At 41.7% G+C, this 57,671-nt stretch carries 36 protein-coding genes, 1 pseudogene and 1 other annotated feature (1 of these 38 running past the window's edge); of the genes and pseudogenes, 35 read left to right on the plus strand and 2 right to left on the minus strand.

What is annotated here, in order from left to right; translation table 11 throughout:
• The 3 genes and pseudogenes from G622_RS26210 to G622_RS0115180 form a co-directional block, all read left to right on the plus strand.
• Nucleotides 1-242, plus strand: a pseudogene (locus G622_RS26210) (IS4 family transposase); the annotation flags it as partial.
• A gap of 251 nt (nt 243-493) precedes the next feature.
• The gene (locus tag G622_RS0115175; RefSeq protein WP_026511409.1) at nt 494-8,581 is read left to right on the plus strand and encodes an InlB B-repeat-containing protein; all 8,088 of its coding nucleotides are present in this window, start codon (nt 494-496) and stop codon (nt 8,579-8,581) included.
• A gap of 258 nt (nt 8,582-8,839) precedes the next feature.
• Nucleotides 8,840-10,384 carry a CAP domain-containing protein gene (locus G622_RS0115180; RefSeq protein ID WP_026511410.1) on the plus strand — a complete coding sequence of 515 codons (1,545 nt, stop codon included), beginning with the start codon at nt 8,840-8,842 and terminating at the stop codon, nt 10,382-10,384.
• 125 nt (nt 10,385-10,509) lie between these two features.
• On the opposite strand, the gene G622_RS0115185 is transcribed toward G622_RS0115180, so the two are convergent.
• Nucleotides 10,510-12,390 carry a PilZ domain-containing protein gene (locus tag G622_RS0115185; protein ID WP_026511411.1) on the minus strand — a complete coding sequence of 627 codons (1,881 nt, stop codon included), beginning with the start codon at nt 12,388-12,390 and terminating at the stop codon, nt 10,510-10,512.
• A 290-nt stretch (nt 12,391-12,680) separates the two neighbouring features.
• Here G622_RS0115185 and G622_RS24790 point away from each other — a divergent pair, with 290 nt between their 5' ends.
• The 32 genes from G622_RS24790 to G622_RS0115360 all read left to right on the plus strand — a co-directional run bounded on the left by G622_RS24790 (nt 12,681) and on the right by G622_RS0115360 (nt 56,642).
• Nucleotides 12,681-13,793 (plus strand): hypothetical protein, encoded by a 1,113-nt coding sequence (locus G622_RS24790; protein WP_049945898.1) that lies wholly within the window; start codon nt 12,681-12,683, stop codon nt 13,791-13,793.
• 113 nt (nt 13,794-13,906) lie between these two features.
• Entirely contained in the window at nt 13,907-16,672 is a 2,766-nt protein-coding gene (locus G622_RS0115195; protein WP_026511412.1) for a hypothetical protein, read from the plus strand.
• Between the two features lie 159 nt (nt 16,673-16,831).
• Nucleotides 16,832-18,184, plus strand: coding sequence for a type I glutamate--ammonia ligase (glnA, locus tag G622_RS0115200; RefSeq protein ID WP_026511413.1), 1,353 nt, complete (start codon nt 16,832-16,834; stop codon nt 18,182-18,184).
• A gap of 18 nt (nt 18,185-18,202) precedes the next feature.
• Complete coding sequence (locus G622_RS0115205; protein ID WP_026511414.1) at nt 18,203-18,754, plus strand: ANTAR domain-containing response regulator; 552 nt, start codon at nt 18,203-18,205, stop codon at nt 18,752-18,754.
• Nucleotides 18,755-19,041: 287 nt separating this feature from the next.
• Nucleotides 19,042-19,551, plus strand: a complete 510-nt coding sequence (locus G622_RS0115210; RefSeq protein WP_044914662.1) for an acyl-CoA thioesterase — start codon at nt 19,042-19,044, stop codon at nt 19,549-19,551.
• 266 nt (nt 19,552-19,817) lie between these two features.
• Nucleotides 19,818-20,477, plus strand: a complete 660-nt coding sequence (locus G622_RS23170; protein WP_049945899.1) for an HD-GYP domain-containing protein — start codon at nt 19,818-19,820, stop codon at nt 20,475-20,477.
• A gap of 294 nt (nt 20,478-20,771) precedes the next feature.
• Nucleotides 20,772-21,698: a phosphate butyryltransferase gene (gene ptb, locus G622_RS0115220; protein WP_026511416.1), complete on the plus strand. Its 927-nt coding sequence runs from the start codon at nt 20,772-20,774 to the stop codon at nt 21,696-21,698.
• A gap of 115 nt (nt 21,699-21,813) precedes the next feature.
• Nucleotides 21,814-22,881, plus strand: a complete 1,068-nt coding sequence (gene buk, locus G622_RS0115225; RefSeq protein ID WP_026511417.1) for a butyrate kinase — start codon at nt 21,814-21,816, stop codon at nt 22,879-22,881.
• Between the two features lie 116 nt (nt 22,882-22,997).
• Nucleotides 22,998-24,602 carry a response regulator gene (locus tag G622_RS0115230; RefSeq protein WP_026511418.1) on the plus strand — a complete coding sequence of 535 codons (1,605 nt, stop codon included), beginning with the start codon at nt 22,998-23,000 and terminating at the stop codon, nt 24,600-24,602.
• Entirely contained in the window at nt 24,602-25,942 is a 1,341-nt protein-coding gene (locus tag G622_RS0115235; protein WP_242833012.1) for a sensor histidine kinase, read from the plus strand. Before G622_RS0115230 ends, G622_RS0115235 begins: the two co-directional genes overlap by 1 nt.
• Nucleotides 25,943-26,085: 143 nt before the next feature.
• A complete protein-coding gene (locus G622_RS0115240) occupies nt 26,086-27,204 on the plus strand; it encodes an ABC transporter substrate-binding protein (protein ID WP_026511420.1) in 1,119 nt (372 codons plus the stop codon).
• A gap of 183 nt (nt 27,205-27,387) precedes the next feature.
• Nucleotides 27,388-28,896 (plus strand): sugar ABC transporter ATP-binding protein, encoded by a 1,509-nt coding sequence (locus G622_RS23175; RefSeq protein WP_330363624.1) that lies wholly within the window; start codon nt 27,388-27,390, stop codon nt 28,894-28,896.
• A gap of 3 nt (nt 28,897-28,899) precedes the next feature.
• Nucleotides 28,900-29,988: an ABC transporter permease gene (locus tag G622_RS0115250; protein ID WP_026511421.1), complete on the plus strand. Its 1,089-nt coding sequence runs from the start codon at nt 28,900-28,902 to the stop codon at nt 29,986-29,988.
• The gene (locus tag G622_RS0115255; protein ID WP_026511422.1) at nt 29,989-31,029 is read left to right on the plus strand and encodes an ABC transporter permease subunit; all 1,041 of its coding nucleotides are present in this window, start codon (nt 29,989-29,991) and stop codon (nt 31,027-31,029) included. It begins immediately after the preceding gene.
• Nucleotides 31,030-31,042: 13 nt separating this feature from the next.
• The gene (locus tag G622_RS0115260; protein ID WP_026511423.1) at nt 31,043-32,080 is read left to right on the plus strand and encodes an ABC transporter substrate-binding protein; all 1,038 of its coding nucleotides are present in this window, start codon (nt 31,043-31,045) and stop codon (nt 32,078-32,080) included.
• A gap of 134 nt (nt 32,081-32,214) precedes the next feature.
• The gene (secA, locus tag G622_RS0115265; RefSeq protein ID WP_026511424.1) at nt 32,215-34,782 is read left to right on the plus strand and encodes a preprotein translocase subunit SecA; all 2,568 of its coding nucleotides are present in this window, start codon (nt 32,215-32,217) and stop codon (nt 34,780-34,782) included.
• A 114-nt stretch (nt 34,783-34,896) separates the two neighbouring features.
• On the plus strand, nt 34,897-36,039 hold the full coding sequence (gene prfB, locus G622_RS0115270; RefSeq protein ID WP_026511425.1) for a peptide chain release factor 2: 1,143 nt from the start codon (nt 34,897-34,899) through the stop codon (nt 36,037-36,039).
• A 117-nt stretch (nt 36,040-36,156) separates the two neighbouring features.
• Nucleotides 36,157-36,287, plus strand: a sequence feature (ribosomal protein L10 leader region).
• A 23-nt stretch (nt 36,288-36,310) separates the two neighbouring features.
• Nucleotides 36,311-36,886 carry a 50S ribosomal protein L10 gene (rplJ, locus tag G622_RS0115275; protein WP_026511426.1) on the plus strand — a complete coding sequence of 192 codons (576 nt, stop codon included), beginning with the start codon at nt 36,311-36,313 and terminating at the stop codon, nt 36,884-36,886.
• A 50-nt stretch (nt 36,887-36,936) separates the two neighbouring features.
• Nucleotides 36,937-37,311, plus strand: a complete 375-nt coding sequence (gene rplL, locus G622_RS0115280; RefSeq protein WP_026511427.1) for a 50S ribosomal protein L7/L12 — start codon at nt 36,937-36,939, stop codon at nt 37,309-37,311.
• Nucleotides 37,312-37,856: 545 nt separating this feature from the next.
• A complete protein-coding gene (gene rpoB / locus G622_RS0115285) occupies nt 37,857-41,717 on the plus strand; it encodes a DNA-directed RNA polymerase subunit beta (RefSeq protein WP_026511428.1) in 3,861 nt (1,286 codons plus the stop codon).
• 68 nt (nt 41,718-41,785) lie between these two features.
• Complete coding sequence (gene rpoC / locus G622_RS0115290; RefSeq protein WP_044914712.1) at nt 41,786-45,478, plus strand: DNA-directed RNA polymerase subunit beta'; 3,693 nt, start codon at nt 41,786-41,788, stop codon at nt 45,476-45,478.
• A gap of 255 nt (nt 45,479-45,733) precedes the next feature.
• Nucleotides 45,734-46,153 carry a 30S ribosomal protein S12 gene (rpsL, locus tag G622_RS0115300; protein WP_026493590.1) on the plus strand — a complete coding sequence of 140 codons (420 nt, stop codon included), beginning with the start codon at nt 45,734-45,736 and terminating at the stop codon, nt 46,151-46,153.
• Nucleotides 46,154-46,325: 172 nt separating this feature from the next.
• On the plus strand, nt 46,326-46,796 hold the full coding sequence (gene rpsG / locus G622_RS0115305) for a 30S ribosomal protein S7 (protein ID WP_022760818.1): 471 nt from the start codon (nt 46,326-46,328) through the stop codon (nt 46,794-46,796).
• A gap of 53 nt (nt 46,797-46,849) precedes the next feature.
• Nucleotides 46,850-48,967, plus strand: a complete 2,118-nt coding sequence (fusA, locus tag G622_RS0115310; protein ID WP_026511430.1) for an elongation factor G — start codon at nt 46,850-46,852, stop codon at nt 48,965-48,967.
• A gap of 173 nt (nt 48,968-49,140) precedes the next feature.
• On the plus strand, nt 49,141-50,331 hold the full coding sequence (tuf, locus tag G622_RS0115315; RefSeq protein WP_026511431.1) for an elongation factor Tu: 1,191 nt from the start codon (nt 49,141-49,143) through the stop codon (nt 50,329-50,331).
• 588 nt (nt 50,332-50,919) lie between these two features.
• On the plus strand, nt 50,920-51,066 hold the full coding sequence (locus tag G622_RS25885; RefSeq protein ID WP_155831519.1) for a hypothetical protein: 147 nt from the start codon (nt 50,920-50,922) through the stop codon (nt 51,064-51,066).
• 258 nt (nt 51,067-51,324) lie between these two features.
• Nucleotides 51,325-52,392, plus strand: coding sequence for a DUF6077 domain-containing protein (locus tag G622_RS0115325; protein WP_026511433.1), 1,068 nt, complete (start codon nt 51,325-51,327; stop codon nt 52,390-52,392).
• 187 nt (nt 52,393-52,579) lie between these two features.
• Complete coding sequence (locus G622_RS0115330; RefSeq protein WP_026511434.1) at nt 52,580-53,434, plus strand: hypothetical protein; 855 nt, start codon at nt 52,580-52,582, stop codon at nt 53,432-53,434.
• 229 nt (nt 53,435-53,663) lie between these two features.
• On the plus strand, nt 53,664-53,879 hold the full coding sequence (locus tag G622_RS0115340) for a hypothetical protein (protein ID WP_026511435.1): 216 nt from the start codon (nt 53,664-53,666) through the stop codon (nt 53,877-53,879).
• Nucleotides 53,880-54,370: 491 nt separating this feature from the next.
• Entirely contained in the window at nt 54,371-55,636 is a 1,266-nt protein-coding gene (locus G622_RS0115350) for an MFS transporter (protein WP_026511436.1), read from the plus strand.
• Nucleotides 55,637-55,755: 119 nt separating this feature from the next.
• On the plus strand, nt 55,756-56,112 hold the full coding sequence (locus tag G622_RS0115355; protein WP_026511437.1) for an AbgT family transporter: 357 nt from the start codon (nt 55,756-55,758) through the stop codon (nt 56,110-56,112).
• A gap of 17 nt (nt 56,113-56,129) precedes the next feature.
• A complete protein-coding gene (locus G622_RS0115360; protein ID WP_026511438.1) occupies nt 56,130-56,642 on the plus strand; it encodes a nitroreductase family protein in 513 nt (170 codons plus the stop codon).
• 172 nt (nt 56,643-56,814) lie between these two features.
• On the opposite strand, the gene G622_RS0115365 is transcribed toward G622_RS0115360, so the two are convergent.
• Nucleotides 56,815-57,671, minus strand: the 3' portion of a protein-coding gene (locus G622_RS0115365) for an aldo/keto reductase (protein ID WP_026511439.1). Its footprint extends 289 nt past the window's final position; the window shows 857 of its 1,146 coding nt (coding positions 290-1,146); its start codon lies beyond the right edge, outside the window — the gene reads right to left on this strand; it ends in the stop codon at nt 56,815-56,817.

Raw genomic sequence — 57,671 nt, forward strand, 5'->3', positions numbered from 1 at the left:
TGATGCTTGCAGTAGAAAATCGCGAATCAGAAGATTCTCGAACTTTAGGCGAGTTGTTTGCATACTTCATGGATGAGGTGGCCGATGTAACATTCATCTATGCTTTTAACATCATTATGGAGATTTTCTCAAACATGATGATAGAAGAATTTGATCTCGATGAAGAAAAAATATCTTTAATGATAGACAAGTTTGTATCTGCACTTACACCATCCATGCAACGTCATCTTCAGGCAGCATGATTGGTACTTAATTGCCAATTTTTATTGAATTATCAAGGTTCAACCGCAGTTTTGTAACTGCGAAGTTTCAGTCTATTAATATGCTATTGACCTCAGAATATAACTGCTTAACAACTTTCATATTAGTTAAAAATTGTCAAGTACGAGTTTTGAAATAAATTGTGCATAATTTGTAAATTTTCTTGAAATAAAGTTTCGTATAATCTAAATGAACTATTATATTTATAATAATATGAAGGGGGAATTGCATAATGCGAAAGAACATTGCAAGAAAACTTGCTATGCTTCTGGCACTAGTAGTACTTGTAACGACCTTTGGGTCAGATTACAACAGTATAGGTGCCCATGCTACATCTGAAGCTGATATCCAGCAAGCATCCACTGAAAAGTATTCATCGCTTTTTACCGAGAATATCGGTGATGAGCAAAATGTTGAACAGGAGGCTCCGGCTGAAGAGGTCGTGGAAGAGCCTGTTCAGGATGAGGTTGTACAGGAGGAGCCTGTAGCAGAAGAACCTGCTCAGGAAGAGCCTGCACAGGAAGAACCTCAGGTACAGGAGGAGGTTCAGGCAGAGGAGCCTGTAGCCGAAGAGCCTGCGCAGGAAGAGGTTGTTCAGGAAGAACCTCAGGTACAGGAAGAGGTTCAGCCTCAGACAGAGGAAGCTGCTCCTGCAGAAGGTCAGACTTCTGAAGAGACCAAGACAGAAGAGGCTGCTCCCGCAGAACAGACTGCTGTAGAACCCGCTGCTGAAAATGCAGAGGAAGTTGCTCCTGCAGAAACACCTGCAGATCCTGAAGCAGTAGAGGAAGCTCCTGCTGAAGAGAAGGAAGAAGCTAAGGAAGAGGAAGAAGTAACTGTAGCTGAAGAGAAGTTAGTTACAATTTCTTATGCTACAACCGAAGGTGGTTCAGTTTCTGTTCAGAGTGAAGAAGTTGATGTTAATGCAGAGGATGCAAAATTCAACGGATCAACTGCAACAGCTGACGAAGGCTTCAAGTTTACAAACTGGACAGATGAGAGCGGTAAGGAAGTTGAGACAGATAAGACTTTTGTACCTTCAGATGCTCAGATAGTTGATGGTGCAGTTTATACTGCTAATTTTGAAAAGCTTGAGGAGAAACTTCCTGCACAGACTTTCGAAGGACAGGCCGGCGATGCTTCTGTATATGTTGAAGCTCCCGAGGGTGCTTTTCCTGAAAATACCCAGATGACTGTTACAGAAGTTAAGGATGAGGCTATCATTAATGAGATCAAGGATACTGCCAACGATGAAGTTGATAACTCAGAGCAGACAGCCATCGTTGTAGATATCTCATTTACACATGACGACATTGAAATTGAACCTTTAGCTCCTATCTCTGTAAAGATTACAAGTTCAATAGTAAGTACTGAAGAGGATACACAGGTAGTACATAGAGATGATGATGGAAATACTAATGTTATTGAAGCAACTATTTCCGATGATGCAGCTGAGTTTACTTCATCCGATTTCTCAATCTATGCTATCGTAATTGATCCGGATCCTACTGTTGTTACACCCAGACGTACTTACAAATTCACAGATTCAGACAGAACACCGTATGAGTTCTTTAATGAACTGGGTCAAAAAGTAGATAGCCAGATAGTAAAGAATGGTGACACACTTGCAGCAATTGAACCCCCTTATCATAATGGATGGGCGTTTATTGGCTGGTATTTAGTTGATGAAACAAGCCATGATTATACAGACACTAAGGTAGAACTCGGACAGGTTATAAATGGTATTACTGCCGATGAAACCGTTGAACTCAGAGCTAAGTATAAAGATCACTACACAATTACTTACTGCGATGAGAAGGGTACAGCTATTCATACTGATGATGTTGTATCAGATGATGGTACTTATAAAATTGAATGGCCTTATACACCTATGAGCCAGGATTCTGCTTTCCTTGGATGGAAGCCTACAAAGAATCCAGATGCCATAACTGTAATAACCGAAGGCAGGACATCACCCTTTGAAAACGGAACAGAGATAAAGGTCACTAAGAGCGTTGAGTTTACAGCTTATACTCCTAAAGGATATTGGCTTGTGTTTGATGAGAATGCTGCAGGCGCAAGCTATGTAGGACCTCAGTTTGTAGAGCTTGGTCAAAATACAAAAGATCCTACAAAATATAATAAGGATGATGCAGGTAACGACATACAAGACCAACCTATATGGCCTACAAGAATAGGATATAAAATTGAAGGTTGGTACACAGAGGCACCTTCAGAGCGTGGTGGTGAACCTGGCGGAACAAAATTTGTGTTTGGACAGCCCCTTTCCGAGAAGACTACTCTATACGCTAAGTGGGTTCCGGCTAATGAAGCAGATTATACAGTAGTTATTTGGCAGGAATCTCTGAAAACCAATGAGGATGGTTCAAAGGTTTACGCATATAAAGAGTCTTTAACTAAGAGAGGTATTGTTGGCAATGATGTTATCATAGACTTAAATCATACTGATTACAAGGCAGATATTGCCGGAACAGAGAAACAGTATATAGGCTTTGACCCTGATCATTATGACACAGGTAAAAAGATTAAGGCAGAAGGTAATACTGTAGTAAATGTATATTTCAACAGAATTGAATATAATCTTCAGTTTAGAATTGCTAAGATTAAGGGTAGTAATCAGCTTGAAATGTATCATTATGAGAATGATGATAGACATGTAAAGGATAAATTCGATGTTAGCATTATTCCTGGAGCAGTGTCTGAAGGAGGATATTATCTTTTTAAGGTAACGAAAAGATATGGAGATTCCATTAGTGATGTGTGGCCTCAGTATAGTGCCTTCACAAGAATGGAGGAAGTAACCGGGCTCAATATGATCAGCTGGATCCTCATGCCCACTGCAGGAGCAAGAACCGGAAGTGGCAATGGTGGAAATACTGTTAAAGGTGTTATTTCTACAATGGATGAGATGATTCTGGGTGATTGGAAAAATCCAAATGGTAACTACCTTAATGCCAGATATGATCCTGATCTTATATATGATTACACATATAGGATTTATGTAGAAAAGCTTCCGGAGGATACAACAACTCCTGCGGCACAAATAAGAACATATGAGGGCAAGGAGTATGTTCCTTACAAGTCAGGTTCAGAAACTACGATTGATGAAAGTACATTGGGAGTAAGATCCAGAGCTGATTTTTCGGGACAGCATCATCCTGATTATCCGGGATTTGAATATGAAAAAACGGAAAATGAGGAAAATGGCAGAGAAGGAAATGTACAAAAAAGAACTGTTTATTATTACTACAAGAGATTATCAGGTGTTGTAGCATACTATGATGGTCTGTTTGTAAATGGTCACGATGCAGAAGAAGATGGTTCTGAGGCAATAAATAATACACGTTTACTAGAATACGAGGGTAGAGGACATTTGTATGACAGTGATCCTATTCTATATGATGCGAGTGTAGGAAATAGCATTAAGGATACTGAAAAATACAAGAATCCCCCGTCTCGTGAAGGATTTATTTTTGATGGCTGGTTTACAGATGAACAGTGCCTGAACAGATTTACATTTACAGATAAAAATGGTCATGACCTTACAATGAGTAAGGATAACATCACTGTATATGCAAGATGGATCCGTAAAGAGTATCGTATATTCCTTCATCCGGATGTTCCTACAACGGAAACAACATATAAGGACAACTTTGAAGCAGCTGGTTTAAGTGCTTCCTTTAGGGTAAATTATGGTGAGAAAATTGAAGGTATTGATAAAGTAATAAGAGATGATAAGAAGCTGATAGGCTGGTATACAAAGACAGTTGTGGATGGAAAAGATGTCTATAAGCCATTCAATATCGAAGCCTATGCGCTTAATGATTCAACAGCCCCGGACACATATGATAAGTCAAGATCTACCGAACTTGATGCTTTTGGTAATTCTACAGAGAGTACAAATAAAGATACAAACCGTAGGTGGATATTAAATAGCCTTGATCTCTATGCTAGGTGGCGTGATGAACTTATTGGTGCCGATGGTATTAATGTTTATTACTATGTAGAAAATGGCACAAAGCAAATCTATGTGGATGAGACAAAAGATGTACTTTATGCAGATCAGGCAACTGCGACTGCACTTGATATTCCTTCAGAGTATGCTGAGATAACATCTGAGGATAAGATCTTCTCACATTGGGTTGTACAGAAATACAATAATACAACCGGCGAATTCGAAGACACAGATACAGTTGTAAAAGAAGGCCATGAATATGGTGTATTTAAGTCTGACGCTAAGAAGACAGATTTAAGAAGTTCAGAGACAGAAGATCCTAAATTCAGATATGAAGTTCATCTGAAGGCAGTTTATAAGCCTAAGAAGGATGATAATATCAAGACCACAAAGATTATCTATAATGGTAATGGTGGAACAACAAGTCTGGCTTCAGATGAGTCTCAGAATTGTACAGTAAATACAGATAAGACAACAGTAAAGTATGATAAGCTTCAGCTTAACACAGAACTTACGATAACAGATGCCGGCTTTACAAGAGAAAATTATGAACTTCTTGGATGGAAAAAGTACGAGCCTAACGCTGAGAATGTCTATACAGTTGATTTCAAGGTTGGAGATGTTGTTGGTGTTGATGAACTTCCTAACCAGAACAATACACTCTTTGGTGTTTGGAAGAAGAAAGAAGCATCATATATCGTTAAGTATTACAAGGATGAAATCGATCCTAATGATGAAACCAAGAACTGTGTAGGTGAGAGTAGCAAATTTACAGCTGAGGTTGGTACACCAATCAGGTTAGTTTCTGGTGACCAGGATGGTAAGCTAAATTATAAGAAAAATGCATTAGATAATCCTGATTACTATCTTGATGGTGTACAGCAGAATCCTGTTCCTTACGTAATGCAGGAAAGTACTTATAATCAAGATGGAACACCTGTTCCGCAGGTTATCAAGGTGCTGTATACTCGAAAGACAGCAACATATATCGTTAAGTATTACAAGGATGAAATCGATTCTAATGATGAAACCAAGAACTATGTAGGTGAGGGTACTCCTCATACTGCTGAGGTTGGCACACCAATAAGATTAGTTTCTGGTGACCAGGATAGTCAGCTAAATTATAAGAAAAATGCATTAGATAATCCTGATTATTATCTGGATGGTGTACAGCAGGGTGATGTTCCTTACACAATGAAGGAAAGCACATATAAGGAAGACGGAACACCTATCCCGCAGGTTATCAAGGTACTGTATGCTCGAAAGACAGCAACATATATCGTTAAGTATTATAAGGATGAAATCGATCCTAATGATGAAACCAAGAATTATGTAGGTGAGAGTGATGTTTATCCCGCTTATGTCGGAGAAGAAATCAGATTAAGTGAAGGTGATCAAGATGCTCAGCTAAATAATAAGAAGACTCGAGATGCATTAAATGATAATCCTGATTATTATCTTGATGGTGTACAGCAGAATCCTGTTCCTTACGTAATGAAGGAAAGTACTTATAATCAAGATGGAACACCTGTTCCGCAGGTTATCAAGGTACTGTATGCACATAAAACTACTTCTTACAGAATCGAATACTACAAGGGCAAAGAGCTTGATGGTGCAGCACATATTGAAGATGTGCAGGTAACTGATGGTAATGCAGGTGATGTTATTGAAGAAAAGGATATTAATTTAAATGCTAAGAAACCTGCAGGACATAAGAATGGTGAATGGATAGTTCCTACAGTTGATGGGGCAAAGAAACTTGTTTTAGACGTTGATTCAGAAAATAACGTAATAAAAGTTCTTTACAGACCTATAAAGGTAACTGTAAAGATTGAAGGTAAGCAGGTTGTAACCCAGTATAATGGTAAGGAACAATCTACAGATGATGACGATTTTTATAATGAAGAATTTCCAAATGGATATAGGGTTACGGTTGTCCCCGAACAGGGTTATGAGAGTGAGTGTAGTGTCACAGATGGTCAGATCGGACTTGCTGAAGGAGCTAAAGCTGAGGCACATGGAACTGAAGTAAATGATAGCCGCAATAGTGAATATCCTGATTACTATCCTATGAATCTTCATGGAACACCTGTAAATCCAGGTGATCCTGCATGTAGCTTCGTATGTAATAATCCCAATGGAGAGGATGTAACGTTTGAGCTGGTTGAAGACGGATGGCTTAAGATTACACCTGTTGAGGATTGGGTAGTTGTTACTATTCAGGGTAAACAGGTTACAACAACCTATAATGGTGAAGAGCAGAACACCAACATGTTTAATGTGGATGGCTTCGAACCGGGTAAGGGTTACAGAGTGGTATCAATTAAGTATGAAGATGGCAGAGATGTTGTAGGACTTACAGCAGATGATATTGCTCTGGTTGAACCAGGAACTGATATTGCAAAGGGAACTGAAGCAAATACACCTGCGAACATTGAATATCCTGAGCACTATCCTATGAATCTTCGTGGAACACCTGGAACGTCTGATGGATCCGAAGTAAGTGATGGTAATGCAGAAGTTACAGATGGTAATGCAGAAGACCAGACGTGTAGCTTTAAGAATACTAATGACAGGTTCTTAGATGTTAAGTTTGTTGTCGAAGATGGATGGCTTAAGATTAATCCTTCCAACGAGAAGATTGTTGTAACAATTACAGGTAATAATAATACTGTTTACTACAATGGCAAGGAACAGTCAGTAAAGGGGTATACAGTAGATTCCATCACAAAAGACGGAAAGCCGTTTGATAAAATTACAAAAGAAAACATTGTTCTTGTTAAAGAAGGAACAGATGTAGCTAGCGGAACAAATGTTAAGCGTACTGCTACAAAGGCAATTGATAAGTACATGATGAACCTTCATGGAACACCTACAGAAACGGATACAGCCGAATGCAGCTTCAAGTGCATAAACAGTGACTTTAATGATGTAACTTTCATTGTTCATGATGGATATCTTGTGATCAATCCTCTTAAACTGACAGTAAATGTTGTTGGTAACAGAGGTGAAGAAGTCTATGATGGCACTGAGAAGAAGGTAACTGGATATACTCTGAATCTTGATTCAACTGTAAGTGATGGCAATGCAGAAGTCACAGATGGTAATGCAGATGTTTCCGGTGGAAATGCAGGTACAACTCCTGATGCTAGTAAGTTCTTCGATGAGGGCAAAGTAGTATTCACAGGAGAAGCTGTTGCTAAGGGTGTATTACCTGATACTTATCCTATGGGACTTACAAAGGATCAGTTTAGCTATAGCGATGAAAATATTGATGTAGACTTTGTTGTAGTAGATGGACAGCTCATTATCAAAGACAGACCTGAAACTGATAAACTCCATGTGGTAGCTAAGACACCTGACAGGACCGAGATGTTTAGCGGCAAGACATGGGTTGGAACAGACTTCGACTACACAGTTGAGGGATCAGTGATTGTGCTAAATCCTCTTACAAAAGCTCTTAATGCTATAGGAGATGTATTTGGTAAGTTATTTGGACTTAATGCAAATGCAGCGAATACAGGTAAAGAGATAGAGATTAAGGGTAATAAGTACACTGTATCTGGACTTAGAGTTGATGTTACTGCAAGAAATGTAGGTCAGTATGATCTTGTAATTGTAAATGAGGGATTCAAGGTAGTTGACGCTGCAGGAAACGATGTAACAGCTCAGTTTGATGATCCTGAACTTATAAATGGTAAGTTTACGATTACGCCTAAACCGATTGAGCTTAAGTCAGATTCAGCTTCAAAAGTTTATGACGGAACACCTCTTGTAAGCCATCATGCATCAGCAAGTGATTCATGGGGTATAGGAGATGCAGTTACATACAACTTTACAGGATCCCAGACAGATCCCGGGTCAAGTGAGAACAAATTCAATGCAGTTGAGGCAACTGCTCTTACAGACTTTAGAAACTATACAATTACTTATGTATTTGGTACGTTGACCGTTACAGCGTCTTCAGATAGCGAAAATCCTCCTAAGAAGGATGACACGCCGAATGTAACACCTCCTAAGGGTGATGATAATCCGCCGGTAGATAATCCTGAGAAGGAGAACAAGAAAAAGAACAAGAAGACAGATACTCCTCCTACACAGTATGATGACAGTAACAATGACAACAATGATAGTGCTGTAAACAATACTACTCCTGCAGACCAGAGACAGGTTCTCGGAGCAAAGAGAGAGCAGGGTGAACAGCCCGGAGTACTTGGAGCAAGACGCGGAGGTACTGAAGATAATACAAATACTTCAAGAATATTTGTTCTTCTTATCGCTGCAGGCGCAGCTGCTACACTTCTTGCATTAGGAAAAAAACGCAAGAAAAATGATGAGCAGTAAAATGAAACAATTTTATAGCTTTTAAATTCAGATACCCTCGCCGTTTTGCGGCGAGGGTATCTTTTTGCGAAAGCTTCAGAGAGTTTAGGGGAGCTTGCTTACGGAAAAGTGCTCGAAGGATGAAGGAAAATGCTGTAGAATGTAAACTGAGTTTTGATAAATCTTGCTAAATCTATTTTTGTGCAACAAAATAGCTGTAAAAGTTTAAGCTGGACAAAATATCAGCAGGATGTAAAGAAGTTTTATGGAGGATTTTGAATGAAGAAAAGGATTTTTGCAGTAATCTCAGCTGTCACTGCATTGGTTATCGGTTTGTCGCCAATTTCAGGATTAGCTACCAGAGCTGCCAACGATAGCAGGATTAAAATTGATGTCACAGGAACTTATGAACAGACTACGGCCAGGAAAATGCTTGAAGATATCAATGCATTTCGTACCGGAAATGATGCCTGGTATTGGAATGAGAGCAATACGGAAAAGGTACAGTGTAAAGATCTTAAGGCATTGGAATATGATTATGAACTTGAAAAAACTGCAATGCAAAGAGCTATGGAGATAGCAGTTTATTTCAGTCATGAAAGACCTAATGGTACAGACTGTTTTACTGCATTTTCGCCTACTAATGGATTTGTTGGGGAAAATTTAGCCTTTGGATATTTTTCGGCAGAGGAGGCCTTTAAAGGCTGGCAGGAAACGAATAACCCATTTGTGGGGCAGGGACATCGCAGGAGCATGCTTGACCCTTGTTTTACCTGTGTTGCAATAGGACATGTAGTACGTGATGGTGTTGACTATTGGGTTCAGGAATTTCGCTCTGTGAATTTACAAAAAACAGCAACTAATGTCACCAATGCAACCAAAAATGTGAATGTAGAATTTCTTTTATCAAAGCTTAAATACAAAGCGACTCCTTCATCTATTAGAATGAAGTACGGGGATAATTATGATCTGAGTAATGTGAAAGAGTCTTTATATTGTGAAAATGATATAGATTTTCGCAGTGAAAAGCCATCGATTATTACAAAGCCGATTGATAACTTTTCGGTATCGGATAGTAATGTGCTAAAGGTAGACGGAAGTACACTTAAGGGTGTAGCAGCAGGTTCTGCGAACCTGACAGGATTACTTTCAGATAGAACAACGTACAGCATTCCTGTTAATGTCAATGCAGTTTCGCTGTCTGGAGCCACTGTTTCTTCAATAGGATATCAGGAATACACAGGTTCTTCTATTACACCGGCATTTACTGTTACGTTAAACGGTAAGACGCTTGTAGAAAATACAGATTACACCGTCGAATATTCGAATAATGTAAACGAAGGCTATGGGAAAATTACAATTACAGGAAAAGGCAATTATTCCGGAACAAAAACCACAAGCTTTGTGATATTAAAAAAATGCACAACCGGTAATAATTCTCAGGTTATTTTCAGGAATCAGGGCTATAATGATGGATCACAAAGCGGATTTGTAGAAGATGGTAGTGATGAGTCAGATTTAAAAGAAAAGAAGTCTGTAACTGCCACAAAAGTAAAAAGCTTTTCTCTTACTAAAGGTAAGAAATGTCTTACTGTAAAATGGAGCAAGGTATCCGATGTCAGTGGATATGAGATTCAGTATGCTAACTCAAAAAGCATGGATGGAGCAAAGATAAAATCTGCGAAGGTATCAAAGAGTAGCCTTAAAATCAAAAAGCTTAAGTCCGGAAAGAAATACTATGTCAGAATCAGAAGTTATAAAAAGGACGGAGAAGTGAAAGTTTATTCAGCCTGGAGCAAAATTAAAAAGGTAAAGGTAAAATAACCGAGGTACTTATAATACGAGTTACAAGCAAGATTGCGAATGATATTTGAAACTATCATAGAAATATATTAAGGCTGCCGTTCAGTTTAATTCTGATCGACAGCCTTTTGCTTATTTGCTTTTGTTTATTCATTTTTACTGATTCTCTCAAGCTCGATGATATCTGCTATCTGTTCGGGAGAGAGGAAACCATCATTCTGTTTTGGTAAAAACAGGCCTTCATCTATGGCATTTCCACTTTGGTTAAAGTATCCGTCATAGTCATCAGGAAAAGCTCCGGGATTCTTGGATATTTTCTTATTTCCCAAAGATGGTGCCCTATCAGGAAGTGAAGCGTTGCTCTTTGAGAAATCATTGGGTATCGAAGCGCTGGTAGCATGTATGACGCCACTTGCCCTTGATATGCCTGTCTGAACGGGCTGCTCCTCTGAAGCTTTTGGTTTAGTGTTCTTTTGCGCAGCATTTGAAGGGCTGTTATAAGCATCCACAAATCTCATCTGATGACCGCTTGCAGAGGAAGTCATTGAGCTTGCCTGCGGAATGGTATTGGCATTTATGTTGTTATCAGTGAGCTTTGTCTTTTTGCGTGGCTTCGATGAGCTGCCGGATGAACCGATGAGACTCTTAAGCTCATTCACATCACCCACAATTGATGAGATGAAATCAAGTTTCTTCTTAGTCTGCTCGGACGGATTGAAGTCTCTGCCTTCCAGCTCTGCAAGATCTGCAACCTGTCTCTTTGAAGTCTGGGTTGCTTTACCCGGTTGTTTCTTTAAATCATCCAGAGGATTAGCAGGCTTTTTGGGATATAACTTTTTGGCCTTAACCGGGGTTCTGTCCTCGATGGCTGCCAGTTCCTCTTCGTATTGCTGGTCAGGATCCTGACTGTCAAGGGACTTTGTAAGCTCTTTGGGTTCAGGGACATTCATGCCGGGCGTTCTATCTTCGATGAAAGTAACTTCTTCGAGATCCTTCTCTGCAATATAGGAGGGCTGATTTGCCTCATCTTCAATAGGATTCATGTCTGCCACGCGGTTGGCTCTGGCAAGCATGATTTCAGCTTCACTTCGCTCAGGGATAAGATCAGCTGCTTCATCCGGTGACATAAGCTGTGGCTCAAGATTCTCAGGAGCATTTTCTTTTTCAGGAGGAAGCTCCTGGTAAGTCTGCTGTTCCTGATAAGCGAGAGCAGTCTTTTTGGAAGGAAGCTTTTCATATTTGGAAGTTTTCTCCGTATCTGCTTCATCCTTTGAGGAATCATTGAGTTCCCACTTCCCTGAGTATTTATTCTTTTCATAATCTCTGGAAGCAGCAAGCTGAGGCACATAGTTCACAGGAATCTTCTTGCCGGAAGCGATGCCTTCATCAGGAGATTTGGCAGTATCGAGGATGTCGTCGACCTTGATGCCGAGCTTTTCCTTCTTCCTGCTGCGGATGAGAGTTACGAGATCTGCCCCCATGGAATCCAGTGTGCAGCCGATAGCCGGTTGATCGTTCATGGTGAAAATGCGGACTACCGTAGCTTCGCAGGCATAGAAATGGAAATATGCAGGATCATATCTGAAGGAAGCTATGACGTGATCTCCCACCTTAACAGAAGCATCTTTGTCAAGAATGAATGCGATTCCCCTCATGGAAATATCATAAACAAGAGCATTTCTGATGTCTTTGCTCTCACCGATCCTGATAACTCCGAGTCTGTCTATGTCGTAGCGCTCGGCAGCTCTGCGGTTTATGATTTTCCCTTCATCGGTGCATCTTATGAGATGGAACTTCCCATACTTTGTCTCGACAGGACCAATGCGATTAGCTTCGAATTCGTAGGACCTGCCGTCTCTCTTATTTACCGCTATGATCTTAGACGGACCTGAGAAGGTCAGATCCTCGTCAAAGTAGGTAAGGGAGTCAACAAGAAGCCCATCACTGACGCCAACTTCCGCCTTTGTAATAAGGAGAATGCCGTGACCGTTGATGGATGCATGAATTTTTATTTTTGAATCTTTCATTATGTCCTTTAGTTTCATATAAATATTTTATAACAACAAAAATACCTTCGCAATTACTAAAGGAAAACAGTTTTTATCCGATATATAGGTTGAGAATGAGGATGGCGGAGCTATCTTCCTTCGAAGTATTTAGCTGGGCAGACCCGTGATGGGTGTGCTCATTTTTTTGAGCATGCAAGTCGACTTGGCGAGGTCTTTTCGAGTCTGGTAGAGTTTGCTTGAGCAGAGTACCGGCGAGATATTCCACGAGCTTAGTGCGAGCTTGCTGCAACATTTGGAGGGAAGTGCTTATGAGAATTACAGGCAGTACGGTTAACCTTGTTTCAGAAAGGAAGTATCAGGAAAACTACAGTATCACTAAGGAAAACGGAATAATGGCATCATCTTTAATCGGAGATGGCATCGGGAGCTTTAGAAAGCTTTTGACATCTACAGGAAAAGAGAATGGAGCAATAGAAGAGAAGAACAAAGGGACTAATCCCGGAATAGAACAGGAGGGGGAGAAACCTCTTTTTACAAATTATAATGCTGACGGCGGGTATGCTGTGCAGAATGATTCACCGCTCATGTCCAGAATGTCTGAGATTGAAAACATCAGGATGCAGATTATGGAACGGCTTTTGAACATCATGCAGATTCTTTATGAAGGTATGCCCTCGGGAAGCGGGAAAAGCAGAATGCAGGAATACATGAGGGGCCTTAGCGAAAAAATGAGTGCAGGGTCTTTTCAGTGGATGTCAGTGTCTACCACTACTTATGTCCATACAGTCTCGGAACAGACAGCTTTTTCTGCTCAGGGCATTGCCAGGACGGAAGATGGCAGGGAACTGAATTTTGGTGTGAATGTAACCATGTCGAGGCAGTTTTCAGAGGCTATTGGTGTCATGCATATAAGGCCGGCTCAGCTTATTGATCCACTAGTAATAAATGTAGGAAACGGAATAACAGGAATCTCTGATCAGACCTTTACTTTTGACCTGGACGCTGATGGCACTGAGGATGAGATAAAAAGCCTCGCACCCGGAAGCGGGTTCCTTGCTTATGACAAAAATGGTGACGGAATAATAAATGACGGGAATGAGCTTTTTGGAACAAGAAGCGGCGACGGATTTGCAGAGCTTTCAGGATACAATCTTGATGGCAATGACTGGATAGATGAGAATGATGAGATCTATGAAAAATTACGTGTCTGGTGCAGAGATGAAGAGGGGCGTGAGACTCTTATGACTTTGAAGGAAGCCGATGTTGGTGCAATCTATCTTGGGCAGGCAAAGACGGAATTTACTTCTCAGGGAAGTGATTTTATGGTCAATGCACAGTTTAGGGCAAGTGGTGTTTTTCTAAGGGAATCCACAGGACAGGCAGGTACAGTTCAACAGATTGATCTGGCTAAAATGGCGTGACTATGTTTTGCTGTTGAACAGTAACCAGTAATGACTATGTTAAAGCAATGTACTAAAGTTGACGGTTTTATGTTAAAATAATTCTAACTATATTTGTTGGGGGAGTATTACTTATGGGGACCAATCATAGAATCCATTTCGGATTCCTTTTTCACGTAAACTTCTATCATGCACACCTTGGGGATACTAACGATGAACGGGGCTTTGGAAGAGATTTATCCAGAATTCGTGAGATCCTGGAGGTTTTAAAAAAGGCTAATAATGACGGTCAGCCGGTGCAGGCGACATGGGATTTTGAAAATGATTATACGCTTGGAAGAATACTTCCATCACTTGGACCTGATGTAATTGACAGCGTCAAGGCGAGAATCAGGGAGAGAGGTGACGAGCTCGTTCTTTCAGGAAGGCATGCGAATCTTTTTGCCGGGATGACAGGAAAAGAACTGGCTTTTTCACTGCATTATAAGTCAAACGAGCTTGGAGAAACTTCAGATGTCCTTCGTGCTGAGGGAGATATTTTCACTCCTGCCATGATTGGAAGATTGAGGAAAGCCGGGATAAACACGGTCCTTCTTGGCAACAGTAATGTCGGACCTAATGCACTTTCAGGTGTTGGGAAGGAGTTTAGAAAGTCTGAGTATGCAACCTATAATCCCGGAATCTACAGGCATGGGAATAATTCAATAAATGTGATTCCTGTCTATACTCCCGCAGACTGGATCGAAGAGGGGTCAATGACAAGATTTCTCAGTAATCTTCATGCAAAGCAGATTTCAGGTGAGATCGAAGGTGATTTGTTTGTTCTTGCAGGGGCAGATGTAACAAGCCCATGGTGGGAACCTATGGAGATAAGGAGTCTCTTCAGAAGAGCTGCCGGGACTGAGGGACTTGCAGGATTTTTGAGAGCATTAAGAAAGCTTGATTTTGTTTCCTACAACACTCCGAGTGGTTATTTATATGATCATGCTCCTGTGTGCGAGATGTCGTTTTCGGGAGATGTGGGCTGCGGAACCAGCGGAGATCTGTCCAATTACGGAGAACTTCCCTATGACAGACTGATATGGACAAGAATTGAGAGAGCCCGTATGGGAAGCAAGATTTATAACGCAGAGAGGGTTTCGGATTCTCTTGCGGAACGTACAAAGCTTCTTTGTGCTTCAGATTTTGGACCTTTTTCACCGGCACCTGCCAGCGACAGATTTGCACATGCTAACAGGCTTTCAAAGGAAGTTCAGAAGATTGAGAGAAAAGCCATTAATTCAAAAGAGGTGTCCATGAGAACAAGCGGGCGCCAGAGGCTTAACAACAGTGCTGCCGGAAAACATGCTTATTCCAGGAGAAAGGATGAAGAGGAGAGGAATTCTTTCATTATCATGAATCCTGCTGGGCAAAAGACTGTAACTTTTCAGCTTGCCATAGACAGTGGCATGTGTCCGAAGGTTTCAACTCTTGTGCTTGAATGTGATGAATGCCAGATAAATGCTTATACGGCAGTTGAGATGAGCAGGGAAAACGGATATGTGAATTCTGTTTTTGTGATCATGAGATTTGCCGAGGCTCAGGGAATCTACAAGATTTATTATCATTTTGACCGCACCGATATTCCAAAGGAACGGCATAAACCGCTTATAGAGCTTACTCCGGAAGATCATCCTGTTTTCCGTGCGGAAGGTGCCATGAAGAGACTTCTTGAGGCTCAGGGGAAATTAAAAAAGGAACCGGAGCCTGTAAAAGAGGAGAATAAAGCCGTGGCTGACCGCATTGCTGCCATGAACAGCGCAAAAAATGCAGGAAAAGGAGCAAGCCTTAACTCAAACGGAGAGAGGGAGAGTTATATTATCACAAGCCCCGGTCAGAAGCTCAAAATCGTTTTAAGCGGTACGGGAACCAGTAAAGGAAAAATCCGGGAGGTCTTCTACGGAGATGAGAGGATCGGTGATGAGCAGTTTTTATCTTCGTTTGTAAAAAGCGGTGGAAGCAGAAGTGAATTTATATGTGAGGATGTGACTGCTGCTGAATTCGCAGGAAAAGGCGATGGGGTGATGATAACCGGATCAGTTCATGCAAACGGTGAAAATGCTCCCGGAAAATATAAAATGCAGATAATTAAGACACCGGCACTTAAGGGTATCGATGGTATATTTATTCAGATGGATGTTACATATCCTGATGTTTCAGGGCATGGAGAGGCGGTGCTTGAGGAGGTTGCACCTTTTGAGATTTCGCCCCAGTATCGCGCCGGAGTCTCTGTCATAAGAAAGAGCTTTACAGGAGATGTGAGTGATTTTCCTGTTTCGGTTTTTGGAAAATCTGTCAGGGGAAATGATAATCTGCAGTCCTTTAACCATCAGCTTACAGCCGGTATAGTTGGAGCAAAGGGCGCTCTTTCGGGATTTCTTCTTGGAATGACGAGATCAGTCCTTGGGGGAATGGCGGTTTGCCCCGGGCGCCTCATGACGGATGGAGAGGGTCAGCACCTTAGTCTTAATCCCTATGGTACCTATGGTATACGTGAAAAAAAGTATCCCTCAAAGAGCGATGGCCTTTTGCAGAAATATGCGGACATGTTGATAAATGATAAGCCGGTCAACACGGCAGCTGCCTACAGCGGAGTAAGAGAAAGATTCTGCATGTGTCTTACAGGCTTTGGCGGCGCAAGACCCACGGAAACACTGGTAGCTGAGCTTTCAGCCTTTTGTGATGGCGCTGTTATCTGTGGTGACGAGACAGGAGTTATTCATCCGTTTGAAGGAGATAACGTTATTTTGCCAAGAGCATTTGCGGATATTCAGGGAGACAGCACAAGGCGCGAGGAGCCTGCTGCAGCCAAGCAGTTAAAGGCAGAGCTTGCCAGGTTTTTAAATCATCGTCGTAAATAGTATTGACGCAGATGGGAATTATTTGATATTGTTAACTAAGGCAAAGGCGCCATCCTGAAGGGAAAGTGTCTTTGCCTTTTTTATTATAATAATATTTAAGCTTCAAATAGCTATTGCATAAAATAGTGCTCCGGAATGAGAGTACGGAAAAGAGGAAAAATGGGAAAGCTTACCAAAAAGGATATTTTCAGAATTGTTAATGAAGAAGATGTTGCATTCATAAGACTTCAGTTCTGTGATATTTTCGGGACTCCGAAAAATATAGCTATAACAACAGGGCAGCTTGAAAATGCACTTAATAACGAGTGTATGTTTGACGGTTCTGCTATAGAAGGTTTTACCGGAATGGAGGATGAAACATCTGATACAGCTTTGAGTGAAATGTATCTCTATCCTGATCTCGACAGTTTTCAGATATATCCCTGGAGACCACAGAGCGGTAAAGTTGCAAGAATGTTCTGTGATGTTTATACCGCAGACAGAAAGCCTTTTTCCGGTGATCCAAGAAGTATCCTGAAAAGAGTTCTTGATGAGGCAAAGGATATGGGACTTACTTTTAAAGCTGATCCTGAGCTTGAGTTTTTCCTGTTTGATCTTGATGATGAAGGACAGCCCACTACCGAAACCCATGAAAATGCCGGCTATTTTGATCTGGCACCTGCAGACCAGGGAGAGAATGTAAGACGAGATATTATCATGAACCTTGAGGAACTTGATTTTAATATAACCTCGTCTCACCATGAGATTTCTCCGGCACAGCATGAGATAGACTTTACAGAGGATGATGCCGAGAGGATGGCTGATATGATTATGACCTTCAAGATGGCGGTGAAGACAATCGCAAAGAGACACGGGCTTTATGCGACTTTCATGCCAAAGCCGAAGGAGGGCGTAAACGGCTCAGGTATGCATATCAATATTCTGTGCGAGGATGAGAATGGAAATGATATGTTTTCCGAGGAAGGCAGTCTTACAGATCTTGCAAAGGAATTTATAGCAGGTGTCCTTGATCATATTTGTGGTATGACGCTTGTGACAAACCCTGGTGTTAATTCTTACAAGAGACTTGTTCCCGGGTATGATGCGCCTGTGAATGTTTCATGGTCATCATCTGCAGCCAACAGGAGTGCACTTATAAGGATTCCGTCCATGACAGGGAAAAATGCGAGAATCGAGCTGAGAAATCCCGATGCAACCTGCAATCCTTATCTTGCTATTGCGCTTATTCTGGCAGCAGGTATGGATGGCATAAAACGAGGACTCACACCGCCTGAAGAATTAAAGGTGAATCTGAAAAACAAGACGGATGATGAGCTTAGAAAGACGAAGCTTTCAACTCTTCCCGAAACTCTTGGTGAAGCGATAGAGAGTTATCAGAAGGATGAATTTGTTAAGAAGGTTCTTGGCGATACGGTATATGATATATATCTTGATGCCAAGAGAAAAGAATGGAAGAATTTCCGCACCTGTGTAACACAGTGGGAAATAAGAGAGTATCTTAATAAACAGTAAAAAACGAGGAACCGGTAGTTGCAGAATATTATCTTGGCATTCGCAAAGCAGGAGGATGCGCTGAATTTCAAAAGTATATTGATGCGTGGCGGATTTGAGCCTGCCTATGTATGTCTGACCGGTGCACAGGCCCTTTCAGCAATGGAAAACCTGGGCAACGGTGTGATAATCTGCGGCTATCGCCTTGGAGATATGCTCAGTACGGAACTGTACGAGGAAATGTCTGAGTATTTTAAAATGCTTCTTATCGCCAGTAAATCAAAGGCTGACGATCTTGATTTTTATGGGAAAGACAATATTGTCTATCTTCCCACTCCCCTAAAAAAGGATGACCTTTTTTCAACTGTATCCATGATGATCGAGGGCGTTGCGACAAGACGCAAGAAGGTCAAAGAAAAACGCCGCTTTAGAAGCAGCGAGGATCAGAAAATAATTGACAGTGCAAAGTCACTCCTTATGGAGCGTCACAACATGACCGAGCCTGAAGCGCATAAATATCTGCAGAAGTGCTCAATGGACTCCGGAACCTCCCTCCTTGAAACGGCCGAAATGGTGATAGCACTTAAGTGAGCTCTTAGCGAGGTACTTTCGAGCTTAGAGCTCACTTAGTTCTGGCGAGCGAAGCGAGAGCAGAACTTCCTTGGAAAGCTTAGCGAGGTCTTTTCGAGCTTAGAGCATACATGGTCATTTCGAGCAAAGCGAGAGCAGAACTTCCTTAGAAATTTAGCGAGGTCTTTCGGGCATAGAGTTTACTTAGTTACTTAGTTCTGGCGAGAAAATCCCTCACTAATAATCGCACTCCGCCCATGGAATGTGGTATAATTTTATATATCTTTTGCGGAAAACGGAGGGCGGTTATGAATAACAGAGTTTTTCATGTAGATCATCAGATTGCCAGCAAAAATGTAGATGATTCGGTTACTGAGTGGACCAGGGTTGTCAAGTATGATGAGATCAACGGATATGAGAGATTATTTGGCGGCGAGCTTATGAGCTGGATCGATCAGATAGCAGGAACGGTTGCGCTTAGACATGCGGGTACACCGGTTACCACTGCTGCGATTGATAATATGCAATTCAAGCAGGCCATCAGACTTAACGATATAGTTGTGATACGTGGTCATATCACACACGTTGGGCGTACATCAATGGAGGTTCGCGTAGATACTTATGTTGAGGACCTGAGGACTGGCATGAGACATGTTGTAAACAGAGCCTATCTCACTGAGGTATGCATCGATGAAGAGGGTAAACCCACGACCGTACCTTATGGTTTAAATGTGCGCACTGAGGCAGAGAGAGCAGAGTGGCAGGGCGCTGAAAAAAGAATAGAGCTTCGAGCCCAGAGAAGACGTGAAGGTTTTTGATAGTTTTTGAAAATATTTTGGGGCTTTCACTTGGGCACGAAAAAGTGTAAAATGGTTTCCTGCGTATCAAGTATACGCAGGATTTTAATTTAATAGGAATTCCTATGAATTTCCCGTTAAATTAAAAATGCTACTTAACAGAGTCTTTATAATCATGGAGTTTTTTGAGGGAATGAAGCTCTTTTGGTTATGTGATGCAATGGTTATAAAGCTTTTTAAGTGACTGAACTTGTGAGGGAATCATTAATAGAGGGACAGAGGATACAATGGATTATTTTGAAATCAAGTATCATCAGCAGAAAAGGCTGACGGATCAATTGATGCATGCTCTTGCTAGGGTTGCCGATGAAAATGGCAGGTACACTAAAGAGCATTCTGAAAGAGTGGCGCTGTATTCCATGGAAATAGCGCGTCGCATGGGGAAAAGCCGCAAGGAACAGTATGAGATTTATCAGATGGGACTCTTACATGATATAGGTAAGATCGGGGTCCCTGATGCAATCATAGCAAAGCCTGAGGGACTTCAATATGATGAGTATTGTCTCATGAAGAAGCATCCCATGATAGGAGCAAGGATTTTACAGGATATAACAGAGATTCCGGGACTTGCTGTAGGTGCCAGATGGCATCATGAGAGATTTGATGGGACCGGATATCCTGACGGGCTAAAGGGACTTGCAATACCTGAGGAGGCGAGGATCATAGGCGTCGCCGATGCTTATGATGCCATGAGTTCTGAGAGGAATTATTCGGGAGTCATGAAGCAGCAGAAGGTCAGAGAGGAGATCGAACACGGTAAAGGAACGCAGTTTGATCCAGATATAGCTGACATTCTTCTACAGATGATAGATGATGATAAGGATTATGTGATGAATTCAGAGATCCCGACATATATCCTGGAGGAATACTTCGCAAGGATGGAGTAGTCGGGTTACTGTTCAGACAGCTCTGCGCACTTGCTGCGCTGAGCGTGAGAATGTTCTACGTCTTGAATATAGGATTTGCCCCTTTGCCGAAGGCAACTGGAATGGGCAAATCCAGTTGCTGTGAGCACCGTAAGGTGTGAACAGTAACGTAGTCGGATATCAGGTAATGATGTTTTAATAAGCAGCACTAGTGTTGAAATGTAGGGTGCATCGTGGTAAAATTTTAACGATGTGCCCTACATTTTTTGACACATACTACTAAGAATATGATTTATATAATCAGGAGGTACACTGATGAGTAAGAGTTTCGATGAAATCCTCGCTAAATTGAAGACAGCAAGTACTAAGAAGCTTGCAGTTGCATGTGCGCAGGATGAGCCTGTTCTTGAGGCTGTTAAGGCTGCTAAGGAGCGCGGAATTGCTGATGCGATCCTTGTAGGTGATAAGGATGAGATTGAGAGAATTGCCGGTGAGATGGGCATGGATCTTTCCCAGTTTGAGATCATCGATGAGAAGGATACTGTTGAGGCAGCAACTAAGGCTGTTCAGCTTGTTCACGATGGTAAGGCTGATATTTATATGAAGGGACAGCTTGATTCCAAGACATTCCTCAAGTCAGTTCTGAACAAAGAAGTAGGACTTCGTACAGGTCGTCCACTTTCTCATGTATGTGTATTTGAGATTCCGGGTATTGACCGTCTTCTTTTCCTTACAGACGTTGCTTTCATGCCCTATCCGACTCTTGAAGATAAAAAGGTTATTATTGAATATACAGTAAATGTAGCAAGAGCTTGCGGCGTTGAGTGCCCGAAGGTAGCTCCCCTTGCAGCAGTTGAAGTTGTTAACGATAAGATGCCTGTAACTGTTGAAGCAGCTGAGCTTACACGTCTCAACGAGGCTGGCGAGATCAAGAACTGCATCGTTGACGGACCTCTTTCCATGGACCTTGCAATCGATCCTTCTGCTGCTGAGCACAAGGCAGGTGCTAAGGACCGCAAGATTGTCGGTGATGCTGATATTCTTCTTTTCCCTGACATTCATGCAGGTAACCTTACATATAAGACAATCGTTCGTCTTGCTACTGTTAAGAATGGTAACATCCTTACAGGAACAAAGGCACCGGTTATCCTTACTTCACGTTCTGACTCTGTAGAAGTTAAGCTTAATTCAATCGCTTTAGCTGCTGTTGTTGCAGAGGATCAGAAAAAAGGAATTCTTTAATTATTAGTACAGGAAAAAGTATTTGAGAATCCAAAAAATTGAAACCCTCACAGAGTGCTGTGACTTATAGTTTTTTATAAGGCTATGACACATAGGAGGGGGAATAGGAGAGAAAATGATTAAAAGTTTAATTATAAATCCCGGTTCCACATCAACAAAGCTTGGTATCTTCGAGGATGAGACACTTAAGATGGACGAGACTCTTCGTCATCCCACAGAGGAGATTGTCAAGTATGAGCATATTACAGATCAGCTTGGCTGGAGAAAAGAGCTTATTCTTAATTTCCTTAAAGAGAAGAATGAAGATGTTAAAACATTCAATGTTATCGTAGGACGTGGCGGGCTTGTTAAGCCTATTCCGGGCGGTACATATGAGGTTAATGATGCGCTCCTTAAGGATCTGAAGGAAGGTGTTCAGGGTGAGCATGCAAGTAACCTTGGCGGACTTCTTGCTAAGGAGATTGCTGATGAGATCGGCGTTCCTTCATACATCGTTGATCCTGTTGTTGTAGATGAGCTCTGCGATGAAGCAAGAGTTACAGGACTTCCGGAGATTCCGAGAGTTTCTATTTTCCATGCACTTAATCAGAAGGCAGTTGCCAGAAGATATGCTAAGGAAATCGGCAAGAAGTACGAGGATATCAATCTTGTAGTCGTACATCTTGGCGGCGGTGTTTCTGTCGGCGCTCATAAGAACGGACAGATCATTGACGTATTTAATGCTCTTGATGGTGATGGTGCTATGTCACCTGAGCGTGCAGGCGGTCTCCCTACAGGCGGACTTATCCGTCTTTGCTTCTCAGGTAAATATTCTGAGGCAGAGGTTAGAAAGATGGCAGTTGGTAAGGGCGGCTTTAATGCATGGCTCGGAACCAACGATATGAGAAATGTTATCAAGCTCAGAGATGAAGGTAACGAAAAGGCTAAGCTTGTTATCGATTCATTTATCTTCCAGCTTGCAAAGAATATCGGTTCTATGGCAGCAGTACTTGATGGTAATGTAGATCAGATCATTATCACAGGCGGTATCGCTTATAACCAGCCTCTCATGGACAGACTTACTGAAAAGGTTAAGTTTATCGCACCTGTTACAGTATATCCCGGTGAGGATGAGCTTCTCGCTCTTGCACAGGGTGCACTTCGTGTAATGAACGGCGAAGAGAAGGCTAAGATTTACGAATAAAAATAATCTTTTCATTATAATCAGTTATTAGAAAAAGCGTCAGTTAAGCTGACAAAAGAGGGATTTTGAACCCTTCCGGGCGTTATGCTCGGAAGGGTTTTTAAGAAGGGGAATGTATGAAGGTTTTTCTGGTAGAAGATGAATTTGTCGTGAGGGAAGGCATAAAAAACAATGTAGACTGGGAAGCGCATGGTTATGAGTTTTGCGGAGAAGCAGGGGATGGAGAGGTTGCCTATCCGATGATCCAGAAGCTTCAGCCGGACATTGTTATTACTGATATAAAGATGCCCTTCATGGATGGACTTACTCTTAGCCGTATGGTAAAGGAGCAGTTTCCATGGATAGAGATAATCCTGCTGACGGGGTACGAGGACTTTCAGTTTGCGCAGGAGGCGATTAAGATAGGTGTGTCCTGTTACCTGTCAAAACCGATTAGCGGTGAGAATCTTATCAAAGAGGTGGACAGTCTTGCTGAGAAGATAAATGAAAAGCAGCGGGAGCGCGAAGTTAAAAAGCGCTATGAAGAAGAAATGAAGGAACGGACGGAGTATGAGAAGCAGGAGCTTTTTAATGATCTGATTTCCGGCAACAAGGGGCTTTCGGAAATACTTGAAAGTGCCAAGAAGCTTGATGTGGATCTTACTGCAATAAGATTTAATGTGATCCTGTTTAAGGTGTGGTCCACAAGGCATGATGCCTACGAATACTCCCAAAGCGTTGTTGAAATAGAAAAAGGTGTCAGGGATATAGCTGACAAAATGAGTGCGGTTTTCTTTGATCTTGGAGTCGAAGGAGCAGCACTGTTATTCAGAGGGGATGATGATGAGTCCCTTGATAAGAATATTGAAGAGAGCATAAATATGATGAAGTCTCTTTTTGATGACTATCATCATATAAGATATTTTGGCGGAGTGGGGCAGAGCGTCGGAAGAATTTCAGATATTCCCGTCTGCTTTACCTGGGCCAGCAGGGCATTTGCCCATATGTATCTGACTGAGGATAATGGCTTTTTGATAGGCTCTGAGGAACAGCTTCAGCCCGGCAAAAATGACGTGGTGTTGTCTGAGATAGACCCAAGACATATAGACCGGAAGCTTATCAAGGAGTTTTTGAGAAGAGGAGACCCTTCGGAGACAGAGTTTTTTGTTGAAGAATTTATAAACGGAATGGGGAAGGGTGCCATAAGATCCACACTTCTTAGGCAGTATATCGCCATGGATGTGTATTTTTGTGTGGTAGATTTTCTTGAGAACGAGCTTTCAAAGGATGAGAGACCTGAGAATCCCACGCCGGAGGTTTTGGCGGATGAAGGCAGGACCAGGCAGTATATAGTCAGGATAATCAGCAGGGGAGCGACCTTAAGGGATGATGACTCCAAGGGACATTATCACGATGCGGTAAATCTTGTTATGTCATATATTGAAGAGCATTATACCGAGGATGATCTGTCACTTAATAAGCTTGCGGCTCATGTAAATTTTTCACCAAATCATCTGAGTGCTGTTTTCAGGCAGCAGACGGGACAGCCCTTTATCAAGTATCTTACTGATTATCGTATGAATGCTGCAAAGGACCTTCTTAGAACAACATCGAAAAAGAGTAATGAAATAGGGCTTCTTGTTGGTTATAAGGATCCACACTATTTTTCATATCTCTTCAAAAAGACGCAGGGGATCACGCCGACCCAGTATAGGGGAGGGAATCGCTCGGAGGAGGGCTGATGGCTAGTGAAAAAGTTATGAGCAAAAATGCAAAAAAGGGGCATTCCAAGCTGGCCAACCAGATTCGAATATCCTATCTGATACTGCTCTTACCGGCTATACTTTTTACTGCATACGCTTACTATACTCTTTATATGATCAACGAGCGTTATGATGAGATGCTTGGTTCGGTGGTGACTGCCAGTGAGTTCAGTCTTGATTTTAAAGAGGACTTTGATTACGAAACGTACCTTCTTATTGTTGGTAATGTCAAGCTTGAGAATTCCAAGCTTCCCCAGTATCTGACGGATGCACGCAAGGTTGTGGAAAATCTTGAAGACTTTACAGATGATGCTGACAATAGGGGCAGGCTTGAGAGCGCGGCAAAATATCTGGATAATCTAGAGGCATATCTTCAGAGAATAGAAGAGAACATGATCTATGAGGACAGGTATGATGACAATATGACTATCTGGGAGAACGATGTTCAGATAGTTACAGCACTTTTACAGGAAACCATAAATGAGTATGTTTACTATGAGAATAAGCAGTTGCAGACAGCCCAGATAGAATCGAGACAGTTCTATATGAACATTGTTAAGATATCTATGGGTATGGTTGCTTTTATAGTTCTTTTTGTCATGCTGATGTCTTTTCTGGGGCCTGTTTTGATCACAAGGCCTATCGAGGAACAGGTTAAGCAGGAACAAAAGCAACTGCGGAAAGCGGAATTTGAGCTGTTGCAGGCTCAGATAAATCCTCACTTTTTATATAACACACTTGATGCCATAGTCTGGTCTGCTGAGGCAGGCAATCAGAAGCAGGTTGTGAGTATGGTGGGGAGTCTGTCCGAGTTTTTCAGAAGCTCCCTCAACAAGGGTAAGGAAATTGTAACGATTCGTGAGGATTTGCAGCATGTAAGAAGTTATCTTGAAATCCAGCAGATTAGATATCAGGATATCCTTACTTATGAGATTAATGTGCCGGAGGAAATCTATAAATATACTATCCCGAAGATAACCATCCAGCCTGTGGTTGAAAATGCTTTGTACCATGGAATCAAAAATAAAAGAGGTGGCGGAAAAATCATAGTAACAGGCGGAGAGCTTGATGATTGTGTGCAGATTACTGTAAAAGACGATGGCATAGGAATGTCAGAGGAAAGGCTTAATGAGATTCGAAAGAGTTTAAAACTCGATAAGCCGGAAAGTGATACCATTTATGGTCTTTATAATATAAATCAGAGAATAAAGCTTTCTTTTGGGGACGAATATGGTATTGGGATAGACTCTACTGAAGGAGTCGGAACCGTGACAAATATCCGTCTGCCGAAAATCTTAACTGAAATCGTAAAAAAATGAAACAGAAATAAAAAAGTGTAAAAAAACCAACTTTAATGCATTTTTTATTCAATGGTTTTTTGAACATGGAAGATTAAAATAGTAATTGTTAAGGGAATGGCTCCCTTAATAATTACTTTTTTTAATTAGGAGGAAAAAAAGTTATGAAGAAAAAGGTATTGTCAGTATTAATGGCATCAGTTATGACACTCAGTCTTGTTGCTTGTGGCGGTGGCGCAAAGCAGGAGACAGCTACAGCTACAGAAACACCTGCAGCTGAGGAAACCAAGACAGAGGAAAAGGCTGAGGAGCCTGCAGCTGAGGAACCGGCAGCTGAAGAGACTGCAGAAGAAGAAACTGCAGCTGAGGAAACAGCTGAGGAGGCTACAGCAGCATCTGGTGACCTTATTAAGGTTGGTATCATTAACAACGATCCTAACGAGTCCGGCTATCGTACAGCAAACGATGCTGACTTAAAGGCAATGTTTACAGAAGCTAACGGCTATGATGCATCCTTCGCTTACAGCTTAAAGAATGATGAGCAGATTGCAGCAGCTCAGACATTCATCCAGGATGAAGTTGACTACCTTCTTCTTTCTGCAGCTGATACAGCAGGCTGGGATTCAGTTCTTCAGGATGCTCAGGCAGCAGGCATAAAGGTTATTCTTTTCGACCGTACAATCGATGCTGATCCCAGTCTCTACGAGGCTTCAATCGTATCTGATATGGCAAAAGAAGGTGAGATGGCAGTTGAGTGGCTTGCAGGCCAGGGACTTGATGAGTACAACATCATTCACATTCAGGGTGTAATGGGTAGTGCAGCTCAGCAGGGCAGAAGTGGTGCTCTTAGTGATAAGGCAGCAGCTGAAGATAACTGGAATCTCGTAACACAGCAGACAGCTGAATGGAACGCAGAGAAAGCACAGCAGATCGTTCAGTCAGTTATCGATGCAGGCACACCTTTCAACGTAATCTATGCTGAGAACGATGATATGGCTAAGGGTGCAGTTGCAGCACTTGATGCAGCAGGCATCTCACACGGTGTTGGCAAAGACGTAATCGTTATGGGTTATGACTGCAACAAGTGGGCACTTGAAGAGCTCCTTGCTCAGAACTGGAACTATGATGGACAGTGCAATCCTTTCCAGGCTAGCTACATTGATGAGATAATCAAGACTCTTGAGAGCGGACAGACTCCTGCAGAGAAGACAATCATCATGGATGAGAAGGGCTTCGATGCTGAGACAATCACTCAGGATGATGTTGATAAGTATGGTATTTAATTTAGCGATAAAAATATAATAGCCAAGTTTTTAGAGCGGTGCGGAATGTCCGCACCGCTCTTGGTTTAAGCAAAGCACTTGACGAGGAATTATCAAGTCTGGTGTGAGCTGCAAGCCAACTTACAGAGGTTAGTTGAGCTTGATTGAAGGTAGAGCAGAAGAACGAAGGAAAGAGGTAGACCGGTGGAAGAAAACAGAGTGCTGGAAATGCGAGGAATCAACAAAAGCTTTCCGAATATAAAGGCATTACAGAATGTGGATTTTTCACTAAATAAGGGAGAAATTCATGCACTTATGGGGGAAAACGGAGCCGGGAAGTCAACTCTGATCAAGGTTCTCACAGGTGTTTACACTAAGGATGAAGGAACCATCAGTCTTGACGGACATGGAAAAGTTACCATACATTCACCGCAGGATGCACAGAAGTATGGTATCAGCACCGTTTATCAGGAAATTACACTTTGCCCTAATCTTACAGTAGCTGAGAATATGTATATAGGGCGTGGTGATGCCAAACTCACGAATTGGAAGAAGATGAATGAGGATGCAGACAGAATTTTGCAATCTCTTGAAATTCCGGCAAAGGCTAATCAGCAGCTTTCGAATTGCTCTTTGGCAGTTCAGCAGATGGTTGCGATAGCAAGAGCAGTAGATATGGATTGTAAGGTTCTGATTCTGGATGAGCCTACATCATCTCTTGATGAGCAGGAAGTTGAGAAACTGTTTGGTCTCATGAGAGATCTTAAGAGCAGAGGCGTCGGCATCATCTTTGTAACACATTTTCTGGATCAGGTGTATGAGGTATGTGATAAGATAACAGTTTTACGAGATGGAAAGCTTGTAGGAGAGTATGAGATAAAGGATTTGCCGAGGATTAAGCTGGTTGCGAAAATGCTCGGTAAAGAGATGGATGATCTCTCTGATATCAAGGGAGAGGGTGGAACCTATGAAGGTCCCGACGGAGATGAAAAGGTATTTGAAGCAACCGGTCTTCAGAGTAATGCGGGCATAAAGCCTTTTGATTTCCACATTAAGAAGGGTGAAGTCAACGGATTTACAGGTCTTCTCGGATCAGGAAGAAGTGAGTGCGTAAGAGCAATTTTCGGTGCAGACAGAGTGATTGGCGGTACAGTGAAAATGCACGGTAAGGAAATAAAGATTTCCAATCCGCTTGATGCTATGAAGCATGGTATAGCATATCTTCCTGAAAACAGAAGAGGTGATGGAATCATTGGCGATCTGTCGGTTAAGGAAAATATTGTTCTTGCACTTCAGGTGCTGACGGGATTCATGAAGCCGTTCAGCAAGGCTCAGGTCAATGCCTTTGCAGATGAATACATTAAGAAGCTCAATATTAAAACAGCTTCTGCTGAGACTCCTATTAAATCACTCTCAGGTGGTAATCAGCAGAAATGTATTCTTGCAAGATGGCTTTTGATGCATCCTGAATATCTGATCCTTGATGAGCCTACAAGAGGTATCGATGTAGGAACAAAGGTTGATATACAGAAACTTGTTCTTGAACTTGCCAAGGACGGAATGAGTGTTACATTCATTTCTTCTGAGACTGATGAAATGTTAAGAACATGTTCAAGACTGGTTGTCATGAGAGACAGAAAGGTTGTAGGTGAGCTCACAGGAGAAGACCTTACACAGAATAAGATAATGAGTACGATCGCGGGGGATAAGTAAGATATGAGTAAACAGATGACTAAAAATGAAGGGAGCTTCTTAAGGAAGCTGATGGGTAATCAGTTGTTTATTCCGATTCTGGCACTTTTACTCCTGGCGGTAATAAACCTGATAAATGATCCCGGATTTTTCAAAATAACACTTGGAACTAATAACGCAGGTAATCCGGTTCTGTCGGGTTATCTGATAACAATTCTTGATTACGGCTCAGAGCTTGGAATTCTTGCAATCGGTATGACACTTGTAACTGCTGCTTCCGGCGGACAGGATATTTCAGTTGGTGCAACTATAGCAATCGCAGGATCTGCAATGCTTAGAGTCCTCTGTGGAGGAACCTCAAGACCTACTGAGCTTGCGGCACCTATCTTTGTGGCATTTATTGTTGCATGTATCGTGGGAATGCTTTGCGGTGCGTTTAATGGAATGCTGGTTGCGGTCTTCAAGATTCAGCCTATGATAGCGACTCTGATTCTGTTTACGGCAGGTCGTTCGATAGCAGCCTGGATCAACAATAATGAGCTTCCTATTGTTCCTGATCCTAAATTTTCATATTTTGGAAGCTTTATTCCGGGAATTCCGATTCCGACAACAGTTTTCATAGTTATTGCATGTGTGGTTGTGATCGCTCTTGTGCTTAAGTTCACAACACTTGGTCTGTATACTCAGGCTGTTGGTATAAACGAAGGAGCTTCAAGACTTAATGGTATAAATCCTACATTTATTAAGTTCCTCAGTTTTGTAATTCTTGGACTTTGCGTAGCGGTTGCTGCTTTGATTAAGGTAAGCCGTCTTTCAACCATTAACTATTCAGTTATTGCAAAGGATATAGAGATGGATGCTATCCTTGCGGTAGCCCTTGGCGGAAATTCGCTTTCAGGCGGTAAGTTTAACATGTGGGCATCAATTCTGGGCGCATATGTTATTCAGTTCCTGACAACAACTCTTTACAAATTTAATGTTCAGTCTGATGCACTTGCAGCATATAAGGCAATCGTAGTAATTGTTCTCGTTGTTTTCTCAGCTCCTACAGTCAGAGAATATATGAAACAGCTGGCAAAGAAGGTTGCACCTGCAAAGAAGGAGGTGGCCTGAATGAAAAACGAAAAATCAAAATCCGGCTTCTTTGGGAGAATGAATGACACCAATCTGCTTTTGACAATTACTATTGTGATTTTCTTCCTGATGTACATTGGTGCAATAGTATTTCAGGGCGGAGGATTTACCAAGCCGCAGATGTTTTTCAACATATTAAATGCCAATGCAGCTCTAATAATCACAGCCTGCGGAATGAGCGTTGTAATGATTTCCGGCGGTATCGATATTTCAGTCGGCGGTGTGGTTGCTCTTGTTTCCATGTGCTGCGCTGTATATCTTGACCATCATGATGGAAGTGTATTCGGGTCAATACTTATCGCTCTTGGAATAGGACTTGCCTATGGCCTTGTTCAGGGATTCCTTGTGGCTTATCTGGACATACAGCCCTTTATCGTGTCACTTGCAGGAATGTTCTTTGCAAGAGGTATGACAACTATAGTTAACACAGCACCTTTCAATGTGGCAGACGAAGAGTTCACCGCACTTAAGCTTACAAGAATTTTCATACCCGGAATGGGTACAACAAATAAAAAGGGCATATATGTTCCTGCATATGTTGAAATCGGTGTTATAGTTGCACTTCTTGTAGTAATTATCCTGTTTGCAGTGCTTCGCTGGACCAGACTTGGCAGAAATTTCTATGCAGTTGGCGGCAACAAACAGAGTGCATTGATGCTTGGTATTAATGTCAAAAAAACCAAGTTCCTTTCACACCTGATATGTAGTATACTTGCTGGTATTGGCGGTTATGTTTATTTCCTTCATGTTGGCTCAGGTTCAGCCAGTCATGCAATGGGTATGGAAATGAATGCCATCGCATCATCAATCATCGGCGGAACAATGCTGACCGGTGGTGTCGGTAATATTATTGGAACACTTTTCGGAGTGCTCTCTCTTAGTACTATTCAGAATATTGTATCATCAGCCGGACTTGATCAGGCATGGTGGACCGGTATTACAATAGCAGCTATGCTTTGCATATTCCTTCTTATTCAGAGTATAGTAATGGCACAGAAGAAAAAAGCACTTAAGGCATAAGAATGAGGACTATATGAAAAAAATTGCTGTTTTTACAGCTATCACGCTCCTGCTTCCGGTACTTCTCGCCGGCTGCGGGAGCAGTGTCATTAAGGAAGAAAATAAAGTTGAAACTGTGAGCGAAGAGCTTCTGACAGTTGGATTTTCACAGCTTGGTGCAGAGTCTGACTGGCGAAATACCAATACTGTTTCGATGCAGGAGGCGCTGTCTAAGGAGAACGGTTTCAATCTTGTATATAAAAACGGACAGCAGAAGCAGGCAAATCAGATAACGGCTGTTAGGATGTTTATCCAGCAGGGGGTTGATTATATTGTGCTTGCACCTGCCACAGAGACCGGGTGGGACATAGTTCTTGCGGAGGCAAGAGATGCGAATATTCCCGTAATTCTTGTGGACAGGAGAGTTGATGTTTCGGATAAAGGGCTTTATTCCTGCTGGGTTGGCTCGGATTTCGAGCTTGAAAGTAAGAAAGTAACGGCATGGCTTAAAGCTTTTTCAGACAGGAGAAATATTTCTCCTGAAAATATACATATAGTAAATATTCAAGGGTCCATAGGATCTACTGCTCAGATCGGACGCACCAGAGGACTTGCCAATGCTGCGAGGGAGTATGGCTGGGATCTTTTAACCGAGGCAAGCGGAGATTTTACGGAAAATAAAGGCAGAGAAGTTATGGCTGCCCTGCTGAAAGGCCATGATAATATCAACGTGGTTTATTGTGAAAACGATAATATGGCAATAGGAGCTATCGATGCGATAGAAAGTGCCGGCAGAAAAGTCGGGCCAAATATTCTTAATGGCGATATCATGGTAGTTTCTTTTGACGGCGTAAATGAACAATCGCTGGATTATTGCAGAGAAGGGAAAATTTCCTGTATAGCAGAGTGCAATCCTTTACACGGACCAAGAGTGAGGGCACTTATTGAAGCACTTCAGGCCGGTGAAACACCTGAAAAATTCAATTATGTGGATGAGCGTATATTCAGCTCTCTCGATATAGTTGATAACATAAGTGTTGATGGGATAACCTACGATGTTGAGGAACCATGAGCTTTGGCAGGGTTGATTATATCCTTGTTATTTGCTAGAATGACATTTGTGATTTTGTCTTTATAGAGTAGGAGGCGAATCAGCTTCCTATTTTTTATGTGCAAAAACGTAATATATTTATGGAGCGATAAGAAATGAGCATTATTGATAAGATCATTGGTACGCATAGTGAGCGTGAGCTTAAGCGCATTCAGGGAACGGTTGATAAGATCGAGAGTCTTCAGCCTGATATGAAGAAGCTTTCTGATGCGGAACTTAAGGCTAAAACCGATGAATTCAAGAAGAGACTTGAGAATGGCGAGACACTTGACGATATCCTTCCTGAGGCATATGCAACTGTCCGTGAGGCAGCTTGCAGAGTGCTTGGAATGGAGCACTTCCGTGTACAGCTTATAGGTGGCGTGATCCTTCATCAGGGTCGTATCGCAGAGATGCGTACCGGTGAAGGTAAGACACTGGTGGCTACACTTCCTTCATACCTTGACGCACTTGCAGGCAAGGGTGTTCACGTGGTAACAGTTAATGATTACCTGGCTAAGCGTGATGCTGAGTGGATGGGTAAGGTACATGAATTTCTGGGCCTGACTGTCGGAGTTGTACTTAACAGCATGACCAGTGAAGAGAGACAGGCTGCATATAACTGCGACATTACTTATGTTACAAACAATGAGCTTGGATTTGATTATCTTCGTGACAATATGGCTATCTACAAGGAACAGTGCGTTCTCAGGGGATTGAATTACGCTATCATCGATGAGATAGACTCAATTCTTATTGACGAAGCCCGCACACCTCTAATTATTTCAGGACAGAGTGATAAGTCTACCAAGCTCTATGAGGCGTGTGATATTCTTGCTAAACAGATGACCAGAGGCGCAGACATGGAAGAGTTTTCCAAGATGGATGCCATCATGGGAATCGAGCAGGAGGAAAGTGGAGACTTCATCGTAAACGAGAAGGACAAGCTTGTGAACCTCACTGCACAGGGTGTTTCTAAGGTCGAGAATTTCTTCAGAATAGATAACCTTGCTGATCCTGAGAATCTGGAGATTCAGCATAATATTATTCTTGCTCTTCGTGCAAATAACCTTATGTTTAAGGATCACGATTATATCGTAAAGGACGATGAAGTACTTATCGTTGATGAATTTACCGGTCGTGTTATGCCCGGACGTCGTTATTCTGACGGTCTTCATCAGGCTATTGAGGCTAAGGAGCATGTTAAGGTTAAGAGAGAGAGTAAGACTCTTGCTACGATCACATTCCAGAACTTCTTCAATAAATTTGAAAAGAAGTGCGGTATGACCGGTACAGCTCTTACTGAGGAAAGAGAATTCCGTGATATCTACGGAATGGACGTTATAGAGATTCCTACAAACAAGCCTGTAATCCGTAAAGATCTTCAGGATGCTGTTTATAAGACCAAGAAGGAAAAGCTTAATGCAGTAGCAGATGCGGTTCAGGCTGCGCATGAAAAAGGACAGCCGGTTCTCGTAGGTACTATCACTATTGAATCTTCAGAGGAAGTTAGTAAGCTTCTTAAGAAGAGAGGTATTCAGCATAATGTCCTGAATGCCAAGTTCCATGAGATGGAAGCTCAGATAGTTGCTGAGGCAGGAAAACACGGTGCTGTTACGATCGCTACTAACATGGCAGGTCGTGGTACTGATATTAAGCTTGATGATGAGGCTGTTGCAGCAGGTGGTCTTAAGATCATCGGTACAGAGCGTCATGAAAGCAGACGTATTGATAATCAGCTCCGCGGACGTTCAGGTCGTCAGGGAGATCCCGGTGAATCTAAATTCTATCTTTCACTTGAGGATAATCTCCTTAGATTGTTTGGATCAGAGAGACTTATCTCAATGTTTAACTCTCTTGGTATTCCTGAAGGTCAGGAGATTGAGCACAAGGCTCTTTCAAAAGCTATCGAGTCAGCTCAGAAGAAGATTGAGGATAACAACTATGGAATCCGTAAGAACCTTCTTGAGTATGACCAGGTTAACAATGAGCAGAGAGAGATCATCTATGATGAGCGCAGACGAGTTCTTAACGGAGACAGCATGCGCGATACTGTTTACAAGATGATCACTGATATAGTAGAGGATTCAGTTGAGACTGTAGTAGGTGAGGTTACTGATTCAGATGAATGGAATCTCTCAGAGCTTAACGAGCTCCTGCTTCCAATAATTCCGCTTAAAAAGATCAATCGCGGACGTATTACCAAGCTCACAAAGAATGGTCTTAAGCAGCAGCTGAAGGAAGAGGCTGTGAAGCTTTACGAGGAGAAGGAGGCTGAGTTCCCTGAACCCGAGACCATCCGTGAGATTGAGCGAGTAATTCTTCTTAAGGTCATCGACAGAAAGTGGATGGACCACATTGATGATATGGATCAGCTTCGTCAGGGCATTGGCCTTCAGGCTTTTGCACAGAGAGATCCTAAGATAGAGTATAAGCTGGCAGGCTTTGAGATGTTCGACGAGATGACACGCAACATCAAAGAGGATACTGTAAGACTTCTGTTCCATGTTCACATCGAAGAGAAGGTTGAGCGTGAACAGGTTGCAAAGGTTACAGGAACCAATAAGGATGACAGTGTTGCCAAGGAACCGACAAAGCGTATGGAGGCAAAGGTTTATCCTAATGATCCCTGCCCTTGCGGAAGTGGTAAGAAGTACAAGAACTGCCATGGCAGAATGCAATAAATAAAGCTCCACTATGGATGCACACTTGCACGAGAGAAATATAGTTGCTAAAGCAACCGCGCTCTGCGCGAGAATTTCGCGAGCGGAATTCTAATTTTATGGAAGGATATTAGTATGGTAATTTTAGATCAGATGAAAGTTGAACTCTCTAACCAGCGTAGCACATTAGATGAGGTTACAGGTTCACTTGACCTTGATTCAAAAAAGAAGATGATTGAAGAGTTGTCCCGTGAAATGGAAGAGCCGAACTTCTGGGATGATGCAGAAAAAGCTAACAAGAAGACTAGAAATCTGAAAAACATGCAGGATCTTGTAGCATCTGTAGAAAGTCTTCATAAGCAGTATGATGACATCATGGATCTCATTGATCTTCAGAATGCTGAAGGTGTAGATGATGATGACATGGCTGCTGAGATCAGAGAAGAGCTTGATAACTTTGAGGATACCCTCGAAGAGATAAGAATCAATAATCTTCTCAGCGGAGAGTATGATAACTGCAATGCAATTCTCAGATTGGCAGCAGGCGCAGGTGGTACAGAGGCTTGTGACTGGTGCAACATGCTTTACCGTATGTACACCAGATGGGCTGAGAGAAAAGGCTTCAAGATTGAAGTTCTTGATATTCTTGACGGAGATGAAGCAGGTCTTAAGTATGTTCAGTTCCAGATTGATGGAACAAATGCATACGGACTTCTCAAATCTGAGAAAGGCGTGCACAGACTTGTTCGTATCAGTCCTTTCAATGCTCAGGGTAAGAGACAGACTTCTTTTGTATCACTTGATGTAATGCCTGATATTGAAGATGACCTTGATGTTGAGATCAACCCTGAAGATCTGAGAATTGACACATATCGTTCAAGTGGTGCCGGCGGACAGCATATTAACAAGACTTCATCTGCTATTCGTATCACACACCTTCCTACAAATATAGTAGTAACCTGTCAGAATGAGAGATCTCAGTTCCAGAATAAAGATAAAGCCATGCAGATGCTGAAGGCTAAGCTTTACATGTTAAAGCTTGAAGAGCAGCAGGCCAAGATTGACGGCATTCGTGGTGAGGTTAAGGATATTGCCTGGGGAAATCAGATTCGTTCTTATGTTCTTCAGCCTTACACAATGGTAAACGATACCAGAACCGGTGAGAAAAGTTCAAATGCTGACGGAGTGCTTGATGGAGATCTTGATCCTTTTATCAATGCATATCTTAAGTGGCTCGCTACCGGCGGTAAACCGGTAGGGGATTCCGAGGAAGAATAATCTGGTTTGATTCTTGATAATAGAGAGAAAAAGCGGATTATACGTATTTGTAAGAATTTCGGTTGATAAATTTTTAAAATAATGATTGACATATAATAAAAAATGTGATAACTTATCAAAGGTCGTTATGACCAGCCGAAGACAGTAGGTGTCATTTAAATGACGTAAGCAAAGCGCCTACCGAGGAAAAAGTATTATATGACTTTTACACCTCTTGTCTTTGCGATAAGAGGTTTTTCTTTGGCGGTAAATTCTATAAGGAGGTAAAAAGATGGCAAAGGTTGAATTAAAACAGCCCATAGTAAAAGAGATTTCTGATAAGATTCAGAACGCTCAGGCACTTGTACTTGTAGATCACCGTGGTTTAACTGTTGCTGAGGACACAGAGCTTCGTAAAAAGCTTCGTGCTGAGAACGTCAGCTACAAGGTTTACAAAAATACGATGATGAACTTCGCATTCAAGGGTACAGATTTTGAGCAGCTCGCTGATCTTCTTAACGGACCTAGCGCACTCGCTATTTCTGAGACAGATCCTGCAGCTCCTGCTCGTGTACTTGTTGAGTTTGCAAAGAAAGCAAAGGCTCTTGAGGTCAAAGGTGGTGTGATTGAGGGAAAACTGTATGATGCAGATGCCCTTAAGGAGATTGCTATGATCCCGCCCAAGGATCAGTTGCTTTCCAAGTTGCTTGGTTCTATGCAGTCACCTATCGCAAACTTCGCACGTGTCGTTAAACAGATCGCTGAGAAGAAGGCAGAGGGTGGCGAGGCAGCTCCCGCAGAGGAAGCTCCTGCAGCAGAAACAGCTGAGGCTCCTGCTGAAGAGGCAGCAGCTACAACAGCTGAGTAATTACAATTTTTTAATGAAAATCAACTTATTTTTAATGGAGGTAAATAATAATGGCAAAGTTATCTACAGCAGAGATTATCGATGCAATCAAAGAGTTATCAGTTCTTGAGCTTAACGATCTTGTTAAGGCTTGTGAGGAAGAGTTCGGCGTATCAGCAGCAGCAGGTGTTGTTGTAGCAGCAGCAGGCGGCGCAGCAGCAGCTGAGGAAGAGAAGACTGAGTTCAACGTAGAGCTTACAGAAGTTGGCCCTAACAAGGTTAAGGTTATCAAGGTTGTTCGTGAGATCACAGGTCTTGGACTTAAGGAAGCAAAGGATCTTGTAGACAATGCTCCTAAGATGATCAAGGAAGGCGCTTCTAAGGAAGAGGCTGATGATATCAAGGCTAAGGTTGAGGCTGAAGGCGCTAAGGTTACTCTTAAGTAATCTTGTCTACTTCAAAGTCAAGCATGTAAATAAAAAAGAAAGCTACTTGCAAGTTTACTTGCGAAGTAGCTTTCTTTTTTATTTACATATTTGACGCGAAGCGTCAATTGAGGAATGCGAAGCATTCTGAGTGTGCTTGACTTTGAAGCAGGCAAAGAGATAAAGGTGAATACTTGCAAGTTTACTTGCGAAGTAGCTTTCTTTTTTATTTGAGCAGAGCACTTGACGAGGTATTGTCGAGTCTAGTGCGAGCCATGTAAGTCCACTTAGCGAGGTTCTTCCGAGCTTAGTGGAGCTTACTTACATATTTGACGCGAAGCGTCAAATGAGGAATGCGAAGCATTCTGAGTGTTCTCGACTTTGCGAAATTATTAAAAAAATATTAAAAATCAATACTTGACTTTTTGAAAAATTCTGCTTGACGTAAAAAAAAGTTTATTGTAGAATGGATGATGCACTATTGTGGAGTGGTAGGCATTTTGCGCGCTTTTTTAGAATACGCATGCCTGACTACTAAATAAAAAATAAGAACGGGGTGAATGTCAATGGAAAAAAACAGATTGCATCCTATTGGTACTGGTAAGAATGTACGTATGAGTTTCCAGCGCCAGAAGGAAGTCCTGGAGATGCCGAACCTGATCGAAGTTCAGAAGAACTCTTATCAATGGTTCCTTGACGAAGGTCTTAAAGAGGTCTTTGACGATATCTCTCCTATTGAGGATTACAGCGGCAAGCTGAGTCTTGAATTTGTTGATTTCAAGTTATGTCCTGATGAAATCGATAAGAACAAGAATACAATCGAGAAATGTAAAGAGCGAGATGCTACATTTGCAGCACCGCTTAAGGTTATGGTTCGCCTTAACAACAAAGAGAGTGGAGAGATTGCTGAACACGAGATTTTCATGGGCGATCTTCCGCTTATGACAGCAACCGGTACATTTGTAATCAACGGAGCAGAGCGTGTTATCGTCAGCCAGTTGGTACGTTCCCCTGGTATCTATTATGATATAACCCGAGATAAGGTTGGTAAGAAGCTGATCGCATGTACTGTTATACCTAATCGTGGTGCATGGCTCGAGTATGAGACAGATTCCTATGATGTTTTCTATGTAAGAGTAGACAGAACCAGAAAGGTTCCGGTTACTGTACTTATTCGTGCACTTGGAATCGGCTCTAATGAAGAAATTGTTGACCTGTTTGGTGATGAACCTAAGATTCAGGCCAGCTTTTCTAAGGACCCCTCAACAGATTATCAGAGTGGTCTTCTTGAATTATATAAAAAGATTCGTCCCGGCGAGCCTCTTAGCGTAGAGAGCGCAGAGAGCCTTATTAATGCTATGTTCTTCGACGCAAGAAGATATGATCTTGCTAAAGTAGGACGTTATAAGTTTAATAAGAAGCTTCATTTTAAGAACAGAATTAACCGCCAGATTCTTGCTGAGGATGTAATTGATGAGAATACAGGTGAGATGATCGCAGCTGCCGGAACTAAGATTAACCGCCAGCTTGCTACAGATATTCAGAATGCAGGTATTCCTTATGTAATGATTCAGGGTGAAGAGAGAAATATTAAAGTTCTTTCTAATATGATGGTTGATATCACAAGCTTTATTGATTGCAACCCTGAAGAACTCGGAATCAATGAGGATGTTTACTATCCTGTACTCAGAGATATTCTTACAGAGTATGCTGATAAGGATCCTGAAAGTCTTGCTGATGTTATTAAAAAGAACATCAACGAGCTTATTCCTAAGCATGTTACAAAGGAAGATATTTTAGCATCTATTAACTACAATATGCACCTTGAGTATGGCGTTGGTAATGACGATGATATCGATCACCTCGGAAACCGTCGTATCCGTTGCGTGGGTGAACTTTTACAGAACCAGTACAGAATCGGACTTTCAAGACTTGAGCGTGTAGTACGTGAGCGTATGACAACTCATGATGCTGATGAGATTTCAGCTCAGAGTCTTATAAACATTAAACCTGTGCAGGCTGCTGTTAAGGAATTCTTTGGATCTTCACAGCTGTCACAGTTTATGGATCAGAATAACCCTCTTGGTGAGCTTACACATAAGCGTCGTCTTTCAGCACTTGGTCCCGGTGGTTTGTCTCGTGACAGAGCCGGATTCGAGGTTCGAGACGTACACTATACACACTATGGACGTATGTGCCCTATCGAGACTCCTGAAGGTCCTAACATCGGACTTATCAACTCACTTGCAAGCTATGCAAGAGTTAACCAGTATGGTTTCGTAGAGGCTCCTTATCGTAAGGTAGACCGTACAGATCCTCAGAATCCTCGTGTAACAGATGAGGTTGAGTATCTTACAGCGGATGAAGAAGATAATTACCATGTAGCTCAGGCTAATACACCTCTTGATGAGAATGGTTATTTCAAGAAGAACAATGCTTCAGGTCGTTACAGAGAAGAGACTTCTGAATATCCGAAGACCATGTTTGAGTACATGGACGTATCACCGAGAATGGTATTCTCAGTTGCTACAGCACTTATTCCTTTCCTTGAGAACGACGATGCTAACCGTGCACTTATGGGATCAAACATGCAGCGTCAGGCAGTGCCGCTTCTTACAACAGAAGCTCCTGCTGTTGGAACAGGTATGGAACGTAAGGCAGCTGTTGACTCAGGTGTCTGCGTAGTAGCAAAGAAAGATGGTGTCATTGACTTTGTTGATAGTAAACTTATTCAGATGACATATGATGATGGTGAGAAGGAAGAATATCACCTCATTAAGTTCCAGAGAAGTAACCAGAGTAACTGCTATAACCAGAGACCTATCGTGTTCAAGGGCGATCATGTAAAGGCAGGCGATGTAATCGCAGATGGTCCTTCAACTTACATGGGTGAGCTTGGTCTTGGTAAGAACCCTCTTATCGGATTCATGACGTGGGAAGGTTATAACTACGAGGACGCTGTACTTCTTAGTGAGAGATTGGTTCGTGATGATGTATTTACTTCTATTCATATTGAGGAATATGAAGCTGAAGCACGTGAGACAAAGCTCGGGCCTGAAGAAATAACAAGGGATGTACCCGGTGTCGGCGATGAAGCACTTAAGGATCTTGATGATCGCGGAATTATCCGTATTGGTGCTGAGGTTCGTGCAGGTGATATCCTTGTTGGTAAGGTTACTCCTAAGGGAGAAACAGAGCTTACTGCTGAAGAAAGACTTCTTCGTGCAATTTTCGGTGAAAAGGCACGTGAAGTTCGTGATACATCACTTAAGGTTCCTCATGGTGAGTACGGTATCGTAGTTGATGCCAAGGTATTCACAAGAGAAAATGGTGATGAGCTTAGCCCGGGTGTAAACCAGGCAGTTCGTATATATATAGCACAGAAGAGAAAGATCTCAGTCGGCGATAAGATGGCTGGTCGTCATGGTAACAAGGGTGTCGTTTCCCGCGTACTCCCTATAGAGGATATGCCATACCTGCCTAACGGTCGTCCGCTTGATATCGTACTTAATCCTCTGGGCGTGCCTTCTCGTATGAATATCGGACAGGTCCTTGAGATTCACCTTTCACTTGCTGCTAAGGCTCTTGGATTTAATATTGCAACACCTATTTTTGATGGTGCTAACGAGAAAGATATTCAGGCTACTCTTACTATGGCTAACGATTATGTAAATAGTACATGGGAAGAGTTTGAGGAGAAATATAAGGATCTTGTGGATCCTGATATCATGAAGTATTTGTATGATAACAGAGATCACAGAGAGCTTTGGAAGGGTGTACCGATTCATACAGATGGTAAAGTTCAGCTGCGTGATGGTCGTACAGGTATTCCTTTCGATTCACCGACAACAATTGGACACATGCATTACCTTAAGCTCCACCATCTGGTAGATGATAAGATCCATGCCCGTTCAACCGGTCCTTACTCACTGGTTACACAGCAGCCTCTTGGTGGTAAGGCTCAGTTTGGTGGACAGCGTTTCGGAGAAATGGAAGTTTGGGCTCTTGAGGCATATGGCGCAGCTTATACACTTCAGGAGATCCTTACTGTTAAGTCTGATGATGTTGTTGGACGTGTTAAGACTTATGAAGCTATTATCAAGGGCGATAATATACCTGAACCCGGTGTTCCGGAGTCATTCAAGGTTCTTTTGAAGGAACTTCAGTCACTTGGCCTTGATGTAAGAGTACTTCGCGAGGATAACACAGAGGTTGAGATCATGGAGTCAGTAGATTACAGTGATTCTGACTACCGCTATGAGATTGAGGGCGAGGTTAACCGCGATTACGATCGTGAGAATCTTGCTGAAAACGGATATCAGACACAGGCTTTTGATGAAGATGGTGAGCTTGTGACTGAGGATGATGAAGCAGCGCTCGAGGAAGAAGAATTTGATGCTGCTGATGGTCTTGATGACAACTTTTAATATGCGGTAATTAAGTAACTGCAACCATGTAAACAACAGAAAAGAGGTTACGAATGTCTGATTCTACAATGAATAAAGCAATTAACGAAGCTTCAAGTGGAAGAACTTCATCAGCACCGACATATCAGCCGATGACTTTTGATGCAATAAAGATCGGACTTGCTTCTCCTGAGAAAATCAGAGAGTGGTCACACGGAGAAGTTTTAAAGCCTGAGACAATTAACTATCGTACACTTAAACCCGAGAGAGATGGTCTGTTCTGTGAAAAGATTTTTGGACCTACCAAGGATTGGGAATGTCACTGCGGTAAGTATAAGAAGATTCGTTACAGAGGTGTTATCTGTGACCGTTGTGGTGTTGAGGTAACAAAGAGCAGTGTTCGTCGTGAGCGTATGGGTCACATCGAACTTGCAGCACCTGTATCACATATCTGGTATTTCAAGGGTATACCCAGCCGTATGGGTCTTATCCTTGACCTTTCTCCCAGAGTGCTTGAGAAGGTTCTGTATTTCGCTTCATATATAGTGCTTGATCCGGGTGAAACAAATCTCGAATATAAGCAGGTACTCTCTGAGAAAGAGTATCAGGATGCTCGTGAAGAGTGGGCTGGCAGATTCCGTGCCGGAATAGGTGCAGAAGCTGTTAAAGAACTTCTTATGAGCATTGATCTTGAGAAAGAATATCAGGAACTTAAGGAAGGTCTTGATACTTCCAGTGGACAGAAAAAACAGCGTATTATTAAGAGACTTGAGGTTGTTGAGTCTTTCCGTGAGTCAGGAAATGATCCTTCATGGATGATCATGGATTGCATACCGGTTATTCCTCCGGATCTGCGTCCTATGGTTCAGCTTGATGGTGGTCGTTTTGCTACATCAGATCTTAACGATCTGTATCGTCGTATTATTAACCGTAATAACCGTCTTAAGAGACTTCTTGACCTTGGGGCACCGGATATCATCGTTAGAAATGAGAAGCGTATGCTCCAGGAAGCAGTTGATGCTTTGATCGATAACGGTAGACGTGGAAGACCTGTAACAGGTCCCGGCAACCGTGCTCTTAAGTCACTTTCAGACATGCTTAAAGGTAAGGGCGGTCGTTTCCGTCAGAACCTTCTTGGTAAGCGTGTTGACTATTCAGGACGTTCAGTTATCGTCGTTGGTCCTGAGCTTAAGATTTATCAGTGTGGACTTCCTAAGGAAATGGCTATCGAGCTGTTCAAGCCTTTCGTAATGAAAGAACTTGTTTCCAGAGGAATCTCACAGAACATAAAAAATGCTAAGAAGCTTGTTGAAAGACTTGATGAGCAGGTTTGGGACGTTCTTGAGGACGTTATCAAAGAGCACCCTGTAATGCTTAACCGAGCTCCCACACTTCACAGGCTTGGTATTCAGGCATTTGAGCCAATTCTTGTAGAAGGTAAGGCTATTAAGCTTCATCCGCTTGTATGTACACCTTTCAATGCGGACTTCGACGGAGACCAGATGGCTGTACATCTTCCATTGTCAGTTGAAGCTCAGGCAGAGAGCCGTTTCCTTATGCTGGCTCCTAATAACCTTCTTAAGCCTTCTGATGGTGGCCCTGTAAACGTTCCTACGCAGGATATGGTACTTGGTATTTATTATCTTACTCAGGAACGTGAAGGTGCTAAGGGTGAGGGTAAGTTCTTCAAGAGCATTGATGAAGCAATTCTTGCATACGAGAATGACTTCATTACTCTTCAGTCCAAGATCAAAATTCGTGTTTCACGTAAGGATGAGAATGGAGAAGACATTTCAGGAATAGTTGAATCTACATTAGGAAGATTCCTGTTTAATGAGTTTATTCCTCAGGATCTTGGATTTGTAGATCGTTCTGTTCCGGAGAACAAGTTCAATCTTGAGATCGACTTCATGGTTGGTAAGAAACAGCTGAAGAAGATCGTTACAAATATGATTAATACTCACGGTACATTTGCTACCGCTGAGGTACTTGATAAGATCAAGGCAACAGGTTATCACTATTCAACAAGAGCTGCCATGACAGTATCTATCGCAGATATGACAGTGCCTCCGCAGAAGCAGCAGATGCTTGATGAAGCACAGGCAGTAGTTGATGAGATCGCTACAAACTATCGTCGTGGTCTTATGACTGACGAAGAGCGTTATCGTCTTGTAGTTGAGACTTGGATGGATACCGATAAGAAGCTTACTGATGTACTTCTTAAAGGACTTGATAAGTACAACAATATTCACATGATGGCTGATTCCGGTGCCCGTGGTAGTGACCAGCAGATTAAACAGCTGGCAGGTATGCGTGGACTTATGGCTGATACAACAGGTCGTACAATCGAACTTCCTATCAAGTCAAACTTCCGTGAAGGTCTGGACGTACTGGAATACTTCATGTCAGCGCATGGTGCTCGTAAGGGTCTGTCAGATACTGCTCTTCGTACAGCCGATTCCGGATACCTGACTCGTCGAATGGTTGACGTATCACAGGAACTTATTATCCGTGAGCTTGACTGTAGCGAAGGAAAGGCTGTTATTCCTGGAATTACTGTCAAGGAATTCAAAGATGGTAAGGCAATGATCGAGCCTTTAGAGGATCGTATCACAGGAAGATATACATGTGAGGATATCAAGGACAAGGACGGAAACGTTATTGTTAAGAAGAATCACATCATAACACCCAGCCGTGCTAAGAGAATTCTTAGTGAAGGTGTCAACAGTAAGGGTGAAGCTGTAACAGCTGTAAAGATCAGAACAATCCTTACATGCCGTTCACATATTGGTATCTGTGCAAAGTGCTACGGTGCTAACATGGCAACAGGTGAGCCTGTACAGGTCGGTGAGACAGTTGGTATTATCGCTGCCCAGTCAATCGGTGAGCCTGGTACACAGCTTACAATGAGAACCTTCCATACCGGTGGTGTTGCCGGTGGCGATATCACACAGGGTCTTCCCCGTGTTGAGGAGCTTTTCGAAGCAAGAAAGCCGAAGGGACTTGCTATTATTTCAGAACTTGATGGTACAGCAACCATTAAGGATACAAAGAAGAAGCGTGAAGTCATCATCACTAATGATGAGACAGGTGAATCAAAGGCATATCTTATTCCTTACGGTTCACGTATCAAAGTTCTTGACAACCAGCAGGTTGAAGCCGGTGATGAACTTACTGAAGGTAGCGTAAATCCTCATGATCTTCTTAAGATTAAGGGTATTCGTGCAGTTCAGGATTATCTGCTTCGTGAGGTACAGAGAGTTTACCGTTTGCAGGGTGTTGATATCTGCGATAAGCATATCGAAGTTATTGTTCGTCAGATGCTTAAGAAGGTACGTATTGAGGAAAGCGGAGATACAAACTTCCTTCCCGGAACACTTGTTGACGTACTTGATTTCGAAGATGATAATGAGAGACTTATCGGAGAGGGTAAGAAGCCCGCTGAAGGTAAGCAGGTAATTCTTGGTATTACCAAGGCTGCACTTGCTACTAATTCATTCCTTTCAGCTGCTTCCTTCCAGGAGACAACTAAGGTTCTTACCGATGCTGCTATTAAGGGTAAGGTAGATCCATTGATCGGTCTTAAGGAAAATGTTATTATCGGTAAGCTGATTCCTGCTGGTACAGGTATGAAGCGTTATCGCAACACAGCGCTTAATACTGATGCAAACTTTAAGGATCTTGATAAGCTGATCCTTAAGAAGAATCTTGATGATGACGATTTTATCGGTGATTTCGACACAGAAGCTGATGAAGTAGTTGTTGCAGATGATGAGGAATAAGACTTTTTAAAAAGCTCTGAAGATTTTATAATTTTGAAAGCCTAATTATGAAAAGTTCATAAAATAGTACAATTTTACTTTGATTGTGCTTGACAAGGCAAATTTATATATTTATACTATGAAAATGTGCGACAAGCGAGAGGGGAACTATGCCCCTTTCGCTTGAAGTATGTGTTGATTCTCAGATAGTTTCTATGTCAGAGAGCTGTCTGTTTATCATATATTGTTTTACTACTAAAATAGGAGGTAAAAGGAATGCCAACATTTAACCAGTTAGTTCGTAAAGGTCGTCAGACTTCTGAGAAGAAGTCAACAGCTCCTGCGCTTCAGAAAGGATTCAATTCCCTTCACAAGAAGGCTATTGACACTGCTTCACCGCAGAAGAGAGGCGTATGTACTGCTGTTAAGACAGCTACACCTAAGAAGCCTAACTCAGCTCTTAGAAAGATCGCCAGAGTACGTCTTTCTAACGGTATCGAGGTAACAAGCTATATTCCTGGTGAAGGCCACAACCTTCAGGAGCACAGCGTTGTTCTCATCCGTGGCGGAAGAGTAAAGGATCTGCCTGGTACAAGATATCACATTATCCGTGGAACTCTTGATACAGCAGGTGTTGCAGACCGTAAGCAGGCTCGCTCCAAGTACGGCGCAAAGAGACCTAAGGCTGCAAAGTAATTTAAGTAACTATCATAACAAGATCTAATTTTTTTAATAGTGTTGGTGTTTCTTCTATTCACATATATAGAGTATAAATACCGCACGTACACTAAAATTAGTGAGTACCTATGATCTATAGTAAACAGATGAAGACTGACACTCATCTGCGATTCTAAAGGAGGGAAGAACCGTGCCGCGTAAAGGACATATTGTAAAACGTGACGTATTAGCGGATCCTTTATACGATAACAAGGTTGTAACAAAGCTTATCAACACAGTTATGCTTGATGGTAAGAAGGGTGTTGCACAGAAGATCGTATATGGTGCATTCGCACAGGTAGAGGAGAAGGCTGGAAAGCCTGCTCTTGAAGTATTCGAGGGTGCTATGAATAACATCATGCCCGCTCTTGAGGTAAAGGCTAGACGTATCGGTGGTGCTACATATCAGGTACCTATTGAGGTTCGTCCGGATAGACGTCAGGCTCTTGCACTTCGCTGGCTTGTAACATTTTCTCGTAACAGAGGCGAGAAGACCATGGTTGACAGACTTGCATCTGAGATTCTTGATGCATTTAACAACACTGGTGCATCTGTAAAGAGAAAAGAAGATATGCACAAGATGGCAGAAGCAAACAAGGCATTCTCACACTACAGATTCTAATTTTTTTAAGATCTGGTGTAGAAAGCGTTTATTATTATTAGGAGGATAAACCTTTGGCTGAAAGACAATACCCATTGGAGAGAACCAGAAACATTGGTATTATGGCTCATATTGATGCCGGTAAGACAACTCTTACAGAGCGTATTCTTTACTATACCGGTGTTAACTATAAGATTGGTGAGACTTACGAAGGTACTGCTACCATGGACTGGATGGAACAGGAGCAGGAAAGAGGTATCACTATCACATCTGCAGCTACAACATGCCATTGGACACTTCAGGAAAACGGAAAGGTTAAGCCTGGTGCACAGGAACATCGTATCAACATTATCGATACTCCCGGCCACGTTGACTTTACCGTTGAGGTTGAGCGTTCACTTCGTGTACTTGATGGCGCAGTAGGCGTATTCAGTGCTAAAGAAGGCGTTGAGCCTCAGTCTGAGAACGTTTGGCGTCAGGCTGATGGATTTAATGTTCCTCGTATGGCATTCATCAACAAGATGGATATCATCGGAGCAAACTATTTCGGAGCTGTTGAGCAGATCAGAAATAGACTTAAGAAAAATGCAATTATGATTGAGATCCCGATCGGAGCTGAGGATCAGTTCCAGGGTGTTATTGATCTTTTTGAGATGCAGGCTTACATCTATAATGATGATAAGGGCGAAGATGTAACAATCGGAGAGATCCCTGCTGATCTTAAGGATGATGCAGAGCTTTATCGTAGTGAGCTCGTAGAGAAGATCTGCGATCTCGATGAAGATCTTATGATGAAGTACCTTGAAGGCGAAGAGCCTACAAAGGAAGAGCTTAAGGCTGCACTTCGTAAGGCTACTTGCGAGTGCAAGGCATTCCCTGTTTGCTGTGGTTCTGCTCACAGAAACAGAGGTATCCAGAAGCTCATCGATGCTATTATCGAATTCATGCCTTCACCTATTGATATCCCTGCTTGTAAGGGAACAGATATGGATGGCAATGAGATTGAAGTTCCTTCAACTGATGATGGCCCGTTTGCAGCACTTGCATTCAAGATTGTCAGCGATCCTTTCGTAGGAAAGCTTGCATTCTTCCGTGTATATCGTGGTACTGCAAATTCAGGTTCTTATGTACTTAACAGTACTAAGGATACAAAGGAACGTCTTGGACGTATCCTTCAGATGCACGCTAATAAGCGTTCTGACCTTGATAAGGTTTATTCAGGTGATATCGCTGCAGCTGTTGGTCTTAAGAACACAACTACAGGTGATACACTCTGTGATGAGAAGAACCCCGTAATCCTTGAGTCTATGGAGTTCCCAGATCCCGTTATCGAGCTTGCTATCGAGCCTAAGACTAAGGCTGGTCAGCAGAAGCTTGATGAAGCTCTTCAGAAGCTTGCAGAAGAGGATCCTACATTCAGAGCACACACAAATCCTGAGACAGGTCAGACTATCATCGCTGGTATGGGTGAGCTTCACCTTGATATCATCGTTGACAGACTTCTTAGAGAGTATAAAGTAGAAGCTAACGTAGGTGCACCTCAGGTTGCATATAGAGAAGCTCTTACAAATGCATGCGATATCGAAAGTAAGTATGCTAAGCAGTCCGGTGGACGTGGTCAGTATGGTCACTGTAAAGTTCGTTTCGAACCTATGGATGCTAACGGAGAGAATCTCTATCAGTTTGATAGCGAAGTTGTTGGTGGTTCTATTCCTAAGGAATATATCCAGCCTATCAGCGAAGGTATCGAAGAAGCTATGAAGGCAGGCTCTCTTGGTGGATTCCCTGTTGTAGGCGTACACGCTACAGTTTATGACGGATCTTATCATGAAGTCGATTCTTCAGAAATGGCATTCCATATTGCCGGATCTATGGCATTTAAGGATGCTATGGCAAAGGGAGGAATGGTTCTCCTTGAGCCCATAATGAAGGTTGAGGTTACAATGCCTGAAGAGTACATGGGTGATGTTATCGGTGACGTTAACTCACGTCGTGGACAGGTTGAAGGTATGGATGACCTTGGCGGTGGAAAGATTGTTAGAGCACATGTTCCGCTTGCTGAGATGTTCGGATATGCTACAGACCTTCGTTCAAGAACTCAGGGTCGTGGTAACTACTCAATGTTCTTTGAAAAGTATGCTCCTGTTCCGAAGAACATTCAGGAAAAAGTTCTTTCTAACAAGAACGCATAAATAATTAAAATAAATGGGGCCTAGGGTTTTTCATTGAAAAATGAGTCTCAAAGCCCCTATTTATACTATTTTAGGCTTGATTTAAAGCTTAAATTTTAATATAATCGATATAGTCGGTTATTATGAGAAAAGAATGTTAATGTAACATTTTTATTTAAGGAGGATATTTTAAAATGGCTAAAGCTAAGTTTGACAGAAGCAAACCGCACGTAAACATTGGTACAATCGGACACGTTGACCATGGTAAGACAACTCTTACAGCAGCTATTACAACTGTTCTTGCTGACAGAGGATTCAGCCCTGCTGTTGCTTTCGATCAGATCGATAAAGCACCCGAAGAGAAAGAGCGTGGAATAACAATTAACTCTGCTCACATCGAGTATGAGACAGCTAACAGACACTATGCACACGTTGACTGCCCTGGCCACGCTGACTATGTAAAGAACATGATCACTGGTGCAGCTCAGATGGATGGTTCTATCCTTGTTGTTGCTGCTACTGATGGTGTTATGGCTCAGACAAGAGAGCACGTTCTTCTTGCTCGTCAGGTTGGTGTTCCTTACATCATCGTATTCATGAATAAGTGTGATATGGTTGATGATCCTGAACTTCTTGACCTCGTTGAGATGGAGATCAGAGACCTTCTTACAGAGTATGAGTTCCCTGGAGATGATATTCCGATCATCCGTGGTTCAGCTCTTAAGGCTCTTGAGGATCCTAAGTCTGAGTGGGGCGATAAGGTTATGGAACTTATGGATACAGTTGATTCATACATCCCTGAACCTACTCGTGAGACAGATAAGCCTTTCCTTATGCCTGTTGAGGACGTATTCACAATCACAGGTCGTGGAACAGTTGCTACAGGTCGTGTAGAGAGAGGTCACCTCAACCTTAACGACGAAATCGAAATCGTTGGTATCAAGGAAGAGACAGCTAAGTCTGTATGTACTGGTATCGAGATGTTCCGTAAGACAATGGATTACTGCGAAGCTGGTGACAACGTTGGTCTTCTTCTTCGTGGTGTTGACCGTGATGGTATCCAGAGAGGTCAGTGTATCACAAAGCCCGGCACAGTAACTTGCCACAAGAAGTTCACTGCTGAGGTTTACGTTCTTACAAAGGATGAAGGTGGACGTCATACTCCTTTCTTCAACAACTACAGACCTCAGTTCTACTTCAGAACAACTGACGTTACAGGTGTTTGCAACCTTCCTGAAGGTACAGAAATGTGCATGCCTGGTGACCACGTAACAATGAGTATCGAGCTTATCCACCCCATCGCTATGGAGCAGGGTCTTAAGTTCGCTATCCGTGAAGGTGGTAGAACAGTTGGTTCAGGCCGTGTTGCTACAATCGTTGAGTAATCTTCACGCTAGCTTTGAGCTAAGCGCATAAAAGCCAATATAAACAGCCCGTCGTGCTTGCACGAATCGGGCTGTTTTTTATTGGCTTTTTAGGCATTCAGCGAATGCCGTGACCGAGATGGAGCGTAAGCGGAATCGAGGTTGCGCTTAGTGGATTTATGCAGCTTCCAGAGTATCTCTGAAAGCTGTTTTTTTGTATACAATCTAGCCGAAAATGACCTTTGGCTCTAAAAATATGGATAAATTCAGAGTCAAGCGAAAGTATTTCAAAATTCATATGTCGAGCTCGAACAAATGGATTTTGGAATACTTTCATTTGGCGGATATCTGCCAACGAGGAAACGATTTCGTTTCCGAGTCTTGACTCTGATTATATTCAGTATTTATGCTCTTTTATAAAGAGGGGCGGTGCCAAAATGGAGACATGAAAATAGTATAAATCTATTATTCTTGTGCTTGTTTTTCAATAATGATGATGGTAATCTTCTCTTAAGAAGAGAGCGAAAGCTTTCTGGGCTGGTCGAAAGACCCGGGTCCACCTATTGGCGGGTAAGACACCCGCTTTTCTCATGCAATAAAGGGAGGGGTATGAAGGAATTAAGTATATTTGTAGACGAATCTAGAGATTTTGGTGAATACGGTCCCCATTCTCCGTTTTATATAATATCAATGGTAATGCATGACCAAGTAGTTGATATCACTGATGATCTAGCTAAACTTGAAGCGCAGATGTAGTATTTAGGATTGCCGCATCATTGTGTGCATGCAGGACCAATAATTCGATCTGAGTATGAGTATAAAGAGTATACCGTAGAGAATAAAAGGAAAATTTTAAAAAATTTGATGATTTTCAGCAGGCTGATATAATTATTTCGTGGGGAGTTGCATTAGGGAAGGTATGAAAAGAAGAAACGTTATTGTGGGATTTCAATCTGTCATGTGCGTTTTGTCTGCATGTGCTTTTTCAAAAAATACAACTAAAGGAATGTAATAATGTTAATGACAATATGGTCTATACTCAGACTTGTAATTTTTATGTTCACAGTACCTATGTGCATAGGACAACTGTTCAAATTTATTTTGAAAAAAGAACTTAGAACTCCGGGGATTACTTTCTTACTTGGATTTTTTGTCTACTCAGGGATTATTCAGATAATATCCATCTTATGTATTATGACAATTGCGAGTAAGCCTCATGCTTTTGAAACTTGTTTCAAATGGAGTCTTTTTGTGGTACTGCTTTTTTCTGTAGCAGGTATTTTCAGATTTGATAAGACTATGTTTAAAAAGCCTGATATAAAGGGACTTAGTATAGATACCAAGATCTTTTATGGAATATTCTTTGCACTTGTAGTGTTCCAAATGGTAATGGCGATTGTAACCAGAATATTTGACGGAGACAATTCGTATTATGTCACTCAGTCTGTAATCGCACAAAAAATGGGAGCAATGTATACTGTAGATCCTAATAAAGGCGGAAGCATTATGCTTGATGGGAGGCATGCGCTTGCGGCTATTCCAATGTGGATAGCGTTTATTGCAAAAGCTGCAACTGTACATTCTACAATCGTTGCGTATACTGCTTGGCCGATTCTGATCATTCCGTTGGCATATTTTATTTATCACGAGATAGCTAAAGTGCTGTTTGCGGATAATATCGCGTTGAGACCGATTTTCATGATCATTGTCAATATGCTTATGATCTTTGGAAATATATCGATCTATACTCCGGCGACATTCTTTCTGATGAGAACCTGGCAGGGAAAGTCCATGCTTACAAGTATTGCCTTTCCAACTATCCTGTTGATTTTTTTATGGATGTTTAAGGAAACGGGCGGAGAAGGAAATCTTTCGCTACGAGCTTCTTTCTGGGGACTGTTGGCAATGGTGAACATGTTTTCAGGAATGTGTTCAGAAATGGGAGTTGTGTTCGGGGCTGGACTTGTTATGTTGCTAACACTTGTTCTACTGTATTCATCAAAGCGAGTGACAGTTCTTTTAGGAGCATTTTGCTGTCTTATTCCAAATATTATTTATGTTGTGCTATATAAGCTTATGTGAGGAGGAACCATCATGACGAAGTCATGATTCGGAATGGTTCCGACCGATAGGGCAGGATTACGAAGTAATCGTGCCAATACACAAAGAGGAGGAACCATCATGACGAAGTCATGATTCGGAATGGTTCCGACCGATAGGGCAGGATTACGAAATAATCCTGCTGATAAATATTTTACGAGGATGATATATGTACGGAATTTTTAGGGAATGTCTAGTCGATCTTCAGAGATATGGTGGACTGGGAAACGGAAGTTTCTGGATAATTTTTTGGCTTCTTTTATTGATATCATCGTTTTATCTTATAGTAAAAGAATCTGATGTAAGAAAGAAAATCATATTTGGAGTAATGCCGTTTGTGGTAGTTGCAGGATTTCTTTTTCCTGTAACAAAGAAGCTGTATGTTAAAGTGGTAAGAATTGAAAATGCCAATACATATTACAGAATTTTATGGATCATCCCAATGTATGTAACTATTGCTTACGCATTTACCAAGTTTATTGGTAGCCTTAATAACACTGTAAAAAAGCGTATTGCAGTTGGTGTTGCAGCTGTGGTTATTGCAGTCACGGGTTCATGTGTATATTTAAATGAACATGTATATATGGCGGAAAATATGTATCATCTGCCACAAAATGTTATAGATATATGTGACAGGATAAAACCAACAGAGGATGAAGGAACAGTAAGAGCTGCGTTTACTCCGGAACTGGTCTACTTTGTAAGGCAATATGCTCCCAATATATTGATGCCTTACGGAAGAGATTATGTTGATCATAATTATTACGCCGGAGTTCTTAAATTGATGAATGAAGAAGGAGAAATGGAAACCCAAGAGCTTTTGTATTATACAAGAGTGGATCTGGACAGATATATAATTCTTCCTACTGATAAAAAAATGGATGAAGACATAACACTTTTTGATGTGAAGCTCGCCTGTACTATAGACGGATATAATATCTATGAAGATATCCTGATAAGTGAGAACAGGGAAAAAGAAAGAGAACATTACGTCAATGCAAGAATAGACATGTATGGAGAATAAATCAGATCAGTTACTTAATTCTGTTCTGCAAATGTTGACTGGCAGCTATACTACGTGGTCTTAGAGGAAGCACAGGCTTATCTCGATGATATGCAGGAATTGGATAAAACAATAGAGAATATTCAGAGTAGGGCAAATATCTATGTTGCGGAGCGTGGTGGTATGTGATTCTGTCTGCAGAGGTTATAAATACATATAATGTAAAATGCGATATGTTGTGCGGAGGAATATGTGCTATGAGAAGATCATTAGAGATAATAAGCTAATAATGCTATTAGTAGGAACGGCAATTATTAGTGTGGCCTTCGGCAGTAAAAAGGATAGTATTGCTAAGCCGGAAACTATAGTGATTGAATATGAGAATAATAAGAATGTTGGGGGAGAGTGTGTAAGTGATTTTATTTTACCAAAAGCTGGATGGTTTTCAATGATATATTCTTCATAATAATGATTATCTGCAACAAATGATGCGATTGAAGGCAACTTTCTGCATGGATATAGTGGAATATGAGATGTCACGTAAAGTCAAGGCTTCCGAGAGTTTTCTCTGGAGCCTTTTCTACATGTTTATAAATTATGATATTGTAATGTGAGATACGGTATGTTAGCATAAAGCAAGCAGCGAATTCACAAGGGAGAGACAATGAGCATTTGATAATTTGATTTAAGAACACTTACATTATGAACAGAGCATGTGTCTGGAGCTATTCAAGCAAGGGGAACATGCTGTTATAAGCGTGTATGAAGATGATATACGCTTTTGATTTTGTCTAGAGAGAAGCTTTAGGCGTATTTTTTGTGTACTCTTAAATTAGATTATCGAGCATTTTCTTTGCCTGTTTTATATAGGAATTGATTAGTATGAGTCTATTTTTGTGTACACAAGAATAGACTTTTTTTGTGCAAAGCAACTTGATATTATTACCGGAGGAAGATATGGAAAAAGATAACAATACTAATTCAAATCCCTTGTGGACCAGGGATTTTACAATAATCACACTTGGAAGTGTGGTATCTATGTTTGGAAATGGTATGGCAGGATTTGCCATGAGTCTGATGGTACTTGATTATACCGGATCTACGATGCTGTATGCGATATATCTGTCAATGTATACGATTCCGCAGCTGATAATGCCAATTATATCCGGCGCAATACTGGACAGATTTTCAAGAAAAAAGATGATATATACATTGGACTATGCGATGTCAGTGATATACATTATTGTAGCTATAGCTATCTGGAGAGGACTGTTTAACTTTCCATTGTTTGCAGTTATGACATTTTTACTTGGGTGCATCAGCAGCATATATATGGTGGCCTATGACAGTTTTTATCCACTTCTTATAACAAAGGGCAATTATTCAAAGGCCTATTCCATAGCAAGTGTTCTTGAGACCTTGTCGCAGTTTATGGTGCCCCTTGCGACATTTTTCTACAATCTTGTGGGAATTGCTCCGCTTATGATTGTAAACGGCATAAGCTTTTTTATTGCTGCATCATTGGAAATGCAGATACAGACTGAAGAGAAATATATAGAAAAACAAAGAGCCGAAATTACAGATCAGAATCTGGGGAAAATAGCCAGAGTTTTAACTGATATAAGAGAGGGCTTTAAATATCTTATTTCTGAAAAAGGACTGAGGGCTATAGCGATCTATTTCCTTTTTAGTGCCATGGCAGGAGGTGCCATGAATGTTATAGGGCTTCCGTATTTTAAGAGTAACTATAATTACGGAGAGTATATATTCATCGCAGTATTCGGCATGAGCTTTGTGGGAAGAGCAGTAGGAGGATTATATCACTACAGGCACAGGTTACCTGCAAGATATAAATATTCAATTGCGCTTTTTGTCTATGTAATGATTGGTATATTTGAAGGAGCTTTCCTGTATCTGCCATTTTATATAGCGATGCTACTAAGCTTTATGGTTGGAATCCTAGGTGTTACCAGCTATACCATCAGAATATCATCCACTCAGAGCTATGTTCCTGATGAAAAGAAGGGAAGATTCAATGGAGCTTTTCAGGTACTTAGCACATCCGGAGCCTTGGTGGCAGAGCTCTCAGCAGGTGCACTTAGCATGTTCATGGGACAAAGGGAAATAGTTCTTTTATTTGAGGTTTTGGGAGTTGCTGCGGCGCTGATACTTATTGGCGGAAATAAAAAGTATGTGGAGAAGATTTATAACAGAAATATGTAATAGCAAATTTTTTTTTCCAAGGCTCGTAGTAGCTATTATAATAATATATGTAGTTATTTAGTTGTGTGACCGAAAAGTAATACTCTTTATATCGATAAAAAAATATTGATGAGGAGAATTTGCATGGAAAAAAGGAAGCCAAAAGAGATAACATACTTCTTAAGATTGAGAAGTTTTGCGATAAGTTGCCACAACCGGCTATTTTATTCATGGTGTTATTTGTGATTACAGCTGTTTTTTCATTGCTTTTCTCGGTATTCAATGTAAAGGTTATCAATCCGACCTCAATGGAGGAAATTTATGTCAGAAATTTTTTCACCAAAGAGGGGATGTATTGGCTTTTGGAAAACATGATAACTAACTTCATCTCGTTTCCGCCTCTTGGAATTGTGCTTGTCATGTCTGTGGCAGTTGGCTTTTGTGAGGAATCAGGGCTAAAAAATATAATGAGAATCTTGTCAGTAATTGTACGGTAATTTGAAAGGAGATCTAAATGGAGTTTAGTGAAGTAGTAAAGGATAGATATTCCTGTAAGAAATATGATGGTAGAAAAGTTGATAAGGACAGCCTTCAGAAGATTCTGGAAGCGGGAAGGGTAGCACCTACAGCCAAGAATCTGCAGGAACAGCGCATTTATGTAATTGAGTCAGAGGAGGCTCTGGCAAAGATTGACAGTGCAACAGCTTGCAGATATGGTGCTTCAACTGTGGTTGCAGTAGCTTTTGATAAGAATAATGTTTTCACTTATCCGGGCGGAAAAAGAGATTCCGGAATTGAAGATGCTACAATCGTAGCAACACATATGATTCTTGCAGCATATAATGAAGGTGTTGATAGCTGCTGGATCAATTTATTTGATCCTGATAAGCTGGCTGAGGCGCTTGGACTTCCTGAAAATGAGGAAATCCTTATGTTGATGGATCTTGGCTATGCAGCTGGAGGGGCAGGTCCTTTGGAAAACCACTCAAGAAGAAAAGAGCTTTCTGAGACAGTTAGCTATCTGTAAAAATAATAGTAAATTAAAAGGAACATATAACCTTTACATTGAGGATATATGTTCCTTATTTTGCAGAGTCCTTAGCAAGGTTTTTCAAGCCTGATATGCTAATACCCTATTTCTTTAAATACTTTATCCATGAAACACATCTTTCTTATGCAAAACCTCTTTAGCGTCTTGTCTATTTTCCAAACTGCTGAGCAACCAGCTCAAGATTTTTCCTAATGGGAAGATGCTGAGGACATATGTTCTCGCACTTGCCACATTTTATGCAATCGCTCGCTTTACCGTAAACCTCTGTAAGTCTGTTATAGTATCCAGCCTGGGGAGTGAAGCCTTTTCCTGCATACTCCTGCTTTTCAAGATTATATAGTGAGAAATACTTCGGTATCGGTATGTTTTTAGGGCATCCATCAACGCAGTATGCACAAGCTGTGCAGGGTATTGCTATACTTGAGTTGATGATTTCGGTTGCCTTGTCTATTATCTCAAGTTCTTCAGGATTAAGTGGCACAAAGTCCTTCATGTATCCGGTATTATCCCGCATCATATCCATATTGCCCATTCCGGAAAGAACCATCTTAACACCCGGCTGACTTGCGGCGAATCTGATTGCCCAGGATGCTACTGATCTGTCAGGAGCATAACTCTTAAATAATTGCTCTACCTCAGGAACTACATTTGCAAGTGTTCCGCCCTTTACAGGCTCCATGACAACGACAGGCTTGCCATGCTTTTCACAGACTTCGTAACACTTCTTTGACTGAATGGCCTCACTGTTCCAGTCGAGATAATTTAACTGAAGCTGTACGAACTCGACTTCGGGATGCTCTGTGAGAATCCTGTCAAGAAGATCGGCCCTGTCATGATAAGAAAATCCCATATGTTTTACATAGCCTGCCTTCTTCTTATCTGATAGCCACTCGAAACATCCAAGTTTTGTATATTTTTTATAATGATCTTCACCGAGATCATGAAGAAGATAATAGTCAAAATAATCGGTTCTTGTCTTTTTTATCTGGGCTTCGAATATCTTTT

Source organism: Butyrivibrio sp. LC3010, from assembly GCF_000424385.1.
Taxonomy (GTDB): domain Bacteria; phylum Bacillota; class Clostridia; order Lachnospirales; family Lachnospiraceae; genus Butyrivibrio.

Coding starts and splice junctions, on each gene's coding strand:
- G622_RS0115175 (WP_026511409.1), top strand. CDS start 494: ATGCGAAAGAACATTGCAAGAAAACTTGCTATGCTTCTGGCACTAGTA.
- G622_RS0115180 (WP_026511410.1), top strand. CDS start 8,840: ATGAAGAAAAGGATTTTTGCAGTAATCTCAGCTGTCACTGCATTGGTT.
- G622_RS0115185 (WP_026511411.1), bottom strand. CDS start 12,390: ATGAAAGATTCAAAAATAAAAATTCATGCATCCATCAACGGTCACGGC.
- G622_RS24790 (WP_049945898.1), top strand. CDS start 12,681: ATGAGAATTACAGGCAGTACGGTTAACCTTGTTTCAGAAAGGAAGTAT.
- G622_RS0115195 (WP_026511412.1), top strand. CDS start 13,907: ATGGGGACCAATCATAGAATCCATTTCGGATTCCTTTTTCACGTAAAC.
- glnA (WP_026511413.1), top strand. CDS start 16,832: ATGGGAAAGCTTACCAAAAAGGATATTTTCAGAATTGTTAATGAAGAA.
- G622_RS0115210 (WP_044914662.1), top strand. CDS start 19,042: ATGAATAACAGAGTTTTTCATGTAGATCATCAGATTGCCAGCAAAAAT.
- G622_RS23170 (WP_049945899.1), top strand. CDS start 19,818: ATGGATTATTTTGAAATCAAGTATCATCAGCAGAAAAGGCTGACGGAT.
- ptb (WP_026511416.1), top strand. CDS start 20,772: ATGAGTAAGAGTTTCGATGAAATCCTCGCTAAATTGAAGACAGCAAGT.
- buk (WP_026511417.1), top strand. CDS start 21,814: ATGATTAAAAGTTTAATTATAAATCCCGGTTCCACATCAACAAAGCTT.
- G622_RS0115230 (WP_026511418.1), top strand. CDS start 22,998: ATGAAGGTTTTTCTGGTAGAAGATGAATTTGTCGTGAGGGAAGGCATA.
- G622_RS0115235 (WP_242833012.1), top strand. CDS start 24,602: ATGGCTAGTGAAAAAGTTATGAGCAAAAATGCAAAAAAGGGGCATTCC.
- G622_RS0115240 (WP_026511420.1), top strand. CDS start 26,086: ATGAAGAAAAAGGTATTGTCAGTATTAATGGCATCAGTTATGACACTC.
- G622_RS0115250 (WP_026511421.1), top strand. CDS start 28,900: ATGAGTAAACAGATGACTAAAAATGAAGGGAGCTTCTTAAGGAAGCTG.
- G622_RS0115255 (WP_026511422.1), top strand. CDS start 29,989: ATGAAAAACGAAAAATCAAAATCCGGCTTCTTTGGGAGAATGAATGAC.
- G622_RS0115260 (WP_026511423.1), top strand. CDS start 31,043: ATGAAAAAAATTGCTGTTTTTACAGCTATCACGCTCCTGCTTCCGGTA.
- secA (WP_026511424.1), top strand. CDS start 32,215: ATGAGCATTATTGATAAGATCATTGGTACGCATAGTGAGCGTGAGCTT.
- prfB (WP_026511425.1), top strand. CDS start 34,897: ATGGTAATTTTAGATCAGATGAAAGTTGAACTCTCTAACCAGCGTAGC.
- rplJ (WP_026511426.1), top strand. CDS start 36,311: ATGGCAAAGGTTGAATTAAAACAGCCCATAGTAAAAGAGATTTCTGAT.
- rplL (WP_026511427.1), top strand. CDS start 36,937: ATGGCAAAGTTATCTACAGCAGAGATTATCGATGCAATCAAAGAGTTA.
- rpoB (WP_026511428.1), top strand. CDS start 37,857: ATGGAAAAAAACAGATTGCATCCTATTGGTACTGGTAAGAATGTACGT.
- rpoC (WP_044914712.1), top strand. CDS start 41,786: ATGAATAAAGCAATTAACGAAGCTTCAAGTGGAAGAACTTCATCAGCA.
- rpsL (WP_026493590.1), top strand. CDS start 45,734: ATGCCAACATTTAACCAGTTAGTTCGTAAAGGTCGTCAGACTTCTGAG.
- tuf (WP_026511431.1), top strand. CDS start 49,141: ATGGCTAAAGCTAAGTTTGACAGAAGCAAACCGCACGTAAACATTGGT.
- G622_RS25885 (WP_155831519.1), top strand. CDS start 50,920: ATGAAGGAATTAAGTATATTTGTAGACGAATCTAGAGATTTTGGTGAA.
- G622_RS0115325 (WP_026511433.1), top strand. CDS start 51,325: ATGTTAATGACAATATGGTCTATACTCAGACTTGTAATTTTTATGTTC.
- G622_RS0115330 (WP_026511434.1), top strand. CDS start 52,580: ATGTACGGAATTTTTAGGGAATGTCTAGTCGATCTTCAGAGATATGGT.
- G622_RS0115340 (WP_026511435.1), top strand. CDS start 53,664: ATGTGCTATGAGAAGATCATTAGAGATAATAAGCTAATAATGCTATTA.
- G622_RS0115350 (WP_026511436.1), top strand. CDS start 54,371: ATGGAAAAAGATAACAATACTAATTCAAATCCCTTGTGGACCAGGGAT.
- G622_RS0115360 (WP_026511438.1), top strand. CDS start 56,130: ATGGAGTTTAGTGAAGTAGTAAAGGATAGATATTCCTGTAAGAAATAT.